The following is a 44,805-nucleotide window of genomic DNA, read 5'->3' as shown; positions in this document are numbered from 1 at the left end:
GCCTATCAGCGGCTCCTGCGCTCCAGACACGACCGCAACCTACCGGCCACAACCACTCCACGCAGCGCACTCACCCCGACCTGCAGAAGATCCCTAACTTAGCGGCATTGTATCTAGAGGTAACCTCGACGAAGCCGATTCGCATGTCTTGCCGGTGAAACATCTCTGCGAGGTCGACCGGACCGAGACTCAACCGGCGATGACGATAGAGGAACGCCCCTCCCACACCCAGAGGGGTAACATGATCCACACCCACATATTGCTGGCAGAGCGGAATATACTCATCCACTGAATCCGTCCGATAGTCCGCCACCGGGACAGAAGACGAAGAGCTCGCTGTGGAGGTCAATTTCGGCATTCCTTCCTGGAATGGAGACGCTTTTCAGGCTCGGGAGCCGGCTAGGGACAGATCTGCGACGAGGGCGGCCCACGTGAAGGACGCCAATTAGGGGGCGGCAGGGAAAGGGTGCCGGGAAGGTGACCACCGCCGGGCTGTCGACCGCGAAGGAGCCCAGCGAGTACGGGGCCAGACCCCCTCGTCTCGTGCCGTCTGATCGCAGGCTCCTGGGTCATACTTTCGGTCATCATCGCGGCGATGGTCAACAGGGCGAAGCAGATCATCCCCACACGTCTCATCACGGTTGTTGTCACGGACGTGGTTCCCCTGTCGAAACGGCCTCCCCTTACGGGAAGCGCTCTCTTCAGGCCAGCGCCCGACTTGCTGGAAGGAATCAGCCACATGACTCCTGCCGTGTCGATTCCGGGAGATCAGGCCATTCTTCTGGCGAAGCGACCCCCGGCGGTGGGGGCGGTGGCAGGTGCCACCGCAACAGCCGCAACGGCCCGATCATCGAAAACCACGCCGATACGAGGGACACGTCCGCCGGCGCCGGCGGTCGTGACGATCAGCTGCGCGGCGCGCTCGGCGTCGACAGAGCAGAACAGTTCGAGCGAGGAGGTTGACGAGTTCGCCTCTGCCAGCTGTTTTCGAACGGATGTCAGGCACGGCAAAACCCTGGCGACGTGCACCCAGCACGACATCGACATCTGGCCCGGCACCGGAACCGGCACCTGCTACCAGGCTCGCGCCTGTGTGCTCTGGACCAGTCCGGGACCCCGGGGAGGTCACCGATCAGCACGCGGACGCGAGCACCGGCAACGCCTGCTTCGACATGTCTCTAATTTGACAAAATCCTAAGCAAGAGCGCAAACTCGGAACTGATTAGACGTCTGTCGAAACAATGATCGGAGATCGTCATGTCCCGCGTCCAGCTCGCCCTCCGCGTCGCCGACCTGGAAGGCTCGATCGCCTTCTATTCCAAGCTGTTCGGCGCCGAACCGGCCAAGCGCCGCCCCGGTTATGCCAACTTCGCCATTGCCGAGCCCCCGCTGAAGCTGGTGCTCATCGAGGGCGAGGAGGGCCAGGACACCCGCATGGATCACCTGGGCGTCGAGGTCGAGGACACCGCGCAGGTCGACGCCGCGACCCAGCGGCTCAAGGACGCCGGGCTGGCCACGTTCACCGAGAACGACACCTCCTGCTGCTATGCCCTGCAGGACAAGGTCTGGGTCCATGGCCCTGGCAACGAGCCCTGGGAGGTGTACGTGGTCAAGGCCGACGCCGACACGCTCGGCAAGTCGGCCACCGCCCAGGACGCGGCAACCGCGGCGTGCGTGTGCGGTCAGGCCACGCAGCCGCGGTGAACCGGCCCGCGGGTCAGTCTCCTCGCCCGGCGAGCGCCGACGCGATGAAGCGCCGGGCCGACGCCGCCGTCGCATCCGGGTCGTCCCAGGTGTCACGCCAAACGGCCAGCGTGCTGGAGAGTCCAGGGGAGACCACCCGCGAAGAGAAGCTCTCGAACGTCATCACCCCGTCGTAGCCGATCTCGCGCAGGGCACCGAAGACGGCGGCGAAGTCGACCGTCCCGGTGCCCAGAGCGCCGCGGTGGCTCTCGCCGATGTGGACGTAACCGAGGACGCCCGCGCTGTCGGCGACCGCGCGGGCCATGTCGTCCTCCTCGATGTTCATGTGGTACGTGTCCAGGTGCACGGCGATGTTCGCGGCCCCGACCTCGGCGATGAACTGCCTCGTCTGCGCCGCGGTGTTGAGGAGATTGGACTCATACCGGTTGACCGTCTCCAGGCCGAGCGTGATCCCGTGATCGAGCGCGCGCCGGGCCACCCGCCGCAGCGCGCCGGCGGCGTTGTCCCGGCCTGCGGCGGTGGGCGGGCCGCTGTGCTTGCCGAACGCGCCATAGATGACGCCACCCAGGTAGGTGCTCCCGACGGCCGCGGCGAAGTCCAGCGCCGCCAGGAGGTAACGTTCGCCCGCCGCCGAGACGGCGCCGTCGTCGCTGGCCAGATCGGCCTCGAACGGCAGGCCGACGGAGCACGTGGCCTGCATGCCGTGCCGTTCCAGCGCCTGCCTGGTGGCGGCGGGCGAGAGCGTGTCCGGCTCGAACACCGGGATCTCGACGACATCGAACCCGCACGCGCGGGCCCTGCCGACCGTACTGTCGCAGTCCGAGGGCGACCAGCCACCGGCGAAGACGGCGGCGTGCACTCCGAGTCTGTTCATTTCATGACTCCTTGGTGATCACAGATCGGACGAACTGCGCGGCGACCCCTGCGGCATCCAGGTCCCACACGATCTCCGCATAGGGCCAGTCGTCGGCATGGTCACCGTGTGGCGGCCTGGTCACGCGGCGGTCCACGACGGTCGCGCCGCGGGTGTAGCCGCCGCGCAGTTCCACGGCGACCTTGAGCCTGCGCAGCTCGGCCAGTCGTCGTTCGGTGGCGACCACGGCGACGCCGGCGTCCCCGAGGAAGGCGCCACGCGTGGCGAAGCGGGCGGCAAGTTCCCGCAGGATCCGGCCGGCGAGCACCGCGCCCGGCCGGCCGGATCCGTCAAGGGCGGCGATGTCCGCGTCGGTCGCGGTCACGCGGGTGAAGACGTCGAGGCCGTACATCACGACGGGCAATCCGCTGCGCAGCACGATGTCGGCCGCCTCCGGGTCCCGCAGGATGTTGAACTCCGCGGCGGGAGTCTCGTTGCCTCCCGCCGCGGCCGAGCCGCCCATCACGTAGACGGCCTCCACCTGCCGGGCGGCCTCGGGGTGGGCGCGCAGCAGCAGCGCCACGTTGGTCAGCGGCCCCGTGCACACGAGCGTGGTGCGCGGGCCGGGCCGCGCGAGGACACGGCGCATGACGTCGAGCGCCGAAGGCAGCTCCCGCGGGAGGGCTGCCTCGGGGAGCGTGATGTCGCCAAGGCCCGTTGGGCCGAAGACCCACTGCGCCCCGGGGCCGCCGGAGGTCAGGGGCCGATCGCTCCCTTTGCCCACCGGGATGTCGTGGCGCTCCAGCGCGGCGAGCACCCCGGTCGTGTTGCGGGCGACCGCATCTACCTCGACGCACCCGTTCACGCAGGTCACCGCCGACAGCTCGACGTCTGGCCGGCTCGTCAGGTAGATGAGGGCGAGCGCGTCGTCCATTCCGGTATCCATGTCTGCCAGGACACGCAATTGACCATCGACCTCTTTCGTGTCTGAGAGCATCAGCGAGTGGTCCCGTCCGGGCGCCGGCCGGCGGCCGCGGGCGGTCTCAGCCGCCGGCCGGACACCATGAGCGCGACCAGCACCGCCACGTACGGCACGACGAACGCCACCTGCTCGGGCAGCGTGTCGGTCATGGCGAAGACGGTGCCCAGGGCCGCGGCGGCAAGCGCGAGAACAGCGATCCCACGGCGCCGGGTCCGCGCCGCCGCGGGATCGCCGCGCCAGGCCGGGGCCCGCAGCAGCATCAGCCCACAGGCCACGGCCGCGACGAGCAGCAACGCGTGGACGGCCGCGCTGCCTCCCCGAAGCTGCAGCGCGTCCATGTACCCGTACAGGAACGACCCCGCGAGCGCACCGGAAGGCCGCCAGTTGCCGAACACCATCGCGGCCAGGCCCATGTAGCCCCGGCCGCCGGTCTGCCCGTCGCGGTAGAGCCCCGCGCCGACCAGCACGAGGATCGCGCCGCCGAGACCGGCCAGCGCGCCGGAGGAGACGACGGCCCCGTAGCGCAGCGCGGTGACCCGCACGCCCATGCTCGCCGCCGCGGCCGGGTTCTCGCCGCAGAAGCGCAGGCGCAGCCCGTACGAGGTGCGCCACAGCAGCCACCACGACAACGGGACCAAAACGAGCGTGAGCACTACGCCCGATGACAGCCCGCCGAGCCCGAACGGCAGCGGCACTTCGGGCAGCCGGGGCGCGGGCGGCGACTGGGTGGCGCCGCCGCCCGGCATGCTGGTGAACGTGATCGAGGACAGGTACTTGGCCACTCCCGGGGCGAGAAGGTTGATGGCCACGCCGGCGACGATGTGATCCACTCCGAAGGTGACCGTCGTGACCGCGTGCAGGGCCCCGCCGAGCGCGCCGCAGGCGGCGCCGAGGACGAGGCCGGCGGCGGGCCCCCACTGCAGAGCTCCATAGGCCGCGCCCCAGGTGCCGAGGATCATCATGCCCTCGAGGCCGATGTTGACCACGCCCGCACGCTCAGCCCAGACGCCGCCGAGGGCGGCCAGGGCCACCGGCGAGGTCAGCGCGAGGGCCGCCGACAGGGTGCCGCCGGATATCAGCCCGGCGCCCTCGGGCAGGGTCAGCACCGTGACCAGCAGCCCGCCGGCCATGGCCAGGAGCGGCCAGAGCCGCCCCGGGGGAAGCAGGGAAAGGACACGCCGGCCCGCCAAGAGGGTCATGTCGCCGCCTTTCCGCGGGCGGGCCGGGCGGCGGCCGGTTCGCCCGCGGTCGGCGGCGCAGCCAGGCTGGGCGTGGCTTGCCGTTCGCGGCGGGCGCGCCAGCGGGCGCTCAGCTCGTAGGCGATGACCACCGCCAGGACGATCAGACCTTCCATGATGCGGACGACCTCGTTGCTGATGTCGAGTAGCTGGAGCACGTTGGAGGAGTTGTCGAGGAAGGAGAACAGGAGCGCGCCGAAGGCCATCCCCGCCGCGCGGTTGCGCCCGATGAGGGCGACCGCGATGCCGATGAAGCCGAGCCCGGAAGGGAAGCTGAGCGAGAAGCCGCCCGAATCGCCCAGCAGGGCGGGCATGCCGGCCAGCCCGGCCGTTGCCCCGGACAGCAGCATGGTGATCACGGTGATGCGCGCCGTCGAGGTCCCGCCGAAGCGGGCCGCGTCCGGCGAGCGCCCGATGGCGCGCAGGTCGAAGCCGAAGACCGTGCGCTCCAGCAGGACGTAGAAGGCGATTCCGGTGGCCAGCGCGAGCAGCGAGGTCCAGTAGAGGGTGGCGCCGTGCGCGACAGTGGTGAATCCGGGGTCGCGCAGGCTCGGGGGCAGGGGGGCCGTGCCGAGGTTGTTGCCGCCCCCGCCGTCGGCGCCCAGCCGCCCTGGGACGAGCAGGTAGGAGATGAGGCCGATCGCGATGAAGTTCAGCGCGATCGTGGAGATCACCTCGTTGACGCCCTTGATCGCCGCCGCGATGCCGGCCCAGATCGCCCCGGCGGCCATGGCCGTCAGGAGCACGACCGCGTTCCCGGCGATGGGCGGCAGCCTCAGCTCGGCCCCGACGGCGGCGGCGCACAGGGCCGCGATCCGGTACTGGCCTTCGACTCCGATGTTGAACAGGTTGAGCCGGAAGGTGAAGGCGACGGCGACTGCCGAGATGTAGTAGGCGGCGGCTGAGTTCAGGATGATGGCGGCGCTCGAACCGCTCAGGGCGTTCGTCACCATGGCCTCGGCCGCGTCGAGTGGGGAGGCGCCGGTCGCCGCGAGGATGAGGCAGGCCGCGCCGGCGGCGAGGACGAGCGCCGCTGCCGGCGCCAGGAGGCCGGCGGCCACGCCGCGCAGCGAGGTCAGGAGGCCGGCGGCCAGGCCGCGCGGGTTGGCGGGCAGGCTCATCGCGCGACCTGTCCGGCTCCGGACATGGCCATGCCGAGCTGCTCGGCGCTGGTCCGCCGGGGATCGACCTGCGCGACGAGTCGGCCGCGCAGCATCACCAGCAGCTGGTCCGACCTGCTCAGCAGCTCGTCGAGGTCGGCCGAGACGAGCAGCACGCCCGCCCCTGCCGCGACCGCGTCCTCGATCCGCCGCCAGATCTGCTGCTGGGCCGCGATGTCGACGCCCCGCGTCGGATGCGCGGCGAGCAGCACCTTCGGCTCGCCGGCGAGCTCGCGTCCGATGACGAACTTCTGCTGGTTACCGCCGGACAGCGACGCGGCGGCGACCCCGGCGTCGCGTACCCGGACGTCGTAGTCGCGCATCAGGCGCTCGGTGTCGCGGCGGGCGGCCCTGCGGGTGAGCCACCCGCGCCTGCTGTTCGGCGGCGCCGACTGGCGGCCGAGCATCCGGTTCTCCCACAACGGAGCCTCCAGGAGCAGGGCCTGGCGGTGCCGGTCCTCGGGGACGACCGCGACGCCGGCCGCTCGCCGCCACCTGAGGTCGGTGTTCGTGATGTCCCGGCCGAACAGCGTCAGCCTGCCGCGGTCGGGGCGGCGTACTCCGGCGGCGCATTCGATCAGCTCGGTCTGCCCGTTCCCCTCGACCCCGGCGATACCCACGACCTCGCCCTCTCGCACGTCGAGCGAGAGGGAGTCGAGGGCCTGCCTGCCGTCGGTCAGGCGCAGGGACACCTCCTCGAAGCGGAGCGCGACCCGCCCGGCCGGGCGCGCGGGCCGTTCGGTCCTTACCAGCTCGGCACCGATCATGAGGTGGGCCAGCTCGCGAGAGGAGACCTCGTCGGCGGGAAGCGAGTCGGCCACCGTGACCCCGCGCCGGATGACGGTCACGTCGTCGGCCACCGCAAGCACCTCGTCCAGCTTGTGCGAGATGAACAGGATCGACAGCCCGCGTGTCCTGAGCCGGTCGAGGCTCGCGAACAACCGCTCGACCTCCTGAGGCACCAGGACGGCGGTCGGCTCGTCGAGGATGAGGATCCGCGCGCCCCGGTAGAGCGACTTGACGATCTCGACCCGCTGGCGGTCGGCCACGCTCAGGCCGCCGGTCTCAGCGTGCGGGTGCACCGTCACGCCGAGGTTCGCGCAGACCTCCTCGATCCTGCGTGCCGCGGCCGGAAGGTCGAGCACGCCCGCCCGGCCCGGTTCGGCGCCAAGGACGACGTTCTCCAGTACGGACAGGTTGTCGGCCAGCATGAAGTGCTGGTGGACCATGCCGAGGCCGGCGGCGATCGCCTCGCGCGGGGAGGTGAAGCGGACCGGCTCGCCGTCCAGGTGGATCTCGCCGGCGTCCGGCCGGTGCATCCCGTAGAGGAGCTTCATCAGCGTGGACTTGCCCGCGCCGTTCTCGCCCACGACCGCGTGTACGGTGCCGGCTCGCAGCGTGAGGCTGACGTCCTCGTTCGCGACGACGCCGGGGAAGCGCTTGCGCAGGTGCCGGACCCGCAGGGCCGGTGGCGCGCCGGGCGGCGCCGAGGTGCTCATGCTCCTGCCTTCGGGGTGGTGGGCACGGTGATCTCCTTGTCCGCGATGCCGCGGCGCAGTTCCTCCAGGCGGGGGCCGATGTCGTCGACGAATCCGCCGGAGGTGGCGTAGGCGACGCCGTCGCGCTTGAGGTCGTAGCTGTGCTCGCCGGCTTTGAACGCCTTGCGCCCCGCGTCACGGATGAACGCGAAGACGGCCGTGTCCACGCGCTTGATCATCGAGGTGAGGATGACGTCCTTGACCGCGCTCAGAGCCGGTTGGAGGTACTGGTCGGAGTCGACGCCGATGGCCCGTTCGCCGAGGTCGTGCGCGGCCTGGAAGACGCCGATGCTGGATGCTCCGGCGGCGACGAAGACGATGTCCGCGCCGCGCTGGTACAGGCCCTTGGCCGCGACCTGGCCCTTGTCGGGCGAGCTGAAGCCGGAGAAGTCCGGCGCCTGGCTCAGATACTGGACCAGTATCTTCTTCTTCGGGTCGATCCGTGCCACGCCGGCCTCGTAGCCGGCCAGGAACTTCTGGATGAGAGGGGTATTGGTGCCGCCGATGAAGCCGACCGAGTCGCTCCTGCTTTTCAGCGCGGCGGCGGCACCGACGAGGTAGGAGCCTTCGTGCTCGGCGAAGACCAGGTCGGCGATGTTGGCGCCGGTGGCCTCGGAGCTGTCGATGAGGGCGAAGCGGGTTCCGGGGAACTCCGCGGCCACCTTCTGCAGCGGCTTGGCGTAGGCGAAGCCAACCGCGATGACCGGGTCGAAGTCCTGCTGGGCCAGCAGCCGCAGCCGCTGCTCCTTGGCCTGGTCGGACTCACCCGCGGTGGCCTCCAGCTCCTGCGCCTTGGCGATCTGGAGCTCCTTGGCCGCCCTGTCCAGGCCCTTGGCGGCGGCGTCGTTGAACGACTGGTCGCCACGCCCGCCGATGTCGTACGCGAGCCCCACCCGCAGCCCCTCGCGGGCCACCGGGGCCGATCGCGCGCCACACCCGGTGACCATCGCGGCCACCGCGAGCAGCGGAAGAAGCCGTGTCAATGCATGACGCATGTGCGCCTCCTGATCTGACGAGACAGGTGAGCCGGGCAGGGCACATCGCGCGCTCGCGCAGCGAAGGCCGCCGTCGCCCGGCCGGGAAGCGTCTGCTGAGCGGTGGTAGAACCGCAGCTCAGCAGGGCTGAACCATTTGGTTCACCATAGCGAGCAGCTCCCCGGAACGGAAGATGTGAAATCGAAAAAGGGAAGAAAGCCGACATCAGGCGGGCCATCCTGCACCGGACGCGCCGATATCGAGATGCCCTTGGGGGCGCTGTCTTCCGGTAATCTGACGTTAGTTGACATTTTTTGACAGGGTAAATGTGACTGGACGTTGCCGCCATCGCGTATTCTGACGTTTATTGACGTTCCTTGACGGCGATGGGATGTGAACAGTGTGGTCGGCATAGCGCTACCTGGACGTGAGCAGTTGCCCTCCGGCCCGGCACGAGACCTGGTCGAGGCTCTGCACGGGCTCTACCAAGGTGCTGGAATGCCAGGAGTGCGGCGGATCGCCGGCGCGGTCATGGACGGCGACTTCCTCGACACGATCAGCCATGAAAAGGTCGCCGCGATGCTGCGCGGGAGCGGGTTGTCGCGATGGTCAAAGCTGGAGCCGGTAGTGCGCGTGCTCGCGGCGTGGAACAACCCCCCGCTCGACCCGGACCGGCAGACGGCCGTGTTTCAGGCGCTCTGGCGTGCCGCCGCGGCGAAAGGGAGGGAGGTCAACGCGGAACTCGCCGGTGAGGTCACCGTGGAAGAGCAAGAACACGGGCGTCACCAGGCCGCACTCCCCCAGAGCCAGGAAGACGACAGCGGCGACGTGGCAGGTGGTGATGCCCCTTCGGACAAGAACGACCGACGCAAGCTGGAGCTGTTGAACTCGGTCGTCAACTACATGCTGGAGCAAGGGTCCGCGGCGGCGACGTTGCGTGATCTCTCACGGGCGGCGGGGTCGAACAACCGCATGCTGCTGTACTACTTCGGCTCCAAGGAGGACTTGGTCCGTGAAGCCCTCGACGTAGCATTGCTGCGGTATCCGCTGTTGAAGGATGCCGATCGCCATATCGCGCGCTTGGACATCCCGCTGAAGGCGCGGCTGGATGAGACCTGGCGCGCCCTCTGCCGCGAGGAGAATCTGCCCTACCTGCGGCTGCTCTTCGAGTCCGTGGGGCTGGCCGTACACCAGCCTCAGCGGATACCGGGGTTGCTGCGGCACTTCGGCCACGATTGGGTGGACACCGCGACCGATGCCCTGATCAAGGACGGTCTGCCGGACGGCCCGGCCAGACGGCTGGCCAAAGAGATCGTGGCCCTGTGGCGTGGGCTGCAACTGGATCTGCTCACCACCGGGGACATGGAAGAGGTGACCGCCGTGCACGACATCGCGGCAGAGGCGATCGCCAACCGGGCCGAGCCCTTGCGCACACGTACATAGGCAGCCGCCAGGGTCATTTTCCGATCAGAGCGCCGGACAAGACACGTTGAACACCGTCGACGATGACGTCACGTACGTCGGACGGCCGCGCGGAGTAGGCCAAGGCGGACCAGACATCCCGGCAGCCCTCGAAATGCGGCCGTGACAGGTCCACCACCTGAAGAGTGGCGCGCTTGCCGACCTCGAGCGTGCCGATCTCCTCGGCCAGGCCCAGGGCTCGGGCGCCGTGAACGGTGGCCATGTCGATGGCCTGCTCCGCCGTGATCAAAGCGGGGTCGCCGGAGACTCCCTTGTGGAGGGTGGCGGCAAGTTTGACCGCCGACCACACGTCCAGCCCGTTGCTGCTCACCGCGCTGTCGGTGCCAAGAGCCACGGTGACGCCGGCCTCGAGGAGCTTGCCCACGGGAGCGACCCCGCAGGCGAGTTTGAGATTCGACCACGGGCAGTGCGCGACCGAAGTGCGCGTAGCCGCCAGCGTCTCGATGTCGCGGCCATGGAGTTCGACGGCATGCGCGATCACGGTCTTGGGCCCCAGAAGGCCCGTTTGATCCAGGACCTGGACGGGGGTGGCGCCGTGCAGCCGGCGGACGTCCGCCACTTCCCGCTCGCTCTCGCCGGCGTGGACGTGAACCCGGCAGCCATGGCGTCGTGCGAGCCCGGCCACCTGTTCCAGCTGTTTCCTGGTCAAGGCATACGTGCTGTGCGGCATCAGCGCCGGCGCCGCAGGGTCTCCAACCGGGAAGCCGGCCAGTCGCTCCTCCGCGTCCCGGAGCGTCTCGGTGAAGGACCGCGGATCCGGATTGGCGAAGTTGGCGAAGGTGGGCCCGCTGACGACATGAAGCCCGTAATCCGCCGCCGCGGCGACCGTCGCATCGCTGAACCAGTACATGTCCAGGGCCGCGGTGGTCCCCGCCAGCATGGACTCGGCCGCCGCTGACGCCGCGCCCCGGCCGACGGTGTCCGGCGTCAGGACGTTCGCCTCTTCGGTGGTGAGCCGGGATACGAACTCCTCCAGCGCCACATCATCGGCCATCCCCCGAAACAGCGTCATCGCCAGATGGGTGTGGGCGTTGATCATCCCGGGAAGCACCGCGCAGCCGGTCGCATCGATCTCGTGGGCGCTCTGGTAGCGGAGGAACTCACGGTCATCCTCGATGGCGGTGATCCGTCCATCCTTGATCCCCAGGAAACCGTCGGGGAAGGCGGCGCGGGCCGCGTTCATGGTCAGGATGTGTCCATGCCGGATGACCAGGTCGAACTCAGGTCCGTGTTCGTTCGGCATTGCTGTCCTCTCGGGGTTGAGGGTTCCGCTCATGAGAGCCACTATATTGAACCAAATGGTTCACCCTGCTGCGCATCCTGCCTTACAGTGGCGGCATGAACGATCACTTTGAAGCGCCTGTCGAGGCCTATGAACCCCCCTACTACGTGGCTGTCTTCACCACGGCGCGAACCCCGGACCAGAGCGGCTACAGCGAGACCGCCGCACGCATGGAAGACCTGGTGAAGGACGTCCCTGGGTTCCTGGGGATGGACCAGGCGCACACTCCTGGTGGGCTGTCCATCACCGTCGGGTACTTCCGCGACGCCGACGCCCTCACGGAGTGGCGGTCCAACGCCGAGCACCGCGCGGCGCAGAAGCGCGGGCAAGCCGAGTGGTACCAGAGCTACACGCTGCATGTGGCGAAAGTGGAGCGGAGCCACGGGTTCACGCGAGCACAGGCCCCGCAGAGCCCGGCAGCAGGCTGACCAAGGCCTCGACAGCGCCCTTCAGCCGTTGGCCGGCAGCGGTGATCAGTGACGCCGGTCAGCCGGTGCCGCCGGGAGAGATCAGGCCGGTCTCGTAGGCGACCACCACGGCTTGGACACGGTCGCGCAGGTCGAGCTTGGACAGGATGCTCGCGACGTGGGTCTTCACCGTGGCCACGCTGAGGGTCAGCCGGTCGGCGAGTTCGGCGTTGCTCAGGCCGGTGGCCAGCAGGCGCAGCACCTCCAGTTCCCGGGGCGTCAGCTGGTGCAGATCGCGGTGGAGGGTGGGCTTCGCGTCGTCGCGGCGGGCGAAACGCTCGACCAGGCGGCGGGTGATGGTGGGCGCGAGCAGGGCGTCGCCGGAGCGCACCAGACGTACCGCGGCCACCAGGTGCTCGGGTGAGACGTCCTTGAGCAGGAACCCGCTCGCCCCCGCGGCGAGCGCGGCGTACACGTAGTGGTCGAGGTCGTAGGTGGTCAGGATCAGCACGCGGGTGTCCTCGGCACCGCCCGCGAGGATCCGCCGGGTGGCTTCGAGGCCGTCCATCTGCGGCATCCGGATGTCCATGAGCACGACGTCGGGCCTGGTACGGCGGACCGCGGCGACGGCTTCGCCCCCGTTGGCGGCCTCGGCCGCCACCTCGATGCCGTGGGCGGCGAGAATCATGCGAAATCCCATGCGTACCAGTGCCTGGTCGTCGGCGATGACGGCGCGCAACCGCTCGGTCATGCGGTCCTCCAGGAGACGCGGGCCTTGATCCGGAATCCGCCCCCGGGCGTCCGTCCGGCGTCCAGGGTCCCGCCATAGACAGCGAGCCGCTCGCGCAACCCGATCAGCCCCCTGCCGTCGCCGGTCCGCGGCCCGGCGCTCCGTGTCCCGCCGGTGTCGCTCACCTCGATCTCCAGCCAGTCGCCGTCATGGCCGATCGTCACGGACGCGGCGGCCCCGGGCGCGTGCTTGATCGTGTTGGTGAGGGCTTCCTGCACGACGCGGTAGGCGGCGAGGTCGATCCCGGGAGGTAACGGCCCGGGCGGCGACACCGCGGCGCGCACCGGCACTCCGGCGGCGCGGACTCGTTCCACCAGGCCGTCGAGCTGTTCGAGCCCGGGTTGGGGTTCGAGCCCGTCAGCTGGCCCGTCGAGGCGTTCACCGCCCGGGCCGGCGAGCAGGCCCATGACATGGCGCAGCTCGGCCATGGCGGCCCGGCCGCCGGACTCGATCGCGAGCAGAGCCTGCTTCGACTGTTCCGGCTCCATGTCCATCACGCTGCGGGCCGCGCCGGCCTGGATCACCATCACATTGACATTGTGGGTCACCACATCGTGGAGCTCGGCGGCGATCCGGGACCGCTCCTCCGCCACAGCCCTGCGCATGGCGTCCGCCTGCGCCTGCTGCACCTCGGCGAGCCGGTGCCGGCTGGCTCCCAGCTGCCGCCGCCAGAAGCGAACGAAGCTCCCGAAGACACCGACGCTCAGCAGGACGACGAACGGCCCCATCCAATTCGGCAGCGCGGGCGCGACGTCCCGGAAGGCGCCACCTGCGAGCCCGGCCGCGAGCACGAGGCCACCCATCGCCAGAATTCGGTGACGGCTGCGGGCGGCGACACCGTACGCGGCGACAGCGCAGGTCAGCACGGTGATCCACGTGGCACCCGCGTGGGTGACCAGCGCCGCGGCCACCACCACCCAGAAGGTGATGAGCGGGTACCGGCGCCGCGCCGCCAGCGGTAACGCCGTCAGCGCCACCAGGAACACGGGCGGGTCGTAGGGCAGAGGCTGGGCAGGCTCGTCGCCGGTCGGGATATCAGGCATTGCCGGCATATCAGGAGCCGGCGGTGGGAGCGAGGGGGTAGGTCGGAGCCGCAAGTACTCGATCACTTCGGGCTGATTCGTGACAGGGCCGATCACTGGATGTCGCACCGCCAGGGTCACCGCGATGACCGTCAGGACGATCGCGACCAGCACGTCGACGGCGAGTGCCCTGCGAGACGGCCTTGGGGGTCCGTCACTGCTCAGCCCCGGCGTGTCCCGGACGCTGGGCTGGTGCGGGTGGTCCTCGTCCAGCCGGCTGTCCAGGTCGAGCACATGTCGCCACCATGGTGGTCGTTCACCGGTTTCCACCGGCACATTGTCACGCCTGCCTGTCCGTCCCGCATCGGCCGTTGTGACGGGGTTCACGGTCTTGGGGAGTAGATCGCAGGGATGACCTGGCGGCCCGTCGCTCTCAGGAGGTACGCGATCTCGGTATGACGGCCGAGGCGCGTCGGCATGGGCAGTGCCTAGTTTTGTTCCCGCCATCCCGCCGCTCTGAAGCCGCGGTTCCGGCCTGGGCCTCGACGAAAGCATCGAGGCGCTGTTCATGACTCCCTTTCGGACCACCGCTCAGGAGGACATAACGTGACCGCTGTCCTGGAAGCCCAGGCACTGGGCAGGAAGTACGGCAAGCGCTGGGCGCTGCGCGAGTGCACCATCGACATCCCGGCGGGCCACGTCGTGGGGTTGGTGGGCCCCAACGGAGCCGGCAAGACGACGCTGCTGAAGCTGGCCGGCGGCCGGCTCGAACCGACCACGGGCGGCATCATCGTGCTCGGCGGCCGACCCGGGGACACGCCCGCGCAGCTGGCCAAGGTCGGGTTCGTCGCCCAGGACACCCCCGTCTACGCGGGACTGACCGTCGCCGAACACCTGCGGCTGGGAGCCCGGCTCAACCCACGCTGGGACGCCGCCATGGCACGGGAGCGCATCACGCAGCTCGGCCTCGTCCCCACCCAACGGGCGGGGAAGCTGTCGGGCGGCCAGCGTGCCCAGCTCGCCCTCACCCTCGGCCTGGCCAAGCGGCCCGAGCTGCTGATCCTGGACGAGCCGGTCGCCTCGCTCGACCCGCTGGCCCGCCGCGAGTTCCTACAGGGCCTGATGGAGGCGGTCGTCGAGCACAAGCTGAGCGTGGTGCTCTCCTCCCACCTGGTCGCCGACCTGGAACGGATCTGTGACTACGTGATCGTGCTCGCCGACTCCCGCGTCCAACTGGCCGGGGAGGTCGACCAGTTACTGGCCGCCCATCACCGGCTCACCGGCCCACGCCGCGACCCCGACCGGCTCCCCGCCGACCAGCACGTCATCTCCGCCGGCCACACCGACCGGCAGAGCACGTACGTGGTCCGTACCGACGCCCCGATCCACGACCCCGCCTGGACGGTCACCCAGCTCAGCCTGGAGGACCTCGTCCTGGCCTACATGGACAAGCGCACCGCCGACAACCGGCGAGCCGTCCCGGAGGTGCGGCGATGATCTGGCTGGCCTGGCGCCAGTTTCGCGGCTCGGCCACGATGATGGCTGCCGTACTCGTGGTCGTCGTCGCCGCCCTGGCCCTGACCGGCCCGAATCTGGCCGCCGGCTACGCTGCCGGGATTGCCGACTGCACCCCGGACGACACCTGCCTCGACTTCTTCGACCGGTTCTTCGGCGAGTACGACATCCTCTTCCTGGCCCTCACCCTCGTCGTGCTGATCCTGCCGGCGCTGGTCGGGCTTTTCTGGGGAGCGCCGTTGATCGCCCGTGAGCTGGAGGCGGGCACGCATCTGCTGGTGTGGAACCAGAGCGTCACCCGCGGCCGCTGGCTGGCGGTCAAGCTCGGGCTCACCGGCCTGGCGGCCGTGGCCGCCGCCGGCGTGTGCGGCCTCGCGGTGACCTGGTGGTCCGCCCCCCTCGACAAGTCGGCCGTGCCGGAAATGGCGCAGATGGCTCCCGTGGTGTTCGGCGCGCGCGGTATCGCCCCGATGGGGTACGCCGTCTTCGCCTTCGTCCTCGGGGTGACCATGGGCATGCTCGTGCGCCGCACGCTGCCCGCCATGGCTCTCACCCTGGTCCTCTTCGCCGCAGTTCAGATCGCCATGCCGCTGCTCGTCCGTCCCCACCTGATGCCCCCGGTCGCCGGGACCTTCGAGCTCGGCGGGGAGAACATGGACGGCCTCGACGCGCCGAGCGGCGGATCCCTGCAAATCTTCCTGAGGACGTCGGCCGTTCCCGGCCACGCGGGCGCCTGGGTCCTGTCCAGCAAGCTGGTCGATCCGTCCGGACGTACGATCTCCAGCGGAGACGGAAGCTCGGGACCGTCATCGACGATCGTGCGGGCCGTCCCGGTCTCCACGACGTCGGGACCCTGCTCACCGCTGGGGCTACCCGCGGGAGGATGCACGGCCGAGATCAACCGGCTGGGCTACCGGCAGCAGGCGACCTACCAGCCCCTCGACCGCTTCTGGCCCTTCCAGTGGATCGAGACCGGGATCTACGCCCTGCTCACCCTCGGCCTCACGTGGTTCTCCTTCTGGTGGATCCGGAAGCGTCTGTCATGACCGTCGTCAGAACCGCGGCCGCCGGACTCGCGCTCCTGCTGGCCGCGGCCTGCACCGCGCCGACGCCACCGCGCGCCCAGGCAGGCACACCAGCCGGTACGGTCTGCGCGCCACCCTCGGGAGTCCCCGAGGCGGAGACGGCCACCACGATCGACGTCATCGAGCAGGCGTACTTCTGCATCCTCGGCACCTACTACAGCGGCGCCACGCTGGACGCCCGCTCGCTGCTGACCGCCGGATTCGTCGCCCTGACCCAGGAGCTCAACCGCAACGGGCGCGACGTACCCGAGGCGACCATGCCCGCGCTGACCAGCGACCGCAAAGCCGACTGGGCGGCTTTCGAGAACGCCTACCGGAAGACCACCGACCAGGTTCCCGGCCTGCGCGACAAGCTGGCCGTCGTCACCCTCGAAGCCATCGTGGCCGCCCTCGGCGACAATCACGCCCGCTGGGCGCACCAACCCGAGCGACCGCTCGACTACTACGACGGTGACGGCTACGACCTGGGGCTCGAGGCGAACGTCAGTGCCTCGCAGGTGAACGACAACCCCGGCGTCGCCCTCCCGCCGCTGTTCGTCACCGGCGTGCTGGGTGGCGCCGCGCAGGCGGCCGGGCTGCGCCCGGGTGACATCATCGAATCGATCAACGGATCGGCGCCCTTCATCGACGGCAAGTCCGGCCCCGCGATCGCCGCCCTCTACCCCGAGTACCCGGACGCGCGCCCGGTCCGGCTGCGGCTGCTGCGGCAGGCCACCGGCCGCCGCTGGAGCGTGACGCTCAAGCCCGGCCTCTACCAGCGGGATCTGGCCGCTCTGCAGGTGGTGCGGTCGAAGCTGCTGGAGGACGACATCGCCTACGTACGGCTGGCCGGGTTCGCTCCCGACTCCGCGAACCGGGTTCTCAAGGCGATCTCCAGGCTGCGCACCGGCCGGACCCTTACCGGCGTCGTGCTGGACCTGCGCGGCAACGGCGGCGGCAGCCCCGTGGAGGCGACCCGGCTGGTGAGCGCGTTCGGCCACGGCAAGGTCACCGCCTACCAGTGCACCGTGGACGCCAAGTGCCAAGCCATGTCGACCGACGACACCGTCGAGCTGCTCCACCTGCCGCTGGTGGTGCTCACCGACCGTAGTTGCGCCTCAGCCTGCGAACACTTCAGCTCCGCCATCAAGGACCTGCGCCTCGGCCGGCTGGTCGGCACCAGAACCGCCGGCGTCATCTCCGGCCCGGCGCAGACGTACCTGCTCGCCAACAACACCCTGCTGAGCCTCCCCGCCAGACACCACCTCGGGCCCAACCGCGAGGTGATCGACCGCATCGGCGTGCCACCCGACCACTACGTACCCCTGACCCCGAAGGACGCGGCCGCCGGACGCGACCCCGCCCTGGCCAAGGCCCTGACCTTGCTGCACGCGTGAAGGGACCTCACCATGAGAAGACTCCTGGCCCTCGCCGCGGGACTGGCCGTCCTCACCGCGTCCGCCTGCTCCACGCCCGCGCCGCCCAGATCCGACGCGCCGCGGACCAAACCGCCCGGCCCCGCCACCCTGCCCGCCCCCACCGGCCCCCGGCCGGTCGGCACGACCGCCCTGCATCTGACCGACACCTCCCGCCCCGATCCCTGGGACCCCGACGTCGACGCCAGGGAGCTCAAGGTCACCTTGTGGTATCCGACCAGGCAGCGTGACGGCCAGCGCTCGCCCTACATGACAGCCAAGGAAGCGGAACTCCTCCTCAAAGGCTCCGGGATCGCTACCGCGCCGTACGACACGCTGAGCAAGACACGAACCAACGCCGTCAAGGACGCCGACCCCTTCGGGCGCAAGCTTCCGCTGGTGGTGCTCTCACCCGGCTTCACCAAACCGATGAGCACGCTCACCTCCCTGGCCGAGGACCTCGCCAGCCGAGGCTACGTCGTGGCCGGAATCGACCACACCTACGAAAGCTACGCCACCACCCTGTCCGACGGCCGGGTCGCCGAATGCCTCGCCTGCGACAGCGACACCGACCCGGGCTCCCACGCCGCACTGGTCCAGGGCCGGGCCGCCGACGTCTCCTTCGTCCTCGACCAGCTGACCGCCAAGTGGCAGCATTCCGAACTGATTGACCGCAAAAAGATAGCGATGGTAGGCCAGTCGATCGGCGGAGCCGGCGCCGTGGCCGCCATGGTCAAAGACCCACGCATACGCGCCGGAATCGACATGGACGGCACCACCTACGCCCGGATCCCCAAGAGCGGCCTCTCCCGGCCGTTCATGTTCCTGGGTTCGCAAGAGCATGTCCCGGGCGGCCGCGACAATTCGTGGGACCGCGACTGGAAACTGCTGACCGGGTGGAAGCGCTGGCTCGTGCTGTCGGACGCCGAACACCAGTCCTTCACCGACATCCCGCTGGTGGCAGACGTCCTCGGTCTCGAATCTCTCCCTGGCATGATGCCCGCGGCCCGCGGCGCGGAGCTCACCCGCACCTACGTGGCAGCCTTCCTCAACCGGCATCTGAAGTCGCAGCGACAGCCCCTCCTGGACAAGCCGTCATCGCGCTACCCCGAGGCCAAGTTCTGCCCCGCGGCCTGCGCTCAATCCTGAGGCCCGGCGGCCCCTGAAGCTGGTCGGGGGATGCTGAAGACGCTGGATGCCTGCCTGGTCCGGTGATTCACGGCACGTGGAAGGTGTTGGTCTGCGTGGTGTTGTCGCCGATCTGCACCCCCATGGAATGCGCGACATTGACGGAGTACTTTCCCGCGCGTGCGCCTTCAGCATCCAGGAGCACCATGACCTTCTGAGCCGCCGCTATCAGGGCCGGGTCGTCACCCACTCGGACGTGTTCCAGTTCGGCGGTCAACTCCTCCTGGTTCTCGCCGACCTCCCGTTCGACCCGGCCCCGGGTCGAAAATGCGAACATGAACGAGGGCGGTGACCCGATTGACGCGCGCGGCGCGTTCGGCGTGTTGATCGGTGATCACGGCACGCAGATCAACTATTACTACGGCCGGACCGCGACCGACGGTGTGGCCCCGCCGCCCCTGGTTGCCATGTCGGGGGAGATCGAGTCTCCATACCGGGGACTGGCCGCCTTCGAGGAGCGGGACGCGGCGTTCTACTGCGGCCGGGAGCTCACCGTCGGCCAAGTGCTCGAACGGATGTCGCGGCTGCTGGACGAACGGGGCCTGCTCGTGGTGTCGGGGGCGTCGGGCGCGGGCAAGTCGTCGCTGCTGCGGGCCGGGGTCCTGCCGCGGATCAGGAGAGAAGGGCTGGCGGAGGCGCCGGAGGCAAAGGACTGGCCGTGCCTGGTGTTCACGCCCGGCCCGGCTCCCCTGGACGAACTGGCCGTGCGGACGGCGGCGCTGGCGGGGATCGACGCGATCTCCGTACGGACATCGCTGGAGTCCGGCCCTGCCGCGTTCGCGCTGACGGCCCGCCAGGCGGCGCTCAAGCAGTCAGCGGGCCGGTTGCTGCTGGTCGTTGACCAGTTCGAGCAGCTTTTCACCAGATGCCCAGATCCGCACGAGCAACGCGCGTTCATCACCGCCCTGCACGCCGCCGCGACGTTGGGGCACGACGTACGACAGATCCCGGCGGCGCTGGTCGTGCTGGTGGTCCGGGCCGACTTCGAGGCGCGCTGCGCCGACCATCCCCAGCTGACGGACGCCATCCAGAACCGCTACCTGGTAACGGCAATGACGGGACGGCAACTGCGGCTGGCCATCACCGAACCTGCGACCAGGATCGGCTCCGGCGTCGAGGAGGCGCTGGTGGAGATCCTGCTGAAGGAGGTGCGCGGGGCAGGCTCGCTGCCGCTGCTGTCACACGCCCTGGACCAGGCGTGGCGGCGGAAGGCCGGACAGCGGCTGACGGTCGCCGACTACGAGCGGACCGGCGGCATCGAAGGCGCCATCGCCGTCAGCGCGCAGAACGCCTACGAACGGCTCACGCCGGAGCAGCGCGACGCCGCCCGCGAGGTTTTCACCCGGTTGTCGGCCGCCGGCGACGACGGCACAGACATCGCACGCCGCGCCGAGCAGGCCGAGCTGTACGCAGGCGGGGGCACGTCGCAGTCTCAGAACGTCAGCGCGGTCCTGGAGTCGTTCGCCTCCGAACGGCTCCTGACCCTCGCCGCCGACACGGTGGAGCTCAGCCACGAGGTGCTCCTGAGCGCCTGGCCCCTCCTGCGTGACGAATGGCTCGCCGAGACTCGCACCGACCGCCTCATCCGCACCCGGCTGCAGGTCAGAGCGGCCGAATGGGCGGGTGACAATCGCGACCCGTCCTACCTGTACAGCGGCAACCTCCTGCAGGCGGCCATGGACGCGGACGCGCGCGCCACCGACGCCCCGGAGCGTCATCCCTCACTCAGCCGGGACGAACAAGACTTCCTGCTCGCGAGCCGGCGAGCCCATCAACGGGGTGTACGCCGGCGGCGAGCCTTCGTCGCCTTCCTCATGGCCTTGATCATGGTTTTGGCCGTGGTCACCGTCGCGGCTTACCGAGCCAGTGACGAGGCGGTCCGCCAGCGGGACATCGCGGCCTCGAACCAAGTCGCCATCCAGAGCGCGGACGTAGACGATCCCACATTGTCCAGGCTGCAGAGCGTCGTGGCCTGGCGGATCAATCCGTCACCGCAGAGCAGATACGCCATGAAGGTCGCGGCCGCCCGCGATGACATCGCCACGCTCACCGGGCACAGCGGCTGGGTCCTGGCGATCCAGTTCAGCCCCGACGGCCGGATCCTGGCGAGCGCGGGCGACGACAACACGATCCGGCTGTGGGACGTGGCCGCCCGCCGGCAGATCGGCCGCGCCTTCACCGCGGGGACCGGACCGGTCCTGACACTGGCGGTCTCGCCCGACGGCAAGACACTCGCCACAGGAGGCACCGACAATGCGGTACGCCTGTGGGACGTCGCCAGCCACCGCCAGGTCGCGGCACTCAAAGCCCACGCCGAGGTCGTGGGATCGGTGGCGTTCTCACCCAACGGCAGGATGCTGGCCAACTCCAACGGCGACGGGTCAGTCCGGTTATGGAATCTGGCGACTCGCCGGCAGGTCGCCACGCTCAGGGGACATCCCGGCCACAGCGGCTCCGTCGAGGTGGCCTTCTCCCCCGACAGCCGAATCCTGGTCACCGCCGCCAAGACCGTACAGTTCTGGGACACCGCCACCCATCGCAAGCTCGGCGGCCCCCTCATCGGCCACACCGAGCAGGTGAACGCGCTGGAGTTCTCGCCTGACGGCAAGACACTCGCGAGCGCAGGCGAGACCGTACGGCTGTGGGACACGGCCAGGAGACGCAAGATCGCCGCACTGCCCACCGGCGAGGACACCGTAATCACCTCGGTCAGCTTCACCTCCGACGGCAGTCTCCTGGCCAGCGGCGACGGCGACGGAGCGGCGCGACTGTGGGATACCTCGGGGCGCTATCAGATCGGCGCGACCCTCACCAGTACGCATGTCGGCACGCTGGACTTCTCCCCGGACGGGAGGATGCTGGCCACCGCCGGTTACAGCCCCACGATCCGGCTCTGGAACACCGCCCGCGCGGTCGGCACCCCGATCAGGGGCCACACCGATTCGGTCAACGCCGTCCTGTACTCCCCCGACGGCAGAACGATCGCCACCGCCGGAGACGACAGGACGCTGCGATTCTGGGACGCCCGGACGCGCAGGCGGATCGGCGAGCCGCTCACGGGCCACACCGGGCCGATCGTCGGTGCGGCGTACTCCCCGGACGGTTCCCTGGTGGCCACCACCAGCGGCGACGGGTCGCTGCGGCTCTGGGACACCCGCAGTCGCAAGCTGCGAGAGAAGGTCGCCACGGAACGGAAGACGTACGTCTCGACGGCGTTCTCACCGGACGGAACGACCCTCGCCATCGCGGGTGAGACCGGTCCGGTACGTCTGTGGCGCATCGGCCACAGTGGCTCGACCCCGATCCCCGGTGCGGACAATCCGCTCTACATCGCCCCGTCAAGCGGCGTCGCCACCGGCCCGGCGATCGTCTGGGTGACGTTCTCGCCCGATGGCCGTACCTTGGCCGCCGCCTACGGCGATGAGGTGCGGCTATGGGACCCCACCACTCATCAGCAGATCGGCCGGCCCTTCGCCGGCCACAGAGGGCTGCTCTCGGCGATGGCGTTCTCACCGGACGGCACGAAGCTGGCCACCGGAAGTAAGGACGAGACGATCCGGCTGTGGGATGTCGCGAGCCACGGCCTGATCGGCACTCCCCTCACCCGTCACACAGGCTCGGTGGATGCCATGGCGTTCTCCCCCAGCGGGGACACCCTGGCCACTGTCGCCGGAGACGGTGTGCGACTGTGGGACGTCGCCACCCGTCAGCAGGTCGGAACGCCACTCGCCGACTCCGACGAGTTGATCACCACACTTGCGTTCTCCCCTGATGGCAAGACCCTGGCCGGAGCGAGCGCGCACGGGCACGTACGGCTGTGGAACATGGACTACCTCGTGGACGACCTGCCGCGCCGCCTCTGCGCCGAAGCCGGACGCACCCTCACGAGCGCCGAATGGACGCAGTACGTTCCGCCGGGTCCCGCATTCCGGGAGACCTGCCCGTAGGGCTCGGGGCCCGTCGCGCGAACCCGAGTGGAGGTTCAACAGCGCGCCGCTGCACGTAGCGGGCGGGAGCCGGTCAACCTCACTGGCCCGACGCCAGCCGCCGCCCTTCTTAGCGCATGCCGTCACCGGAGCTTGTTGATGGTTTGTTTGAAGGTTGACGGATTTGTGAGTTGCATTCGCCCACCGCCTTTACATTGTAGATTAATTACAACGGGCGTCGCTGCCGGGCACATCGGGCACGCCAGAACCGCTGGTCGCCCAGATCAGCGAGGCGAAGCGCGAACCGGCTCAACTCGTGACACGCCCTTCTGACCTCGCGGCGCACCGCACCGACCCGAGCGGAGGGCCCTGAGAACGGGCCTGCCACAGTCGCCGAAAAAGTGATATCACTTTGCTAGCAAGATGAAGTCACGTAGAAGGGACGGACGATGGCCAACACATCGGGCGGGGCCACACTTGAGGCCGCCGTCGTGGACATGCCCGCACCGCACACGAGCGAGCACCCGGTACGGGCGGCCAACGGGTTCGTGATGCTGGGATTGGCGACGGCGCTGGACCTGGCCGGGATCGCGCTGCTCGTCATGGGAATCGTCATGCTCGCCTCGGGGGCCGGGCAGGGCGGCATGTGGCTGGTCATCGTGAGCAGCCTGATGATCCTGCTCGGGTCCTTCATGTACTTCGGCCTCACCGCGGTGGCGCCGGGCGAGGCCAGGGTGGTGCAGCTGCTCGGCCGGTACGTCGGCACCCTGCGCACCCCCGGCTTCCAGTGGGTCAACCCGATCACGGCGCGCCGGCGGGTGTCCACGAGGATCCGCAACCACGAGACGGACGTGACGAAGGTCAACGACGCGGACGGCAACCCGATCCAGATCGCGACCGTGGTGGTCTGGCAGGTGCGGGACACCGCGCAGGCGGTCTTCGAGGTGGACGACTTCGTGGAGTTCGTGGCCATCCAGGCGGAGACGGCCGTGCGGCACATCGCGGGCAGCTATCCGTACGACGCGCACGGCGAGCCCAGGCTGTCCCTGCGGGACAACGCCGACGAGATCAACGAGCGGCTGTCCACGGAGATCGCGGCCAGGGTGTCGTCCGCCGGGGTGAAGGTCATCGAGTCCCGCATCATCCACCTGGCGTACGCGCCCGAGATCGCCCACGCCATGCTGCGCCGCCAGCAGGCGGGCGCGGTGGTGGCGGCCCGGCAGCGGATCGTCGAGGGGGCGGTCGGCATGGTGGAGATGGCCCTGGCCAGGCTCGCCGAGCACGACGTGGTCGAGCTGGACGAGGAGCGCAAGGCGGCCATGGTGAGCAACCTGCTCGTGGTGCTGGTCGGCGACCGCGACACCCAGCCTGTGGTCAACACGGGCACGCTTTACCACTAGTCACCATGGAGCGGAAGAAGATCCTGCTGCGGCTTGACCCGGTGGTTCACGACGCGCTGGCCAGGTGGGCCTCCGACGAACTGCGCAGCACGAACTCCCAGATCGAGTTCCTGCTGCGCAGGGCCCTCGCCGAGGCCGGACGCCTGCCCGACGGGGTGGGGCGGATACGCCCACGCGGACGGCCGAGGAAGGCGCCAGAGGACGGCCTAGACCAAGAAGAAGAGGAGCGGGTGGATGGAGACGCAAGTGAAGCAGGCTGAGTCACTGACCCGATCGGCCTTCCTACTGGCCTTCGACCTGCGGAAGGAGAAGCTGACCCAGCGGGGCGAGCTGGGCTACCTGCTGCGCGCGGCCACCCTCGCCGAGCTGCTGCTGGCGGGCAACCTGGCGGACGAGTCGGGCAAGGCGCGAGCTCTCACCGCCCCGGCCGCCGAGCCGGGTTCCCTGCGGGCCGTGATCTGGGAGCAGATCTCGAGCTCGCCGCCCCGCTCGTGGCGGCGGTGGGTGCAGAAGGACAACGGCAAGGCGGTCCGCGTGGTACGCGACGAGCTGGCGGCCGCCCGGATGATCAGCGTGGAGCGGCGCCGGATCCTGCTGTTCCCGGTCGAGCGGATCACGCCGCGCAAGGCGTACCTGTCGCGCAGACTGGCCGAGCGCGTCGGCCGGGCCATCCGCGGCGGCCAGCCGGTCGGGCACCTGGACGAGGACGTCCGCGTCCTGGCGGCGCTGGCCACGGCGGCCCGGCTCAAGACGGTGGTTCCCTCCTGGCGGGAGACGCGTCTGCGCCGGGACCGGATCCAGCAGCTGTCCGCACCCGTCGAGCCGGTCGCGACCGCATTGCGCAAGAGCGTCGAGGCGGCCAGATCGGCGGCGGCGAGCGGAGGCGGCTGACACGCGGACAGTTCGCCGGGGCGCAGTCAGGTGGTGTCACCCAACTGTTCGGCCACCCGCTCCAGGCCACCCTTGATGAGCTGCCCATACTCGTCGTCGCCAAGCGCGCCGATCCCGTCCCGCGCCTGCTGGAGGTGCTCACGGGCGCGGTCGAGATCGCCCAGCTTGCGATAGCACTCGCTCAAGTTCAGGTGCAACGACGGATACAGGCCGGCCACCGAAAGCGGCACCCCGACTTGGGCCACCCGCTCATCGGTGATCAGGCCGACGGCGGCAAGCGCTCGCAGATCCCACATCAGCTCCTGGTGCACGTCGTCCTGCACATCGGCCATGGAGTGGGCGAGGACGCAAACGTGCAGCGGGTCGCCTTGCTCGCCGCCGATGTCGTCCCAGATCTGGGCGAACAACTCGCGAGCGGCTTCACGCTGGCCTTGGTGGTGATGCAACTCCACCCCCTGACCGATCCGGGTCATCGTGGGGTCGGCGGTCATTGGCGGCTCCTTCACCGTCGCAGGCGATCGCGCGGTCAGCCTACTTGCCCATATGTGGCTTAACGACCTTCAAGCGAGCTGGTCGATGCGGGTTATCGGTGCATGACTCCGGGGTCGGGGTCGAGGGTGATGGAGTCCAGGTTGACGTTGCCGTTGTCGTTGGGGCCGAAGGTGAAGGTGAGCGGGGTGGCCGGGGCGAGGGAGAGGCTGAGCTGGTGCTCCGACCAGGTGTCCCAGTTGGCCAGGGCGGGGAGCTTGAGCTGGATGGACTGGGTACCGCTGCCGAGGGTCATGGTCTGGGTAGTGCCCATGGCGTTGGCGTAGCGCAGGCGGAGGGTGTAGAGGCCGCCGACGGTGACCGGGGCGTTGAACCGTACGCCGCTGTCCTTGGTCTTCATGCAGGCCACGAAGCCGGTGCCGGTGTAGCCGGTGTGGTCGGTGCGCAGGCACGCGCCGCTGAGGAGCTGCGCGGATTCCGCTTCGATCCCGCGGGGTCCGGTGGCGAGCACTCCGCTGACGGCCAGCAGGTCGGCCGCGACGTCTGCCGGGATCGGCTCGGCCGTGACCAGGGCGGTGAACCGGTTGAGCGCTTCCCTCATCCCTGCCGGGTCGTTCGCGGCCGCGGAGGTGATCGAGGTTTCGACCTCGGTGCCGAGCCTGTCGGACAGCATCGGGTCGAGGGCTTCCGCGTCGGTCGCGAGCCGCACCTTCAGCGCGAGGGAGAAGAGCGCCCGCGGTGTGCCGAGCGGGGCGGCGAGCCGGTCGTCGATGGCGGTTCGGGCTTGCGCGGTCACCTCGGCGAGGGGAAGACCGTAGAGCGCCAGCCGTACTTCCTGCAACGCCAGGAGACGGCCGATCACGTCGCCCTGGCGGAGCGCGGTCTCGGCCCTGGAGATCGCCGGCTGGAGGCGCGCCATCGCGGACGACGTCACCCCGCCGGACTTTCGCAGCTTCCGGACGAGGCCGAGCAGCGAACGCGGCTGCGCCACCAGAACCGGTTTGCCGCGCTCGCCGCCGGGTGCGCCCATGGCGACCCGGAACTCCTGGTCGGGAACCTCGGCTGCGGGCAGAACGAACTCGACGGTCCGGGTTCCACCGCCCGCGACCCGGACACGCCGCACCTGGCCTGCGGCGCGACCGTCGAGGAACAGCCGGGCCTGGAATTCGGCGACGGTGCTGCCCTTGTTGGTAAGGGGAGCCTGCACGGTGAGCTGCTGGGTGGCCGGGTCCAGCACGGCTTCGGGGGTGCCGAAGTCGGCACGGGGGCCGGCGTACCAGGGGAGGTGGGCGAGGTCCCGGGCGGTCGCGGGTCTGATCCTGACGGCCTGGCCGCCGGCGGCGACCAGCGACATCGATAACCGGGTGGACGATCGGACCAGCGTCTTGCGGATCTCGACAGACAGCGGGTCGCCCTTCCAGGTGGTCTCCTGGGCGTCGGCGTAGGTCTCCGCCACGAAGGTGCCGTTGGGGAGGAACGACAGCGGAACCTGAAGGGTGCGGTCGTTCTCGTCGGTGATCGCGCCGAGGTACCAGGTGCCGCCGTTCCGACGGGCCGTCGTGGTGTAGTCCCCGATGACGCTGTCCAGGACGCGGGTCTCGTCCCACGTGGCGGGCATGTCCTTGAGGAAGGCGAATCCCGGGTGGGCGGCGTAGTTCTCGGGGGTGTCCGCGAGCATCTGCATCGGGCTGAAGAACGTCGGGTACAGCGCGAGCTGTGCGGCCGAGGTGGTCTGGACGCGGGTGCCGAGCCGGGCCGGGTCCCAGGTGACGTTCAGGACGCCGGGCGTGTAGTCGGCGGGTCCGCCCATGAATCGGGTGAAGGGGAGGATCGTGGCCTGTGCCGGTGGGTTGCCGTTGACGCCCATGTAGTTCTGCATCTCCATGCCCGCGACGCCCTCCCCCGTCATCATGTTCGGGTAGGTGCGCGCCAGGCCGGTGGGTTTGATCGCTTCATGTGCGTCGATCGTGATGCGGTGCCGGGCCGCCGCGTCGATCACCCGCTGGTAGTGGCGGACCGCCTCCTGGTCGTAGTGGCTGCGGTTGACGCCGCCGAGCAGGAATTTCGTGGCGTAGCCCGTCTTGATCGCGTGAATGCCGAGTTCCTGGTAACGGGAGAAGATCTTCTCCAGGTTCTGGTCGTAGTAGTCGATGTCGCCCCGGGTCTCGTTGTGGGCGATGTACCCGATGCCGTTGCCGGCGGCGTACCGGAGCACCTCGGGCAGGTCGAAGTCGGCCTGCGGGGTCAGGAAGTCCTGGCCCGCCCAGGAGCCGCCGGAGTTGGTGTTCCAGCCCTCGGCCAGCACGAACTTCGCGCCCGCCTGCTTGGCCAGGTCGATGTACTGCTTGACCCGTGCGGTGGTCGCGCCGTGCTTGAGCCCGGCGTTCCAGGTGGTCTGCCTGCGCTGAAGCTCCCACCAGACGCCCACGTACGTCGCGGGCTTGATCCAGGACGTGTCGCCGCAGATCGCGCACGCGTCGTTGAGGTTCTCGATCAGATGGGACTCGCCCAGGTCGCCGGGGCGCTCCCCCACGGTCAGGGTGCGCCAGGGCGTGGAGAACTCGCCGTTCAGCCTGGCCTTGGCGCCGTCAGGCAGGGCGATCAGGTCGCTGGAGAACCGGCCGGGCCGTCCGGGCACCGACTTCAGCGTCATGCTGGGGTAGTCGGTCAGGTCGGCCTCGTGCACCACCACGTAGGAGTCGGCGGCGGGCGAGGCGGTGATGGGGGTCTGGGCGGTGGCGACGCTGGACAGGGGCAGGTCGCGGTAGTGCTGCTCGTCGGCGGACCAGGTCTTGCCCGCCGCGATCGACCAGCTCCGCGCGGCGGGGTCGAGGGCGAACTCGGTCTGCTCGGCGGTGACGGCGTAGGCATCCAGACCGCTCTGGCTGGGGAAGTGGTAGCGGAAGCCGACCCCGTCGTCGAAGACCCGGAACACCAGATCGAGCCTGAACTCCGTGCCGGCCTGGATCGCGTGGACGGTGAGCTCGCTCGCGTGGTTCCTGACCTTGCTCGACGTCCCCCAGACCGGCTTCCACCTCTCGTTGATCGTGCGCCGTTCGACGGACTCGATGCTCATGCCCTGCGTGAGGCTGGGGCGTCCGGCGAGATCCACGCCGAGCCCTGATGCGCCGACGAGAGCCTTGCCGTGGCTGTTCACGCTGTAGGTCAGGCGCCCGTCCACGGTGGTGACCGCGACCCGCAGATCGCCGTCCGGCGACGTCACGACCTGAGCACCCGCCCCGGCGACCTCGGCCAGGGCACCGGGGGCGGGCTCCGCGGCCTGGGCGGGAACCGCCGAGATCCCTCCCGAGAATACGACGGCAGCCGTCATCGCGAGCAGTCCCGCCTGTCTTGTTCTCCGCGCTGTGCCCGCTCGGTTCATGCACGCCTCTTCTGTTGGGGGGAATTGGGCTCAGAGCGTCATGAAGCGCTCGCTTTCCGGCCGCTGGGAGGCTGGAAGCCGGTGAGGCCGGGTGTGTCGTTCGTGGTCAAGGCGATCTGGTTGAGCACCAGCCCGGCCTCACGAGGCGCCAGCGAGATCGTGTGCTCACCCGGCTCGAGCGCCAACGCGGCCGCGGCGACGCTCGTGCTGCCGTACCAGGTCTCGAACCCGGTCTCCGGCCCGGACTTGTTCGACTGGTATCTCCACTGCCCGTCGACCATCACGTGGTAGGAGTCGGCGTCGGCGTTCGGGTTGCTCGTGTTGACGAACAGGTAGTACGTGCCACCGGTCTGGATGTCGACGGTGAAGTCGAGCCGCGGTGGTGCTCCCGCCGCGGAGCTCCCGTTGACCTTCTGCGTCGGGCCGGCCCTGAACAACGCCTCGGCCTGGGCCGCCGAGGTCGCCAGCCACTGCGCCTTCGCGCCGGCGTCGGCCGGCGGGACGACCTGGAGACCGTTACGAGCCAGCGCCCAGCCGTGCGTCCCGTTGTTGCTGTCGACCGCGTTGGCGGAGGCGCTCTTCTCCAACGCGTCGGCCGCATCGAAGACGACCGAACCGTCCCGCTCCAGATAGGCGCCGACCGGCGCCCCCGCGGCGCTGCCCACCGTGACAGGCGCCACCCAGGCTTCACCACCACCAGCGGTGATGGAGAGCTCGGCCATCCCGGCCCGGTGCCCGGTGACCCGCACCTGACCGTCCTTCACCGCGACCGACACGGCGGTCTCGTTGTCAGACTCCGCGGCCACCACATCCCGCACACCCTCGACCGTGCTCGTCTCCCCCACCGACGTCCGGATCGCGGGCAGCCGGCGGAGCTTCGGCATCGTGTCAGGATGAGGCGCCACGGTGGCCCTCTGGGGTGCGGCGATGTTGTTCGGGCTCTCGGGCGGGCCGACAAGGCCGTCACCGGCCGCGCCGGCGCGAGCCTCGATGATGATCCGGTCGAAGAGGATCGCCGCGTCCGAGCGGTAGACCACGAGGTCGTGCCATCCCGGTGTGGTCGCCTCGATGGTGAAGTTCAGGGGTTCGATTCCATGCATGATGGTGAATCCCCAGGGGCTGGTGCTCGTACCGGCGACAGAGTTGCCGCGCAGCAGGCTGGGCACCTGGTCGTCGAGCCCGATCGCGGTGCGCGCGGTGCGCGGCGTGCCGTCGTCCTCTGTGCCTTCGTTCAGCGTCGGAATGCGGTAGAAGGTCCCGGTGAACCTCCCGGTGGAGGTGAAGTAGACCCGGTATCTCAGGCGGGCGGTCGCCGCGAAGCCGGAGTCGACCCGGGGCGCGATCTCCGGGAAGCCGCCCATCGATGCCCCGCGCTGACCCACGCCCTCAAGGGGGGCCCACCGGCTCCCGTCGGCGCCGGGCAGGTTCTCGGAGAAGTGCTCGGCCTCGAGGGCCACGTATCCGTTGGCCTCCAGGTGCGCCGGCTCGGCGACACGGCGCAGATCCACGGCTGCCCGCTCCGCCTCGACCGTGAACGTCGCGACCGGGTCGCCGACCTTGGCGCCGTGGACGGCGTTGAAGACCCGGATCGTCCCCGTCGCGGCTGGGTGGTTCTTGGCGACCGCCACCGTGACTCGTTGCTCTGTCGCGGTCGTGCCCGAGCGCTGAGAAAGGGTGATCCACCGAGCGTCCGCCTCGGCGACCCACTCCTGCGGGTCGGCCACGTCGGCCCGGGAGAACACGTCGAAGAACCGCTTGCCGTCGGGCGCGGCCGAGTTGAACCTCAGCGTGCCGCGGCCAGGCTCCTTGCTCCCCTCGGCGGCGGCGCCCACCGCATCGGCCGGTGTGGCCACCCGGGCATACCGGTCGTTGGTCAGCATGACGGTGCCCTCGTTCGGGAAGCCTTCGGGATGGCTGTGGCCGATGGCGTGGTCCCACTTGCCGTCGCTGATCGTGTTCCAGTAGTCCTCGTCGGTGAGGATGCGCTCACGGGCCTGCTTCGAGAGCAGCTCGTAGCTTCCCGCGCCGGCGTAGCGACCTTGGGCGGCAGCGAGCTGGTTCTTCCAGTAGTAGCCGATCTGCTCAGCCATGTTGCGGTAGGACCGGACTCGGTGGAGCACCTGCTGGTAGAACGCGGAGCGGTAGCGCGGGTCGAGCTTCGCGGAAGCACCCTGGAGAATCGCCACCAGCTCGTTGGACTCGTTGATGTAGCGCTGGAGCTCATCCCCGTCCGAGGTGGCGCTGAACGGGAAGACCTGACCGTTGTGGATCCTTCCTGAGCTCGCGTTGGAGGAGTTGATCTCCCCCCAGAACTCGGCGCGCTTGGCGTTCTCGAGCGCATCGAACCTTTCCAGCGCGTCGGCGACCACGGCGGCGTTGCCGCCCCTCAGCCGGAAGTCTCGCTGCACGTGCTCGATGAGGAACTTGCTCCCGATGTTCGTGTCGTCATAGCCCTTGACGTCCCACGCGAGCTTGGCGAACAGGTCGAGCTTGATCTCGCCGGGCTTGATGTCCCCGACATTGAGGATCCAGTAGCGCCCCGCACCGGAATTCCACGCCCGACGCAGCTGCTGCACCATCAAGGACATCGGCGTCGAGTTCAGCCACAGGTAGCTCTTCGGCTCGCCCCAGTAGGAGATGTGGTAGTAGACGCCGTTCCCGCCGGACCGGGCGGCTTCAGTCCGCGTGGGCACCTGGCGCAGATAGCCCTGGTTGTCCTCGGCCCACATCAGGGTCACGTCGGCGGGGATGTGGTCCTTCAGCCCGGCGTTGTAGAGATCGTTCATCTCCTTGTAGGGGATGAACACCTGCGGCACGGCGTCGACGCTGCCGTAGACCTCTGCGATCAGCTTGCGCTGCTCGCGAATGACGTCGGCCAGCATCTCGATCTTGTCCTTGAACCCGTACGGGTTGCCGGGTGTGAACACCGGATCGCTGTCGTGCACACCGCGGATGCCCAGGGCGAGGATGTTCTCGAAGCCGGCGTTGGCGACCACACGCCGGCGCCAGTACTCCAGGATCGCGGGCTTGTTGATCGAATAGTTGAAGGCCGCCACGGCGTCCGAGCCCTTGATGTCGAGCGCGTCCTTGTTGCGGTCGTACCACTGTCGCCACTCGCCCTCGTTGTTGCGCAGCATGAGCTCCGCGTGAGAGGAGGATGCGACCACGCCGAACGCCGCCGCCTCGCGAGCGTTGACCGGTGTCCCGTTGTCGTACGTCCCGGTGTCGGTGACCGCGTTGAACGCCCTCGAGGCCAGGTGCATCGCCGGCCATAACGTGTTCAGCCTGAGCCGCAGCATCAGCTCATAGACGTGCCGGTAGTAGTTGACGTCAGGCGTGCCCTTGCCGGTGGGGAACTTCTTCTTCGCCCACGCGATGGTGCGTTCTTCGTCGTTGATGAAGATTCCGCGGTACTTGACGTCCGGCCCGTCGTCGACCCGGGTCCTGCCTTTGACCTCGATGTCCTCGCGCTGCTTGACCGGCACGTCGCTGTACCAGTACCAGGGCGAGACGCCGATCTCCTCGGAGATCGAGTAGACCCCGTAGATCGTCCCGCGGGCGTCGCTGCCCGCGATCACCAGTGCGTCGCCGACCCCGGGGACCGGGTTCTTGATGGTCTTGGTCGCGTACGCCTCCCACGCGCCCTTGATCCCGGCGGCCTCGTCGAACTTGCCGGCTGCGACGATCTCGTCGATCAGCCGGCTCTGACCGATCTGGCCGACGATGATCGCGGTCTTCTGGCCCGCGGCCTTGGTCAGCAGGGCCGGCAGCTTGCTCTGGTCGGCCTTCGCCAGCCGTGCTTCCTTGGCCGGCTCGTCGTCGGCGAACAGGCTCTGCACATCACCGGGTTCGATCGCCCCGGTCACCATGGCGACATCCTGACGCAGGTCTTGGACGGCGCGGCGCACCTGCTTGTAGTCCCGATCGGCGTGATCGCCGCCATAGGACGGGTCGATCAGGATCGGAGCGGTCGTGCGACCGTTGAACATGGTGAAGCCGGTCGATGACGCCTGCGCCGGCGTCACCCCCACCGACGTCAGCGACGCGGCCAGCAGAGCGCCGATCGTCACAGCCACGGACCATCGCCTGGCCCGACCCGCGATATCGCGGTGCGCACCTCGATCGCTCTGCCCGGGCTGCGACATGCCTCGCTCCTCTCGTCCGGCACGTGATCGTGTGGCCGGCATGATCGCAACGTAGGTAGCATGCGACAACTTCTGCAAGGTGTTGCCAGAATTTCCATTCTCGTGGGTAGATGCGTTCGTGGAGCCCACCATCTTTGACGTCGCGAAAGCTGCCGGCGTGGCCGCGTCGACGGTCTCCCGGGCGTTCAACAAGCCCGGCCGGGTCAACGAAGCGACGCGACAGCGGATAGTCGCCGCCGCCGCACAGCTCGGCTACCAGCACAGACCGCAGAACCGCGCTCTCGCGGGTCTACGCCACCGCACCATCGCCATGGTGCTCTCCGACATCACCAATCCCCACTTCTTCGAGCTGATCCGCGGCGCGGAGCAGCGCGCGAAGGCGTCCGACATCACTTTGGTGATCGTCAACGCCGAGGAATCCCGGCGCATCGAGGAGAACCAGATTCGCGACCTGACCGCCGGCGTGGACGGGTTCGTGCTGGCCTCCAGCCGGCTCGACGACGAGGTCCTGCGCGACCTCGCCAAGGTGCACCGGATCGTCCTGTTCAACCGAGAGCTGCCCGGGTTGACCAGCGTGACGTTCGACACCGTCGCCGGCTGTCACCAGATCCTGGAACACCTGGCCTCGCTCGGGCACCAGAGCTTCACCTACTGCGCCGGGCCACCCAGCTCCTGGATGGGGGCGGCGCGCTGGGCGGCACTGAGCTCCGGGGCCGAAGCGCGCGGTCTGACGGCACACCGGATCGGTCCGTACGCCCCCAACGTCGCAGGCGGCGGGGCCGCCGCCGACGGAGCGCTGCGCACCGATGTGACGGCGGTCGTAGCTCACAACGACCTCCTGGCGATCGGCATCATCCGACGCCTCGCCCAGCGCGGTGTTCGAGTCCCGGCCGACATCAGCGTGATCGGGTTCGACGACATCTTCGCCGCCGACTTCGTCCATCCCTCGTTGACCACCCTGGCCGGGCCCGGCTCGCACGCCGGTCGGCTCGCGGTAGAGCTCTTGATCGAGCAGTTCGCCGCACGATCACAACGCGAGGGCGAGACGATCCGCCTGCCCACCGAACTGGTGCTTCGCGAGTCGTCCGGCCCAGCGGAACACCGCGCCTAAGCGCCGTTGCCTCGCGGCATCACGCGGGCGGTCGCGGGCCTGCGGTCGTGTTCAGGCCGGCCAGGAGCAGGTCGAGGCCAGTGGTGAATTGGTCGCGGTCGTCGTGGTCGCGCAGGTCCGCGGTGGTGCGCGTCAGGAAGGGGTAGTCGGCGGGGTCGAGTTCTTCCCAGCGTTCGGCGGTCCGGGTGAGGAAGGCGTCGCGGCTGGTGGTCGCGCCGACGGTGGTGCGTGGGGCGATGATCTGGGCGCTGACGCCGGTGATGTAGTAGGAGATCGCGGTGGAGACCGCGAAATGCCGCTCGGCGGGCAACCCGGTACGTGCGACAAGGGTGCCGATGCGGTCGAGCAGGCGCAGTGCGTTCGCCAGCGTGGCCGGCGCGGTGACGTGGGAGGCTGCCCACGGGTGCCGATCAAGGGCATCGAAGACGGCGACGGCAAGCGCGCGCAGCTCGGCGCCGGCGTCTTCCTCGAGGCGCGGGGCCGCGGCGAAGGCGTGGCCGAGCACCTGATCGGCGGCCAGGACGACGAGCTCGTCCTTGTTCGTCACGTGCCAGTACAGCGCGCCGGGTCCGGTGTTCAGGTGTTTGGCCAGCAGCCGGAAGGTGAGTCCCCGCTCGCCGAGCTCGTCCAGCAGCGTAACGGCCGCGCCGACGATGACCTCTCGCGAAAGGGCGTCGGCGCGCCCCCCAGTGGGTGCTCTTCCTCGGGTCCGCATGGCCTCATTTTGACACATCATGGACCGGCGTTCCATATTACTTATGGAACACCGATCCATATGGATGTCCGGGCGCTCCGCCCGCACAGAAGCGAGGAAGCCCATGAACACCAGCCACCACCCGATCGCCATCGTCGGCGCCGGCCTCGGCGGGTTGACCCTCGCCCGGGTCCTGCACGTCCACGGCATTCCCGCAACGGTCTACGAGGCCGACCCTTCGGCGAAGTCCCGCACGCAGGGCGGCCAGCTCGACATCCACGAGGACGACGGGCAGCACGCGCTCGCCGACGCCGGCCTCACCGACGAGTTCCGCGCGATCATCCACGAAGGCGCTGAGGCGTCGCGCGTGCTCGACCAGCACGGCAAGCTGCTGTTCGACGCCCCCGACGACGGCACGGCGCGGCGTCCCGAAGTGCTACGCGGAGACCTGCGTCGGATCCTGCTCGATTCCCTGCCCGACCAGGCGGTCCGGTGGGGACACAGGGTCACCGGTGTCCGGTCCCTCGGCGACGGCCAACACGAGCTGACCTTCGCCGACGGCTCGACCGCGACCAGCAGTCTCCTCGTCGGTGCCGACGGCGCCTGGTCGAAGATCCGCCCGCTGCTCTCCGACGCCAAGCCCGAGTACGTCGGCACGACGTTCATCGACACCTACCTGTACGACGCCGACGAGCGGCACAGCGCGACGGCCGAGGCGGTCGGTGTTGGCGCGATGTACGCGCTGACCCCGGGTAAGGGGATCATCGCGCACCGCGAGGCGGGGAACATCCTGCACACGTACGTCGAGCTGAACCGCCCCGCCGAGTGGATCGCCGGCATCGACTTCACCGACGCCGTCGCCGCGACCGCTCGGGTCGCGGCCGAGTTCGACGGGTGGGCTCCGGAGCTCACCGCGCTGATCACCGACGGCGAGACCGCTCCGGTCGCGCGCATGATCCACACACTCCCGGACGGACACCGATGGGAGCGCGTACCCGGGGTGACGCTCCTCGGCGATGCCGCGCACCTGATGCCGCCCTCCGGTGACGGCGCGAACCTGGCGATGTTCGACGGCGCCGAACTCGGTAAGGCGATCGCCGCTCACCCCGACGACTTCGAGGCGGCACTCATTGCCTACGAAGAGGCGTTGTTCCCGCGCACCGAAACCTTCTACGCCGACGCGCACGAGATGCTGGACCTCTGTCTCGGCGACCGCGCACCGTTCGGATTCATCGACCTGTTCAACGCTGATCCCCAGGGTCAGGACGGGGCATGGGGGCAGATCGGGTGCGGTGGTCAGTGACGGCGGGCTGCGATGATCCAGGCCCGCGAGTCGAAGTACACGCCTCTGTCGGTGTTGTGGGCGGCGAGGGTGGCGCGTAGCCGCGTGCGTGCTTGCTCGGCTGTCGCGGCGTCGAGGTTGGCGAGCAGGTCTTTGTATTCCCGTAGGCGGAGCACGTTATCGAAGGCGGTGGCGGTGTCCGGGCCGTAGAAGACGGGCTCGTGCACGTCGGTGAAGCTGACTCGGGTGAAGCCTGCCGCCGCCAGGATGCCTTGCGTGATGGTCGGGTCGGCGAGTGAGAACGCGCCTGGACCGCCGGTGGGAGGGGCGGATGTGGCCGTTGCGGCGGCGAGGCTCCGGCGGATCGCGGAGGCCCATTCATTGCGGTCGCGATCTTGCCAGACCAGCAGCACGAGGCGCACTCCGGGGCGCAGAGCGCGCCCGATATTGGTGAACGCGGCGACTGGGTCGGCGAAGAACATCGTGCCGAACCTGCTGATACAAAGGTCGAAATGCGTCGGTGAGAAGCGGTGAACCTGAGCGTCCGCCTGCTGGTAAGTAGTGTTGGGCAGTCCCTGGTCGTCGCTGAGCTGACGGGCCCGTTCGAGCATTGGCGCGGAGAGGTCGACGCCTACCGCGCTTCCGGTGACGGCGGCGCGGGCGGCCTCGCGTGTGGACTGGCCCGTACCACAGCCGATGTCGAGCACGCGGTCGCGGGAGCCGACGTGGGCAGCGGCGCGGAAGAGTTCGTTGTGCAGACGCAACTCCGCGTCGTAGTCGAACAGGTCGGTCTGCCTGGTCCCGTGCTCACCCGAGGTCGGCTCGGAGTTCGGCCGCAAGGAACGGTTCACTGCTCGATCCTCGTTGCAGACGCGGTAGCCGCGTAGCCCGCCAACATGTCCGCCACCTCTTTGGGGCGGCTGAGTGCGACGCAGTGGCCGCCCGCGATCTCGTCGGGGACGATACCCAGGCGCTCGGGCACCAGCCGGCGAAAGAAGTCGGGCGGGAAGAAGCGGTCCTCGCTGCAGAGCACGAACCTCGTCGGCACGTTCGGCCAAGCATCCAACGGCCACGGAGCGGCCGATGCGGCCCTGGACGGATGGTCGCGCTCCTTGCCCATCGCCTCCTCGGCCAGCTCACGGGGTACATCGTGGTAGAAGCTCACGAACGGATCCGCGCTGCCGGTCAAACCGCCATCGCGCTCGGCCTGCTCCTCCACCGCGCTCTGGCAGCCGGTGCCGGCCCACCACTCATCCGGCGGCTCACCCGGCGACGGGACCATGCCGGCCAAGAGGACCAGCACATCGACGGGCAGCCGATCGGCGACCAACGGGGCGGTGAACGCACCGAACGAGTGGCCCACGACGACCAGGTCCCGCTTGTCACCGACGGCCTCGACCACGGCGTCGGCGTAGTCCGTCAGGGTCTTCGACTCGTCGTCACCCGGAAGGTCGGGAGCCACCACGTCGTGCCCACGCGCTCGTAGCTCGGCCTCCACCAGGTGCCAGGACCATCCGACGTCTCCTCCGCCGTGGATCAACACGAATGTACTCATTGGACTCTCCCTTGATGGGCTTCGAGCTTTTGCCGGTGCGGCGGTGGTTACTACGCTAGGAGCCAGATGCCATCGTGAAAAGCGATTGTTTCCGATCAACTCGATCGCTAGAAGCGATGGCTGGGAGTACGCTGGGATCCGTGACCGATCTCGAACTGAGGCACCTGGCCGCGATGGCCGCTGTCGCCGAGGAGGGCTCGTTCGGCCGGGCGGCGGCCCGCCTCGGCTACACCCAGTCGACCGTGAGCCAGCAGATCGCCGCGTTGGAGAGGTCTGTCGGCGGCCCGGTGTTCGATCGACCGGGTGGGCCCAGACCGGTACGGATCACACCGCTCGGCGCCGTCGTCCTCGAGCACGGACGCGAGCTGCTGGCGAAGGCGGCAGCCCTGGCCGAGGCCGTGGACCGGTTCCAGGCCGGCGACGGCCGGATCGACATCGGCACCTTCCAGAGCGTGTCCACGGTGATCTTGCCGGTCGTCGTACGTCGGCTGCGCGACGAGCACCCCGGCTGCGACATCCGGCTGTCCGAGGAAGAGCCGGAGGCGCCTCAGATCGGCGATCTCGACCTGCTGTTCTACGACGGCCCCCTCGACGGCGACGTCGAGCATGTCAAGCTGCTCGACGATCCGTACCTGCTGGTGGCCGGGCGCGGCACCTTCTCCGAGCGTTCTGTCCCGCTGGACCAGCTCGACGGCGCACCGCTGGTGGCCTGGCCGTCGACCTGCGACCAGCCCAGGATGGAGGAGGCCTTCACCCGCGCCGGCGCGCACCCGAAGATCGTCTTCCGTACGGCAGGCAACGAAACGCTGCTGTCGATGGTGCGAGCCGGGATGGGATCGGCAGTGCTGCCATGGCTCGCCATCCACGCTGCCGGCGCCGAGTCGGACGATCGGCTCCGCGTCCACGAGCTGCGACCGGCCATTCCCCCACGCGAGATCTGCCTGCACTGGCGGGCCGACCGTACCCACTCCCCCTTGGCGGCCCGAGCGATCGAGATCGCCATCGAAGTCGCGTCCGACCTGGCCGAAGAGCTGGCCCTGGAGTACTCCGGTCCGACCACGTAAGCAGGGGTGTCACGGCACCCCTGCGCCAGTTCACTCGACACCCAGACCGACGCGCTCAAGGTCACAGACATCACCCGCGTCTTCGCCAAGAAGATCTCCACCCGCGCCACCGTCCGCCCCGAACGCCGCATGTCACGGTTTCTCGACGGCGGCCACCCCGGCGCGACTGTGACACAACCATGACACGGCGCGAACGAGGCGAGGACGCGGCCAGCCGACAGTGGACGGGGTTGATGGGCGGGCGAGTTACGGAGCGTGCTGTGAAGCGATCCGGCCGCCCGCATCGGACGACGCTGTACGGCCCGGGTGGCCCCGGCACCACGGCATCGCCCTCATCAAGCATGGCGAGACGAACCGGCCGGAGCCGCTGGGACAGAACGTTACGACGAAGGCGATCGCAAAAAGGAGAAGGCGTGGCTAATGACAGGAAATGGGACCGGCGTTCGCTGTTTCGGGGCGCCGCTGTGCTGGCCGGTGCCACCGCCGCCGCGCCGCTGCTGGGCAAGGCAGCCACGGCGCTGGCCGACAGCGGTGACGCCGACGCGCTGTTCAAGGCCGGGAAGTTCGAGGAGGCCGGCCGGGCGTACGAGGAGATCCTGAAGACAGACCCCACGAACCTGCACGTGGCCCGTCAGCGCGGCCATGTCGGGCTGCTGTCCAACCGGTTCCCCGACGCCGAGAAATACCTCAAGATGGCCTTCAACCTGGCGCCCGACGACAAGCAAACCAACGAGTTCCTGGGCGACTGCTACATCCGGCAGGACGAACTCGCCCTCTCCGCACCACACTGGCAAGCGGCCGGAGAGGAAGCCTACGCCAAGTGGTTCGCGGCGGTCAGCGGCGAGCCGTATCAGATCCACGGCGACATCGCGCGGGTGCCATTCCAGCAGATGGACCCGAAGCCGCTGGTGGAGGCCTCGGTCAACGGCGGACCGCCGAAGCGCTTCATGTTCTACACCGGCGCCCCGAATCTGAGCATGCGCGCGTCGGTGGCCAAGGAGGCCGGGCTGAGCCCCGTCGTCAGTCAGAAGACCGATTTCGAGGGCATCCCCATATGGGTGCACTACGGGGTGCTGGACTCCTTCAAGCTGGGCGGCATCGAACTGCGCAACGTCCCCGTGGGCTGGTCGTCGACGGAGTCGGGCGAAGACGTCGGCACCGACAGCGACGGCCTGATCGGCACATGGGTCTTCTACCACTTGCTGACCACCTTCGACTACGCGGGCCGGTCGCTGATCCTGCGCCGCCGGACCCCCGAGGTGGCCGGCAAGGCACGCGCCGACGCCATACGGGCGGGCGCCAAGCCCCTGCCACTGTGGCTGGCCCGTGACCACGACGTCCACAGCCTGGGCAGCATCTCCGGCATCGCCGGCTCCGGCCCACGAGTGGTGGGCGTGACCATCGGCGGAATCGGCGAGGTCGCCGCGGGCATGCCCGGGGAAACGGCCAAGCAGTTGCGGGTCCGCACCGACTACGACCGCCCGATCGAGACATTTGCCCACAGCCACCCAACCATCGCCTACCCCTGCTACCCGAAGGAGATCCGCCTCGGCGACGCCGTCGCCAAGGAGGTCTACTGCGAAACGGACCCGAACATGCCGGTCAACGTGCCCTGGCCCTACGGGTCAGGGATCGACATGACGGGCCACTTCGCCCACTGCTTCTTCAAGCCCTACAACGTCACCCTCGACTTCACCGACATGAACCTCTACATCGCCCGCGGCGCGGCCGCCTGATCACCGTGACCGCACGGGCGTCATAGGAGCTACCTGGAGCTGCCGGCTCCTACGGGCGAGGGGGTGAGGGTGAACCAGACGCCAACATCCCCTCGCCCGGTGCCGTACCAGGTAGTGTCCCGGGCGCCGCAGTAGCCATGCGCGGCCGGAGCCCATCGAGTCGCGTCCCAGCTCAGGCGCGGTTTGGCGTTGACCGGGATGCCCCGCCCTGGGGTGTCGCTGCGGTTCATGGGGATCAACGAGAAGGCGGTGTCGTCGTACCCGGTGATGACCTACCACGCGGTCGCGCTCGGGGTCCTGGAGAGCGTGGAGGTCTGAGCAGTGCGGGAGCCCGATGCGGGCTCCCGCACTGACTCTCACGCGGCGGGGCAGATCGGTGACGGGTCGGGCGCGGCCGGCTCGGTCACCGCCGGCCGGAGCATGTCGCGGAAGTCCAGCGTCAGCGGGCCGGCGCAACCGGGCCGGAAGATCTTGATGAGGCCTTCGTGGCCGGAAGCCCGGAGGAACTCCCCGTCGACCAGCGGCCAGCCGGTCAGGTCGCCGGGCTGCTTCACCCCGTCGATCTCCAGGATCCGGTTCAGGTACTTGACGCCGAACCGGTGCAGTTGGAACCGGTAGGTGTGGCCGTCCGGGGTGTGAAAGGTGTTGGGCGTGGTGACATCCAGGTTCCTCGGCAGGCCGGCGTTGAGTTCCTTGATCTTGGCCGCGAAGATGCTGAACGGCATCTTCGACTTCTCCAGCGCGTAGAAGAACCCGGCGTTCTCGTAGACCCCTGCCTGGACGCCCTTCTTGTTGATCTGGATCGCCACGTGGAAGCCGCTCCCGCCACACTTGTCGGAGTCGAGCAGCAGCCACTGCCCGTTGGACTCCGGCCCCACGCACCGCTGCCAGCGCTCGGGCACCACGCCCTGCAGGCCGCAGGCGAAGCCTCCGGCCACGCATGTGTTGACCACATCCCGGTCCGGAGGCGTGTGGCCCGGGCGGCGGCCGCCCTCGAAGCGGATGAGATCGGCGAACTCCAGATTGAGCGAGGTCGGCATCAGCGTGGTCGGCTGAGCGCTGCCCCGCTGCGGGAACCCGGTGATCTCATCCATCCGGTAACCGCTGTTGAGGAACACACCACCCGCGGTGATCATGAATGAGGGCGAGCTGGAGTAGATCTCGATGCCTCCCTCGGCCTGGTCCGCGTCCGGATGGATCTTCGGCCGATCCCCGTGGTTGAAGCGCTCCTGGTACGGCGTGCCCTTGTTCATCGCCAGCTCGTAGGCGGGGCTGGTCGCAGCCTTCTACGATGAAGAGGTAGTCGCCGTTCTTGTCGGGATCGATCACCTGCGAGCCGGTCGTCGACGTGGCGAACCTGGCGGGTTTCTGACCCAGGTTCTGGCCGCCGAAGTCCCAGCGGACGAGGAAGGTGTCGTAGCTGAAGGGGTCGCTGGGACCGAACTCCACTACCGCGGACTTGCCCAACTGGTAGGCGGCGACCGTGAGGTCCTTGCCCTGGTCGGGCGACCAGGCGATCTGACCGTGCGCGAAATCCTGGCGTTTGCCGTGACGGCCGGGCACATCCTGTTCGGGGCCGGTGGGGCAGCCGAGCGGGCCGTCCTTGCCCTCCAGCAGGTCCCATCGGTCGTGGATGAGGCCGACCGGCGTGATCGCGCACGGGCCGGCCGACGGAGTCTCGGCCCGGCGGGCGGACCGGTCACCGCCAGCATGGCGGCGAGCAGGGCGATCAGTGTGAGGACTCGGGTGAGCATAGCGCCCATCGTGAAAACGGGGCGCGTCCGGCACCAGAGTAGGCCCCTGCTCAAAAGGCGATGGTCATCCAGGGTCTTGAAGCGATCTGGCTGGTCAGGCGCCTGGAAAGCGTTCAGCCACGTTAGGCCCGTCAGCTGGTGGCGCCCCAGGTGAGAGAGAGGCCGGTGGCGGCGCGTTCGGTGCGGATCTCCATCATGCTGCCGAGGATCGTGGCCTGGTCGGACACCACGGGCGTGGCGTCGAGCGTGTAGGTGATCCGGGTGCTGACGAGCACCGGGCTGCCCTGCGGCTCGTGGAGGTGGCGGGCGGCGGCGGGGTCGAGCAGACCGGGCCGGACCACCTCGGACGCCCGGGCGACCGTCACTCCCGCGTCGGCGAGGGCCGTGTAGAGGGAGACGGCGGTGAAGTCGCGGTCGCGGATCTGGTCGGCCACCGGCCGGCGGACCCAGGACACCTGGTGTACGGCGGGACGTCCCGCGAACTCGCGGACCCGCTCCAACCGCAGGGCGGTGTCGCCGGGACGCAGCCGCAGCTCCGCGGCGATCCGGGCGGGGGCCCGGCGCACCGCCCGCCCGGCCACCGCGGTGCGTACGTCGTGGCCCTGTTTACGCAGGTCGTCGACCAGGCTGCGGAGCGAGTCGAGCTGGTACGCCAGGTGAGGCGGGGCGACGAACGTGCCCCTGCCGGGCTGCTGCACGATCAGCCTCTCGTCGCTGAGCTCGCGCAACGCCTGGCGCAGCGTCATGAGGGTCACCCCGTAGGAGGCGCTCAGCTCCCGTTGCGGCGGCAGGGCCGCACCGGCGGCGTAGTGTCCCGACCGGATCTTCGCGGCGAGGTCGGCGGCGATGGCGCGGTATCTCGCTTCGTGCCCGGCGTCAGGGGTCATCGTGGTCGGTCACACTCCTGGTCGAGGGCTTGCCGCAGGGTGGCGAGGAAGGCCCGCAGGTCGTCCGGCCCAGCCCCGTCGAGTACCCGCCGCATGACCGCGGCGCCGACCACCACGCCGTCGGCGTGCCGGCGGGCTTCGCGTGCCTGGTCCGGGGTGGAAATGCCAAATCCTAGCAAGACCGGCCGGTCGGTGACGCGCCTGATCCGCTCGGTGAGTTCCGCCGCCGAAGCGGCGAGGTCGGCCCGCTCACCGGTGGTGCCCATCAGCGACACCGCGTAGACGAATCCGCGGCTGCGGCACGAGATCTCCGCCAGCCGCGGCTGCGGCGTCGCCGGCGACGCCAGCAGGACCAGCTCGATCCCGGTGGCCGCGGCCACGTCCGTCAGCTCGTCCGCCTCGTGCACCGGCAGGTCGGGCACGATCAGGCCGCCGACGCCGGCCCGGCGCAGCGCGGCGCAGAACGCCTCGGGGCCGTCGTTCAGCACCAGGTTGTAGTAGGTGCTGGCGACCAGCGGCACGCCCAGGTCCGGCATGCCGGACAGGTCGGCGAGGATCCGGCGGGTGCTCGCCCCCCGGGCCAGTGCCGTGTCGCCGGCCTGCTGGATGGTGACGCCGTCCAGCGTGGGGTCGGAGAAGGGCAGGCCGACCTCGATCGCGTCCGCCCCGGCGGCGGCGAACGCCCGCAGGTAGTCCGTCCAGCCGGGCGTGATCCCCCCGGTGACGTACGGCATGAGCAGGCCGCGGCCGGTGTCCCGGCGGGCCCGCAGGTGGCGTTCCACCGCGCCCACGGTCAGAGTGGGGTTCGTCACAGCAGCTCCTTCAGGGTTGAGACGTCCTTGTCGCCCCGGCCGGACAACGTCATCAGCACCGTCGATCCTGCGGGCAGGTCGCCGCCGGCCGCCGCCTGGATCACCCAGGCGAGGGCGTGCGCCGATTCGAGCGCCGGGACGATGCCTTCGGTACGCGCCAGCCGTACCGCCGCGCCGACAGCCTCGTCGTCGGTCACCGTCATGTAGCGGGCCCGGCCCAGGTCGCGCAGGTGGGCGTGCTCCGGGCCGACTCCCGGGTAGTCGAGCCCGGCGGCGATGGAGTGCGCCTGGGTGATCTGCCCGTCGTCGTCCTGCAGGAACAGCGAGCGGCAGCCGTGCAGGACGCCGAGCCGGCCGCGAGCCGCCCCGGCGCCGCCCTCCGCCTCGACACCGACCAGGCGCGCCGCGGTGTCGGCGAATCCGGCGAACGTGCCGGCCGCGTTGGAGCCGCCGCCGACGCACGCGACCACGTAGTCCGGGACGCCGGTCCGCAGCTCGGCGGCGCACTGCCCGCGGGCCTCGTCGCCGATGACCCGCTGGAACTCCCTGACCATCCACGGGTACGGATCCGGCCCGACGACCGAGCCGATGCAGTAGTGGGAGTCGCCGGTCGCGCCCACCCAGTGCCGCATGGCCTCGCTGGTCGCGTCCTTGAGGGTACGGCTGCCCGTGGTCACCGGGACCACCTCGGCGCCCAGCATGCGCATCCGGAAGACGTTCAGCGCCTGCCGCTCGATGTCGCGCTCGCCCATGAACACCGTGGCCTCCAGCCCGAACAGCGCGGCGGCGGTCGCGGTGGCCACCCCGTGCTGGCCCGCTCCCGTCTCGGCGATCAGCCTGCGCCGTCCCATCCGGGTGGCCAGCAGGGCCTGGCCCAGCACGTTGTTGATCTTGTGGGATCCGGTGTGGGTGAGATCCTCGCGCTTGAGGTACAGCTGCACGCCCAGCGCCTCCGACAGCCGGCGGGCCGGTGTGAGCGGGGTCGGCCGCCCGGCGTGCTCGGCGAGCAGCCGCGCCAGGGCGCCGCGGAACCCCGGATCCGCCCAGGCCTCCCGGAACGCC

At 69.4% G+C, this 44,805-nt stretch carries 38 protein-coding genes and 1 pseudogene (1 of these 39 cut by a window edge); 17 read left to right on the top strand and 22 right to left on the bottom strand.

Annotated features, from left to right (window positions below):
* Positions 1-768: 768 nt before the first annotated feature.
* Complete coding sequence (locus AB0F17_RS26920) at positions 769-1,071, bottom strand: hypothetical protein (RefSeq protein WP_358027864.1); 303 nt, start codon at positions 1,069-1,071, stop codon at positions 769-771.
* Between the two features lie 186 nt (positions 1,072-1,257).
* On the opposite strand from AB0F17_RS26920, the gene AB0F17_RS26915 reads away from it, so the two are divergent.
* Positions 1,258-1,704, top strand: a complete 447-nt coding sequence (locus AB0F17_RS26915) for an ArsI/CadI family heavy metal resistance metalloenzyme (protein ID WP_358027861.1) — start codon at positions 1,258-1,260, stop codon at positions 1,702-1,704.
* A 13-nt stretch (positions 1,705-1,717) separates the two neighbouring features.
* Here AB0F17_RS26915 and AB0F17_RS26910 read toward each other — a convergent pair whose 3' ends face one another.
* The 6 genes from AB0F17_RS26910 to AB0F17_RS26885 are packed head-to-tail and all read right to left on the bottom strand — an operon-like array spanning position 1,718 to position 8,470.
* Positions 1,718-2,578, bottom strand: coding sequence for a sugar phosphate isomerase/epimerase family protein (locus tag AB0F17_RS26910; protein ID WP_358027858.1), 861 nt, complete (start codon positions 2,576-2,578; stop codon positions 1,718-1,720).
* 1 nt (position 2,579) lies between these two features.
* Positions 2,580-3,503: a nucleoside hydrolase gene (locus AB0F17_RS26905; RefSeq protein ID WP_358027855.1), complete on the bottom strand. Its 924-nt coding sequence runs from the start codon at positions 3,501-3,503 to the stop codon at positions 2,580-2,582.
* A 50-nt stretch (positions 3,504-3,553) separates the two neighbouring features.
* Positions 3,554-4,738, bottom strand: a complete 1,185-nt coding sequence (locus tag AB0F17_RS26900) for an ABC transporter permease (protein ID WP_358027853.1) — start codon at positions 4,736-4,738, stop codon at positions 3,554-3,556.
* Positions 4,735-5,898 (bottom strand): ABC transporter permease, encoded by a 1,164-nt coding sequence (locus AB0F17_RS26895; RefSeq protein WP_358027850.1) that lies wholly within the window; start codon positions 5,896-5,898, stop codon positions 4,735-4,737. The genes AB0F17_RS26900 and AB0F17_RS26895 overlap by 4 nt, the downstream gene beginning before the upstream one ends.
* A complete protein-coding gene (locus tag AB0F17_RS26890; RefSeq protein ID WP_358027848.1) occupies positions 5,895-7,436 on the bottom strand; it encodes an ABC transporter ATP-binding protein in 1,542 nt (513 codons plus the stop codon). Before AB0F17_RS26890 ends, AB0F17_RS26895 begins: the two co-directional genes overlap by 4 nt.
* Entirely contained in the window at positions 7,433-8,470 is a 1,038-nt protein-coding gene (locus tag AB0F17_RS26885; RefSeq protein ID WP_358027845.1) for a BMP family ABC transporter substrate-binding protein, read from the bottom strand. Before AB0F17_RS26885 ends, AB0F17_RS26890 begins: the two co-directional genes overlap by 4 nt.
* Positions 8,471-8,957: 487 nt before the next feature.
* Between AB0F17_RS26885 and AB0F17_RS26880 the strand changes: the two genes are divergently transcribed.
* On the top strand, positions 8,958-9,893 hold the full coding sequence (locus AB0F17_RS26880; RefSeq protein WP_358027842.1) for a TetR/AcrR family transcriptional regulator: 936 nt from the start codon (positions 8,958-8,960) through the stop codon (positions 9,891-9,893).
* 13 nt (positions 9,894-9,906) lie between these two features.
* On the opposite strand, the gene AB0F17_RS26875 is transcribed toward AB0F17_RS26880, so the two are convergent.
* A complete protein-coding gene (locus AB0F17_RS26875; protein ID WP_358027840.1) occupies positions 9,907-11,208 on the bottom strand; it encodes an amidohydrolase in 1,302 nt (433 codons plus the stop codon).
* A 62-nt stretch (positions 11,209-11,270) separates the two neighbouring features.
* Between AB0F17_RS26875 and AB0F17_RS26870 the strand changes: the two genes are divergently transcribed.
* Positions 11,271-11,642: an antibiotic biosynthesis monooxygenase gene (locus tag AB0F17_RS26870; RefSeq protein ID WP_358027837.1), complete on the top strand. Its 372-nt coding sequence runs from the start codon at positions 11,271-11,273 to the stop codon at positions 11,640-11,642.
* A 58-nt stretch (positions 11,643-11,700) separates the two neighbouring features.
* Here the strand turns inward: AB0F17_RS26870 and AB0F17_RS26865 are convergent, their stop codons facing one another.
* Positions 11,701-12,372 (bottom strand): response regulator transcription factor, encoded by a 672-nt coding sequence (locus tag AB0F17_RS26865; RefSeq protein ID WP_358027834.1) that lies wholly within the window; start codon positions 12,370-12,372, stop codon positions 11,701-11,703.
* Complete coding sequence (locus AB0F17_RS26860; protein ID WP_358027832.1) at positions 12,369-13,727, bottom strand: histidine kinase; 1,359 nt, start codon at positions 13,725-13,727, stop codon at positions 12,369-12,371. Before AB0F17_RS26860 ends, AB0F17_RS26865 begins: the two co-directional genes overlap by 4 nt.
* Positions 13,728-14,039: 312 nt before the next feature.
* Between AB0F17_RS26860 and AB0F17_RS26855 the strand changes: the two genes are divergently transcribed.
* Genes AB0F17_RS26855 through AB0F17_RS26840 form a run of 4 tightly spaced genes read left to right on the top strand, consistent with a single transcriptional unit; the run spans position 14,040 to position 18,576 of the window.
* The gene (locus tag AB0F17_RS26855; RefSeq protein WP_358027830.1) at positions 14,040-14,930 is read left to right on the top strand and encodes an ABC transporter ATP-binding protein; all 891 of its coding nucleotides are present in this window, start codon (positions 14,040-14,042) and stop codon (positions 14,928-14,930) included.
* On the top strand, positions 14,927-15,994 hold the full coding sequence (locus tag AB0F17_RS26850; protein ID WP_358027827.1) for an ABC transporter permease: 1,068 nt from the start codon (positions 14,927-14,929) through the stop codon (positions 15,992-15,994). The genes AB0F17_RS26855 and AB0F17_RS26850 overlap by 4 nt, the downstream gene beginning before the upstream one ends.
* Positions 15,991-17,409, top strand: a complete 1,419-nt coding sequence (locus tag AB0F17_RS26845; RefSeq protein WP_358027824.1) for a S41 family peptidase — start codon at positions 15,991-15,993, stop codon at positions 17,407-17,409. The genes AB0F17_RS26850 and AB0F17_RS26845 overlap by 4 nt, the downstream gene beginning before the upstream one ends.
* A gap of 12 nt (positions 17,410-17,421) precedes the next feature.
* Positions 17,422-18,576, top strand: coding sequence for an alpha/beta hydrolase (locus AB0F17_RS26840; RefSeq protein ID WP_358027821.1), 1,155 nt, complete (start codon positions 17,422-17,424; stop codon positions 18,574-18,576).
* Positions 18,577-18,643: 67 nt separating this feature from the next.
* Here the strand turns inward: AB0F17_RS26840 and AB0F17_RS26835 are convergent, their stop codons facing one another.
* On the bottom strand, positions 18,644-18,892 hold the full coding sequence (locus AB0F17_RS26835) for a hypothetical protein (RefSeq protein ID WP_358027818.1): 249 nt from the start codon (positions 18,890-18,892) through the stop codon (positions 18,644-18,646).
* On the opposite strand from AB0F17_RS26835, the gene AB0F17_RS26830 reads away from it, so the two are divergent.
* The 4 genes from AB0F17_RS26830 to AB0F17_RS26815 all read left to right on the top strand — a co-directional run bounded on the left by AB0F17_RS26830 (position 18,891) and on the right by AB0F17_RS26815 (position 24,832).
* Positions 18,891-22,562, top strand: coding sequence for a hypothetical protein (locus AB0F17_RS26830; protein WP_358027815.1), 3,672 nt, complete (start codon positions 18,891-18,893; stop codon positions 22,560-22,562). The two genes, AB0F17_RS26835 and AB0F17_RS26830, sit on opposite strands and share 2 nt — an antisense overlap.
* 428 nt (positions 22,563-22,990) lie before the next feature.
* Positions 22,991-23,941 (top strand): SPFH domain-containing protein, encoded by a 951-nt coding sequence (locus AB0F17_RS26825; RefSeq protein ID WP_358027812.1) that lies wholly within the window; start codon positions 22,991-22,993, stop codon positions 23,939-23,941.
* 5 nt (positions 23,942-23,946) lie between these two features.
* Positions 23,947-24,201 (top strand): hypothetical protein, encoded by a 255-nt coding sequence (locus AB0F17_RS26820; protein WP_358027810.1) that lies wholly within the window; start codon positions 23,947-23,949, stop codon positions 24,199-24,201.
* On the top strand, positions 24,176-24,832 hold the full coding sequence (locus tag AB0F17_RS26815) for a GPP34 family phosphoprotein (RefSeq protein WP_358027807.1): 657 nt from the start codon (positions 24,176-24,178) through the stop codon (positions 24,830-24,832). The genes AB0F17_RS26820 and AB0F17_RS26815 overlap by 26 nt, the downstream gene beginning before the upstream one ends.
* Before the next feature lie 26 nt (positions 24,833-24,858).
* Here the strand turns inward: AB0F17_RS26815 and AB0F17_RS26810 are convergent, their stop codons facing one another.
* From AB0F17_RS26810 to AB0F17_RS26800, 3 genes are all read right to left on the bottom strand, one after another.
* On the bottom strand, positions 24,859-25,323 hold the full coding sequence (locus AB0F17_RS26810) for a tetratricopeptide repeat protein (protein ID WP_358027805.1): 465 nt from the start codon (positions 25,321-25,323) through the stop codon (positions 24,859-24,861).
* 92 nt (positions 25,324-25,415) lie between these two features.
* The gene (locus tag AB0F17_RS26805; RefSeq protein WP_358027802.1) at positions 25,416-28,652 is read right to left on the bottom strand and encodes a glycoside hydrolase family 97 catalytic domain-containing protein; all 3,237 of its coding nucleotides are present in this window, start codon (positions 28,650-28,652) and stop codon (positions 25,416-25,418) included.
* 89 nt (positions 28,653-28,741) lie between these two features.
* A complete protein-coding gene (locus tag AB0F17_RS26800; RefSeq protein WP_358027800.1) occupies positions 28,742-32,779 on the bottom strand; it encodes a glycosyl hydrolase 115 family protein in 4,038 nt (1,345 codons plus the stop codon).
* A 187-nt stretch (positions 32,780-32,966) separates the two neighbouring features.
* Here AB0F17_RS26800 and AB0F17_RS26795 point away from each other — a divergent pair, with 187 nt between their 5' ends.
* On the top strand, positions 32,967-33,959 hold the full coding sequence (locus AB0F17_RS26795) for a LacI family DNA-binding transcriptional regulator (RefSeq protein WP_358027797.1): 993 nt from the start codon (positions 32,967-32,969) through the stop codon (positions 33,957-33,959).
* Between the two features lie 19 nt (positions 33,960-33,978).
* Here AB0F17_RS26795 and AB0F17_RS26790 read toward each other — a convergent pair whose 3' ends face one another.
* Positions 33,979-34,674, bottom strand: a complete 696-nt coding sequence (locus AB0F17_RS26790) for a TetR/AcrR family transcriptional regulator C-terminal domain-containing protein (protein ID WP_358027794.1) — start codon at positions 34,672-34,674, stop codon at positions 33,979-33,981.
* A gap of 103 nt (positions 34,675-34,777) precedes the next feature.
* On the opposite strand from AB0F17_RS26790, the gene AB0F17_RS26785 reads away from it, so the two are divergent.
* Complete coding sequence (locus AB0F17_RS26785; protein WP_358027791.1) at positions 34,778-35,956, top strand: NAD(P)/FAD-dependent oxidoreductase; 1,179 nt, start codon at positions 34,778-34,780, stop codon at positions 35,954-35,956.
* Here AB0F17_RS26785 and AB0F17_RS26780 read toward each other — a convergent pair.
* A complete protein-coding gene (locus tag AB0F17_RS26780; RefSeq protein ID WP_358027788.1) occupies positions 35,950-36,786 on the bottom strand; it encodes a methyltransferase domain-containing protein in 837 nt (278 codons plus the stop codon). The genes AB0F17_RS26785 and AB0F17_RS26780 overlap by 7 nt on opposite strands.
* The gene (locus AB0F17_RS26775; protein WP_358027785.1) at positions 36,783-37,490 is read right to left on the bottom strand and encodes an alpha/beta hydrolase; all 708 of its coding nucleotides are present in this window, start codon (positions 37,488-37,490) and stop codon (positions 36,783-36,785) included. The genes AB0F17_RS26780 and AB0F17_RS26775 overlap by 4 nt, the downstream gene beginning before the upstream one ends.
* Before the next feature lie 140 nt (positions 37,491-37,630).
* On the opposite strand from AB0F17_RS26775, the gene AB0F17_RS26770 reads away from it, so the two are divergent.
* The 4 genes from AB0F17_RS26770 to AB0F17_RS26755 all read left to right on the top strand — a co-directional run bounded on the left by AB0F17_RS26770 (position 37,631) and on the right by AB0F17_RS26755 (position 40,608).
* Complete coding sequence (locus tag AB0F17_RS26770; RefSeq protein WP_358027782.1) at positions 37,631-38,554, top strand: LysR family transcriptional regulator; 924 nt, start codon at positions 37,631-37,633, stop codon at positions 38,552-38,554.
* A gap of 6 nt (positions 38,555-38,560) precedes the next feature.
* Complete coding sequence (locus AB0F17_RS26765) at positions 38,561-38,737, top strand: hypothetical protein (RefSeq protein ID WP_358027779.1); 177 nt, start codon at positions 38,561-38,563, stop codon at positions 38,735-38,737.
* Positions 38,738-38,967: 230 nt separating this feature from the next.
* Positions 38,968-40,290, top strand: a complete 1,323-nt coding sequence (locus AB0F17_RS26760) for an aspartyl protease family protein (RefSeq protein ID WP_358027777.1) — start codon at positions 38,968-38,970, stop codon at positions 40,288-40,290.
* 198 nt (positions 40,291-40,488) lie between these two features.
* Complete coding sequence (locus AB0F17_RS26755; protein WP_358027774.1) at positions 40,489-40,608, top strand: hypothetical protein; 120 nt, start codon at positions 40,489-40,491, stop codon at positions 40,606-40,608.
* A 38-nt stretch (positions 40,609-40,646) separates the two neighbouring features.
* On the opposite strand, the gene AB0F17_RS26750 is transcribed toward AB0F17_RS26755, so the two are convergent.
* The 5 genes and pseudogenes from AB0F17_RS26750 to trpB form a co-directional block, all read right to left on the bottom strand.
* Complete coding sequence (locus tag AB0F17_RS26750; protein ID WP_358027771.1) at positions 40,647-41,543, bottom strand: hypothetical protein; 897 nt, start codon at positions 41,541-41,543, stop codon at positions 40,647-40,649.
* 253 nt (positions 41,544-41,796) lie between these two features.
* Positions 41,797-42,078: pseudogene (locus AB0F17_RS26745) on the bottom strand (hypothetical protein); the annotation flags it as partial.
* A gap of 97 nt (positions 42,079-42,175) precedes the next feature.
* Positions 42,176-42,931, bottom strand: a complete 756-nt coding sequence (locus tag AB0F17_RS26740) for a GntR family transcriptional regulator (protein WP_358027769.1) — start codon at positions 42,929-42,931, stop codon at positions 42,176-42,178.
* Entirely contained in the window at positions 42,928-43,743 is an 816-nt protein-coding gene (gene trpA, locus AB0F17_RS26735; RefSeq protein ID WP_358027767.1) for a tryptophan synthase subunit alpha, read from the bottom strand. Before trpA ends, AB0F17_RS26740 begins: the two co-directional genes overlap by 4 nt.
* A protein-coding gene (gene trpB / locus AB0F17_RS26730) for a tryptophan synthase subunit beta (RefSeq protein WP_358027764.1) crosses the window boundary here: on the bottom strand, positions 43,740-44,805 show its 3' portion. It continues 140 nt past the right edge of the window; 1,066 of the gene's 1,206 nt are visible here — the last part of the coding sequence; its start codon lies beyond the right edge, outside the window — the gene reads right to left on this strand; it ends in the stop codon at positions 43,740-43,742. The genes trpA and trpB overlap by 4 nt, the downstream gene beginning before the upstream one ends.

It is taken from the genome of Nonomuraea sp. NPDC026600 (genome assembly GCF_040638335.1).
Classification (GTDB): Bacteria; Actinomycetota; Actinomycetes; order Streptosporangiales; family Streptosporangiaceae; genus Nonomuraea.
This window is presented reverse-complemented; position numbering and strand designations above follow the sequence as displayed.

What these genes read in the sequence shown, in the direction of transcription:
- AB0F17_RS26805 (WP_358027802.1), bottom strand. Translation starts at nt 28,652, where the DNA reads ATGACGGCTGCCGTCGTATTCTCGGGAGGGATCTCGGCGGTTCCCGCC.
- AB0F17_RS26905 (WP_358027855.1), bottom strand. Translation starts at nt 3,503, where the DNA reads ATGGATACCGGAATGGACGACGCGCTCGCCCTCATCTACCTGACGAGC.
- AB0F17_RS26835 (WP_358027818.1), bottom strand. Translation starts at nt 18,892, where the DNA reads ATGTTCGCATTTTCGACCCGGGGCCGGGTCGAACGGGAGGTCGGCGAG.
- AB0F17_RS26820 (WP_358027810.1), top strand. Translation starts at nt 23,947, where the DNA reads ATGGAGCGGAAGAAGATCCTGCTGCGGCTTGACCCGGTGGTTCACGAC.
- AB0F17_RS26775 (WP_358027785.1), bottom strand. Translation starts at nt 37,490, where the DNA reads ATGAGTACATTCGTGTTGATCCACGGCGGAGGAGACGTCGGATGGTCC.
- AB0F17_RS26885 (WP_358027845.1), bottom strand. Translation starts at nt 8,470, where the DNA reads ATGCGTCATGCATTGACACGGCTTCTTCCGCTGCTCGCGGTGGCCGCG.
- AB0F17_RS26865 (WP_358027834.1), bottom strand. Translation starts at nt 12,372, where the DNA reads ATGACCGAGCGGTTGCGCGCCGTCATCGCCGACGACCAGGCACTGGTA.
- AB0F17_RS26825 (WP_358027812.1), top strand. Translation starts at nt 22,991, where the DNA reads ATGGCCAACACATCGGGCGGGGCCACACTTGAGGCCGCCGTCGTGGAC.
- AB0F17_RS26910 (WP_358027858.1), bottom strand. Translation starts at nt 2,578, where the DNA reads ATGAACAGACTCGGAGTGCACGCCGCCGTCTTCGCCGGTGGCTGGTCG.
- AB0F17_RS26900 (WP_358027853.1), bottom strand. Translation starts at nt 4,738, where the DNA reads ATGACCCTCTTGGCGGGCCGGCGTGTCCTTTCCCTGCTTCCCCCGGGG.
- AB0F17_RS26870 (WP_358027837.1), top strand. Translation starts at nt 11,271, where the DNA reads ATGAACGATCACTTTGAAGCGCCTGTCGAGGCCTATGAACCCCCCTAC.
- AB0F17_RS26750 (WP_358027771.1), bottom strand. Translation starts at nt 41,543, where the DNA reads ATGAACAAGGGCACGCCGTACCAGGAGCGCTTCAACCACGGGGATCGG.
- AB0F17_RS26850 (WP_358027827.1), top strand. Translation starts at nt 14,927, where the DNA reads ATGATCTGGCTGGCCTGGCGCCAGTTTCGCGGCTCGGCCACGATGATG.
- AB0F17_RS26840 (WP_358027821.1), top strand. Translation starts at nt 17,422, where the DNA reads ATGAGAAGACTCCTGGCCCTCGCCGCGGGACTGGCCGTCCTCACCGCG.
- AB0F17_RS26755 (WP_358027774.1), top strand. Translation starts at nt 40,489, where the DNA reads ATGCCCCGCCCTGGGGTGTCGCTGCGGTTCATGGGGATCAACGAGAAG.
- AB0F17_RS26830 (WP_358027815.1), top strand. Translation starts at nt 18,891, where the DNA reads ATGAACGAGGGCGGTGACCCGATTGACGCGCGCGGCGCGTTCGGCGTG.
- AB0F17_RS26740 (WP_358027769.1), bottom strand. Translation starts at nt 42,931, where the DNA reads ATGACCCCTGACGCCGGGCACGAAGCGAGATACCGCGCCATCGCCGCC.
- AB0F17_RS26895 (WP_358027850.1), bottom strand. Translation starts at nt 5,898, where the DNA reads ATGAGCCTGCCCGCCAACCCGCGCGGCCTGGCCGCCGGCCTCCTGACC.
- AB0F17_RS26845 (WP_358027824.1), top strand. Translation starts at nt 15,991, where the DNA reads ATGACCGTCGTCAGAACCGCGGCCGCCGGACTCGCGCTCCTGCTGGCC.
- AB0F17_RS26915 (WP_358027861.1), top strand. Translation starts at nt 1,258, where the DNA reads ATGTCCCGCGTCCAGCTCGCCCTCCGCGTCGCCGACCTGGAAGGCTCG.
- AB0F17_RS26810 (WP_358027805.1), bottom strand. Translation starts at nt 25,323, where the DNA reads ATGACCGCCGACCCCACGATGACCCGGATCGGTCAGGGGGTGGAGTTG.
- AB0F17_RS26815 (WP_358027807.1), top strand. Translation starts at nt 24,176, where the DNA reads ATGGAGACGCAAGTGAAGCAGGCTGAGTCACTGACCCGATCGGCCTTC.
- AB0F17_RS26790 (WP_358027794.1), bottom strand. Translation starts at nt 34,674, where the DNA reads ATGCGGACCCGAGGAAGAGCACCCACTGGGGGGCGCGCCGACGCCCTT.
- AB0F17_RS26875 (WP_358027840.1), bottom strand. Translation starts at nt 11,208, where the DNA reads ATGAGCGGAACCCTCAACCCCGAGAGGACAGCAATGCCGAACGAACAC.
- AB0F17_RS26785 (WP_358027791.1), top strand. Translation starts at nt 34,778, where the DNA reads ATGAACACCAGCCACCACCCGATCGCCATCGTCGGCGCCGGCCTCGGC.
- AB0F17_RS26890 (WP_358027848.1), bottom strand. Translation starts at nt 7,436, where the DNA reads ATGAGCACCTCGGCGCCGCCCGGCGCGCCACCGGCCCTGCGGGTCCGG.